The 54,557-nt window shown below is 65.9% G+C and carries 62 protein-coding genes (2 of these 62 cut by a window edge); 19 read left to right on the top strand and 43 right to left on the bottom strand.

The window, feature by feature from the left end; all coding sequences use genetic code 11:
- Both FPZ54_RS07030 and FPZ54_RS07025 read left to right on the top strand, forming a co-directional pair.
- A protein-coding gene (locus tag FPZ54_RS07030; RefSeq protein ID WP_145846016.1) for a hypothetical protein crosses the window boundary here: on the top strand, positions 1-1,698 show its 3' portion. It extends 966 nt beyond the left edge of the window; 1,698 of the gene's 2,664 nt are visible here — the last part of the coding sequence; its start codon lies beyond the left edge, outside the window; it ends in the stop codon at positions 1,696-1,698.
- Positions 1,699-1,702: 4 nt separating this feature from the next.
- Complete coding sequence (locus tag FPZ54_RS07025; protein WP_145846014.1) at positions 1,703-2,119, top strand: flagellar basal body protein; 417 nt, start codon at positions 1,703-1,705, stop codon at positions 2,117-2,119.
- A gap of 208 nt (positions 2,120-2,327) precedes the next feature.
- On the opposite strand, the gene FPZ54_RS07020 is transcribed toward FPZ54_RS07025, so the two are convergent.
- Genes FPZ54_RS07020 through FPZ54_RS07010 form a run of 3 tightly spaced genes read right to left on the bottom strand, consistent with a single transcriptional unit; the run spans position 2,328 to position 4,142 of the window.
- A complete protein-coding gene (locus FPZ54_RS07020; RefSeq protein WP_145846012.1) occupies positions 2,328-2,747 on the bottom strand; it encodes a hypothetical protein in 420 nt (139 codons plus the stop codon).
- Positions 2,737-3,036, bottom strand: a complete 300-nt coding sequence (locus tag FPZ54_RS07015) for a rod-binding protein (RefSeq protein WP_145846010.1) — start codon at positions 3,034-3,036, stop codon at positions 2,737-2,739. The genes FPZ54_RS07020 and FPZ54_RS07015 overlap by 11 nt, the downstream gene beginning before the upstream one ends.
- The gene (locus FPZ54_RS07010) at positions 3,036-4,142 is read right to left on the bottom strand and encodes a flagellar basal body P-ring protein FlgI (protein WP_145846009.1); all 1,107 of its coding nucleotides are present in this window, start codon (positions 4,140-4,142) and stop codon (positions 3,036-3,038) included. The genes FPZ54_RS07015 and FPZ54_RS07010 overlap by 1 nt, the downstream gene beginning before the upstream one ends.
- 84 nt (positions 4,143-4,226) lie before the next feature.
- Between FPZ54_RS07010 and FPZ54_RS07005 the strand changes: the two genes are divergently transcribed.
- Positions 4,227-4,652, top strand: coding sequence for a flagellar assembly protein FliX (locus FPZ54_RS07005; RefSeq protein ID WP_145846008.1), 426 nt, complete (start codon positions 4,227-4,229; stop codon positions 4,650-4,652).
- Positions 4,653-4,694: 42 nt separating this feature from the next.
- Here the strand turns inward: FPZ54_RS07005 and flhB are convergent, their stop codons facing one another.
- The 5 genes from flhB to flgC are packed head-to-tail and all read right to left on the bottom strand — an operon-like array spanning position 4,695 to position 7,573.
- Positions 4,695-5,777 carry a flagellar biosynthesis protein FlhB gene (gene flhB, locus FPZ54_RS07000; RefSeq protein WP_145846006.1) on the bottom strand — a complete coding sequence of 361 codons (1,083 nt, stop codon included), beginning with the start codon at positions 5,775-5,777 and terminating at the stop codon, positions 4,695-4,697.
- A 4-nt stretch (positions 5,778-5,781) separates the two neighbouring features.
- On the bottom strand, positions 5,782-6,540 hold the full coding sequence (fliR, locus tag FPZ54_RS06995) for a flagellar biosynthetic protein FliR (RefSeq protein ID WP_145846005.1): 759 nt from the start codon (positions 6,538-6,540) through the stop codon (positions 5,782-5,784).
- Positions 6,541-6,548: 8 nt separating this feature from the next.
- Positions 6,549-6,815 carry a flagellar biosynthesis protein FliQ gene (gene fliQ, locus FPZ54_RS06990; RefSeq protein WP_145846004.1) on the bottom strand — a complete coding sequence of 89 codons (267 nt, stop codon included), beginning with the start codon at positions 6,813-6,815 and terminating at the stop codon, positions 6,549-6,551.
- Positions 6,816-6,824: 9 nt separating this feature from the next.
- Positions 6,825-7,154, bottom strand: coding sequence for a flagellar hook-basal body complex protein FliE (gene fliE / locus FPZ54_RS06985; RefSeq protein WP_145846002.1), 330 nt, complete (start codon positions 7,152-7,154; stop codon positions 6,825-6,827).
- Between the two features lie 11 nt (positions 7,155-7,165).
- Entirely contained in the window at positions 7,166-7,573 is a 408-nt protein-coding gene (flgC, locus tag FPZ54_RS06980; protein ID WP_145846000.1) for a flagellar basal body rod protein FlgC, read from the bottom strand.
- Positions 7,574-7,683: 110 nt separating this feature from the next.
- Here flgC and FPZ54_RS06975 point away from each other — a divergent pair, with 110 nt between their 5' ends.
- The 3 genes from FPZ54_RS06975 to fliP are packed head-to-tail and all read left to right on the top strand — an operon-like array spanning position 7,684 to position 9,114.
- Positions 7,684-7,941 carry a FliM/FliN family flagellar motor switch protein gene (locus FPZ54_RS06975; protein ID WP_145845998.1) on the top strand — a complete coding sequence of 86 codons (258 nt, stop codon included), beginning with the start codon at positions 7,684-7,686 and terminating at the stop codon, positions 7,939-7,941.
- Complete coding sequence (locus FPZ54_RS06970; RefSeq protein ID WP_145845996.1) at positions 7,938-8,387, top strand: FliO/MopB family protein; 450 nt, start codon at positions 7,938-7,940, stop codon at positions 8,385-8,387. The genes FPZ54_RS06975 and FPZ54_RS06970 overlap by 4 nt, the downstream gene beginning before the upstream one ends.
- A complete protein-coding gene (gene fliP / locus FPZ54_RS06965; protein ID WP_145845995.1) occupies positions 8,380-9,114 on the top strand; it encodes a flagellar type III secretion system pore protein FliP in 735 nt (244 codons plus the stop codon). The genes FPZ54_RS06970 and fliP overlap by 8 nt, the downstream gene beginning before the upstream one ends.
- A gap of 140 nt (positions 9,115-9,254) precedes the next feature.
- Here the strand turns inward: fliP and FPZ54_RS06960 are convergent, their stop codons facing one another.
- From FPZ54_RS06960 to motA, 13 genes are read right to left on the bottom strand one after another with little or no spacing between them, the layout of a single operon-like run.
- Positions 9,255-9,902 carry a PilZ domain-containing protein gene (locus tag FPZ54_RS06960; protein WP_145845994.1) on the bottom strand — a complete coding sequence of 216 codons (648 nt, stop codon included), beginning with the start codon at positions 9,900-9,902 and terminating at the stop codon, positions 9,255-9,257.
- On the bottom strand, positions 9,899-10,348 hold the full coding sequence (locus FPZ54_RS06955) for a hypothetical protein (RefSeq protein WP_145845992.1): 450 nt from the start codon (positions 10,346-10,348) through the stop codon (positions 9,899-9,901). Before FPZ54_RS06955 ends, FPZ54_RS06960 begins: the two co-directional genes overlap by 4 nt.
- Before the next feature lie 10 nt (positions 10,349-10,358).
- On the bottom strand, positions 10,359-11,210 hold the full coding sequence (locus FPZ54_RS06950) for a flagellar motor protein MotB (protein ID WP_145845990.1): 852 nt from the start codon (positions 11,208-11,210) through the stop codon (positions 10,359-10,361).
- Between the two features lie 3 nt (positions 11,211-11,213).
- On the bottom strand, positions 11,214-11,534 hold the full coding sequence (locus FPZ54_RS06945; RefSeq protein WP_239019744.1) for a hypothetical protein: 321 nt from the start codon (positions 11,532-11,534) through the stop codon (positions 11,214-11,216).
- 11 nt (positions 11,535-11,545) lie between these two features.
- Positions 11,546-12,079, bottom strand: coding sequence for a chemotaxis protein CheD (locus FPZ54_RS06940; protein WP_145845989.1), 534 nt, complete (start codon positions 12,077-12,079; stop codon positions 11,546-11,548).
- Entirely contained in the window at positions 12,076-12,465 is a 390-nt protein-coding gene (locus FPZ54_RS06935; RefSeq protein WP_186456940.1) for a response regulator, read from the bottom strand. The genes FPZ54_RS06940 and FPZ54_RS06935 overlap by 4 nt, the downstream gene beginning before the upstream one ends.
- Positions 12,466-13,512: a protein-glutamate methylesterase/protein-glutamine glutaminase gene (locus tag FPZ54_RS06930; protein ID WP_145845987.1), complete on the bottom strand. Its 1,047-nt coding sequence runs from the start codon at positions 13,510-13,512 to the stop codon at positions 12,466-12,468. It lies immediately after the preceding gene.
- Positions 13,509-14,390 (bottom strand): CheR family methyltransferase, encoded by an 882-nt coding sequence (locus tag FPZ54_RS06925; RefSeq protein ID WP_145845986.1) that lies wholly within the window; start codon positions 14,388-14,390, stop codon positions 13,509-13,511. The genes FPZ54_RS06930 and FPZ54_RS06925 overlap by 4 nt, the downstream gene beginning before the upstream one ends.
- Positions 14,387-14,878 (bottom strand): chemotaxis protein CheW, encoded by a 492-nt coding sequence (locus FPZ54_RS06920; protein ID WP_145845985.1) that lies wholly within the window; start codon positions 14,876-14,878, stop codon positions 14,387-14,389. Before FPZ54_RS06920 ends, FPZ54_RS06925 begins: the two co-directional genes overlap by 4 nt.
- Positions 14,875-17,046 carry a chemotaxis protein CheA gene (locus tag FPZ54_RS06915; RefSeq protein WP_145845983.1) on the bottom strand — a complete coding sequence of 724 codons (2,172 nt, stop codon included), beginning with the start codon at positions 17,044-17,046 and terminating at the stop codon, positions 14,875-14,877. The genes FPZ54_RS06920 and FPZ54_RS06915 overlap by 4 nt, the downstream gene beginning before the upstream one ends.
- Positions 17,043-17,408 carry a response regulator gene (locus FPZ54_RS06910; protein WP_145845982.1) on the bottom strand — a complete coding sequence of 122 codons (366 nt, stop codon included), beginning with the start codon at positions 17,406-17,408 and terminating at the stop codon, positions 17,043-17,045. Before FPZ54_RS06910 ends, FPZ54_RS06915 begins: the two co-directional genes overlap by 4 nt.
- Positions 17,405-17,737 carry an STAS domain-containing protein gene (locus FPZ54_RS06905; protein WP_145845980.1) on the bottom strand — a complete coding sequence of 111 codons (333 nt, stop codon included), beginning with the start codon at positions 17,735-17,737 and terminating at the stop codon, positions 17,405-17,407. Before FPZ54_RS06905 ends, FPZ54_RS06910 begins: the two co-directional genes overlap by 4 nt.
- On the bottom strand, positions 17,712-18,596 hold the full coding sequence (motA, locus tag FPZ54_RS06900; protein WP_145845978.1) for a flagellar motor stator protein MotA: 885 nt from the start codon (positions 18,594-18,596) through the stop codon (positions 17,712-17,714). Before motA ends, FPZ54_RS06905 begins: the two co-directional genes overlap by 26 nt.
- Before the next feature lie 173 nt (positions 18,597-18,769).
- Here motA and flaF point away from each other — a divergent pair, with 173 nt between their 5' ends.
- The gene (gene flaF, locus FPZ54_RS06895; RefSeq protein ID WP_145845977.1) at positions 18,770-19,129 is read left to right on the top strand and encodes a flagellar biosynthesis regulator FlaF; all 360 of its coding nucleotides are present in this window, start codon (positions 18,770-18,772) and stop codon (positions 19,127-19,129) included.
- A gap of 7 nt (positions 19,130-19,136) precedes the next feature.
- On the opposite strand, the gene FPZ54_RS06890 is transcribed toward flaF, so the two are convergent.
- The 10 genes from FPZ54_RS06890 to FPZ54_RS06845 all read right to left on the bottom strand — a co-directional run bounded on the left by FPZ54_RS06890 (position 19,137) and on the right by FPZ54_RS06845 (position 29,854).
- Entirely contained in the window at positions 19,137-19,754 is a 618-nt protein-coding gene (locus FPZ54_RS06890) for a response regulator transcription factor (RefSeq protein WP_186456939.1), read from the bottom strand.
- The gene (locus FPZ54_RS06885; RefSeq protein ID WP_145845976.1) at positions 19,751-22,069 is read right to left on the bottom strand and encodes a PAS domain-containing sensor histidine kinase; all 2,319 of its coding nucleotides are present in this window, start codon (positions 22,067-22,069) and stop codon (positions 19,751-19,753) included. Before FPZ54_RS06885 ends, FPZ54_RS06890 begins: the two co-directional genes overlap by 4 nt.
- Before the next feature lie 416 nt (positions 22,070-22,485).
- Entirely contained in the window at positions 22,486-23,574 is a 1,089-nt protein-coding gene (locus tag FPZ54_RS06880) for a helix-turn-helix domain-containing protein (protein WP_186456938.1), read from the bottom strand.
- A gap of 99 nt (positions 23,575-23,673) precedes the next feature.
- Positions 23,674-24,168 (bottom strand): hypothetical protein, encoded by a 495-nt coding sequence (locus FPZ54_RS06875; RefSeq protein ID WP_145845973.1) that lies wholly within the window; start codon positions 24,166-24,168, stop codon positions 23,674-23,676.
- A gap of 10 nt (positions 24,169-24,178) precedes the next feature.
- A complete protein-coding gene (locus FPZ54_RS06870; protein WP_186456937.1) occupies positions 24,179-25,204 on the bottom strand; it encodes a sigma-70 family RNA polymerase sigma factor in 1,026 nt (341 codons plus the stop codon).
- A 135-nt stretch (positions 25,205-25,339) separates the two neighbouring features.
- On the bottom strand, positions 25,340-26,686 hold the full coding sequence (locus FPZ54_RS06865; protein WP_145845971.1) for a globin-coupled sensor protein: 1,347 nt from the start codon (positions 26,684-26,686) through the stop codon (positions 25,340-25,342).
- Between the two features lie 72 nt (positions 26,687-26,758).
- Positions 26,759-27,697: a peptidoglycan-binding protein gene (locus tag FPZ54_RS06860; protein ID WP_145845970.1), complete on the bottom strand. Its 939-nt coding sequence runs from the start codon at positions 27,695-27,697 to the stop codon at positions 26,759-26,761.
- Positions 27,694-28,128 carry a hypothetical protein gene (locus FPZ54_RS06855; protein WP_145845969.1) on the bottom strand — a complete coding sequence of 145 codons (435 nt, stop codon included), beginning with the start codon at positions 28,126-28,128 and terminating at the stop codon, positions 27,694-27,696. The genes FPZ54_RS06860 and FPZ54_RS06855 overlap by 4 nt, the downstream gene beginning before the upstream one ends.
- On the bottom strand, positions 28,112-29,449 hold the full coding sequence (fliI, locus tag FPZ54_RS06850; RefSeq protein WP_145845967.1) for a flagellar protein export ATPase FliI: 1,338 nt from the start codon (positions 29,447-29,449) through the stop codon (positions 28,112-28,114). The genes FPZ54_RS06855 and fliI overlap by 17 nt, the downstream gene beginning before the upstream one ends.
- 9 nt (positions 29,450-29,458) lie before the next feature.
- A complete protein-coding gene (locus tag FPZ54_RS06845) occupies positions 29,459-29,854 on the bottom strand; it encodes a flagellar biosynthesis repressor FlbT (RefSeq protein ID WP_145845966.1) in 396 nt (131 codons plus the stop codon).
- Positions 29,855-30,032: 178 nt separating this feature from the next.
- On the opposite strand from FPZ54_RS06845, the gene FPZ54_RS06840 reads away from it, so the two are divergent.
- The 4 genes from FPZ54_RS06840 (at position 30,033) to FPZ54_RS06825 (ending at position 36,421) form a co-directional block, all read left to right on the top strand.
- Positions 30,033-31,343, top strand: a complete 1,311-nt coding sequence (locus FPZ54_RS06840; protein ID WP_145845964.1) for a flagellar hook protein FlgE — start codon at positions 30,033-30,035, stop codon at positions 31,341-31,343.
- A 25-nt stretch (positions 31,344-31,368) separates the two neighbouring features.
- Complete coding sequence (locus FPZ54_RS06835) at positions 31,369-33,474, top strand: flagellar hook-associated protein FlgK (protein WP_145845962.1); 2,106 nt, start codon at positions 31,369-31,371, stop codon at positions 33,472-33,474.
- A gap of 11 nt (positions 33,475-33,485) precedes the next feature.
- Positions 33,486-34,388, top strand: coding sequence for a flagellin (locus FPZ54_RS06830; protein WP_145845961.1), 903 nt, complete (start codon positions 33,486-33,488; stop codon positions 34,386-34,388).
- Positions 34,389-34,465: 77 nt separating this feature from the next.
- Entirely contained in the window at positions 34,466-36,421 is a 1,956-nt protein-coding gene (locus FPZ54_RS06825) for a methyl-accepting chemotaxis protein (protein WP_145845959.1), read from the top strand.
- Positions 36,422-36,573: 152 nt separating this feature from the next.
- Here the strand turns inward: FPZ54_RS06825 and FPZ54_RS06820 are convergent, their stop codons facing one another.
- Complete coding sequence (locus FPZ54_RS06820) at positions 36,574-38,154, bottom strand: hypothetical protein (protein WP_145845958.1); 1,581 nt, start codon at positions 38,152-38,154, stop codon at positions 36,574-36,576.
- Between the two features lie 483 nt (positions 38,155-38,637).
- On the opposite strand from FPZ54_RS06820, the gene FPZ54_RS06815 reads away from it, so the two are divergent.
- Positions 38,638-39,042, top strand: coding sequence for a hypothetical protein (locus tag FPZ54_RS06815; protein WP_145845956.1), 405 nt, complete (start codon positions 38,638-38,640; stop codon positions 39,040-39,042).
- 10 nt (positions 39,043-39,052) lie between these two features.
- Here FPZ54_RS06815 and FPZ54_RS06810 read toward each other — a convergent pair whose 3' ends face one another.
- From FPZ54_RS06810 to FPZ54_RS06790, 5 genes are all read right to left on the bottom strand, one after another.
- Positions 39,053-39,703, bottom strand: coding sequence for a hypothetical protein (locus tag FPZ54_RS06810; protein ID WP_145845954.1), 651 nt, complete (start codon positions 39,701-39,703; stop codon positions 39,053-39,055).
- A 94-nt stretch (positions 39,704-39,797) separates the two neighbouring features.
- Positions 39,798-40,358, bottom strand: coding sequence for a MotE family protein (locus FPZ54_RS06805; RefSeq protein ID WP_145845952.1), 561 nt, complete (start codon positions 40,356-40,358; stop codon positions 39,798-39,800).
- Positions 40,358-40,696, bottom strand: a complete 339-nt coding sequence (locus FPZ54_RS06800) for a DUF6468 domain-containing protein (protein WP_145845951.1) — start codon at positions 40,694-40,696, stop codon at positions 40,358-40,360. Before FPZ54_RS06800 ends, FPZ54_RS06805 begins: the two co-directional genes overlap by 1 nt.
- Positions 40,693-41,709 carry a flagellar motor switch protein FliM gene (gene fliM, locus FPZ54_RS06795; protein WP_145845949.1) on the bottom strand — a complete coding sequence of 339 codons (1,017 nt, stop codon included), beginning with the start codon at positions 41,707-41,709 and terminating at the stop codon, positions 40,693-40,695. The genes FPZ54_RS06800 and fliM overlap by 4 nt, the downstream gene beginning before the upstream one ends.
- Positions 41,706-42,236: a flagellar basal body-associated FliL family protein gene (locus FPZ54_RS06790; protein WP_145845947.1), complete on the bottom strand. Its 531-nt coding sequence runs from the start codon at positions 42,234-42,236 to the stop codon at positions 41,706-41,708. The genes fliM and FPZ54_RS06790 overlap by 4 nt, the downstream gene beginning before the upstream one ends.
- A 125-nt stretch (positions 42,237-42,361) precedes the next feature.
- On the opposite strand from FPZ54_RS06790, the gene FPZ54_RS06785 reads away from it, so the two are divergent.
- Genes FPZ54_RS06785 through flgH form a run of 4 tightly spaced genes read left to right on the top strand, consistent with a single transcriptional unit; the run spans position 42,362 to position 45,165 of the window.
- Positions 42,362-43,102 (top strand): flagellar hook basal-body protein, encoded by a 741-nt coding sequence (locus FPZ54_RS06785; RefSeq protein WP_145845946.1) that lies wholly within the window; start codon positions 42,362-42,364, stop codon positions 43,100-43,102.
- A gap of 24 nt (positions 43,103-43,126) precedes the next feature.
- Positions 43,127-43,909 carry a flagellar basal-body rod protein FlgG gene (gene flgG / locus FPZ54_RS06780; protein ID WP_145845944.1) on the top strand — a complete coding sequence of 261 codons (783 nt, stop codon included), beginning with the start codon at positions 43,127-43,129 and terminating at the stop codon, positions 43,907-43,909.
- Complete coding sequence (flgA, locus tag FPZ54_RS06775) at positions 43,909-44,373, top strand: flagellar basal body P-ring formation chaperone FlgA (RefSeq protein WP_145845943.1); 465 nt, start codon at positions 43,909-43,911, stop codon at positions 44,371-44,373. The genes flgG and flgA overlap by 1 nt, the downstream gene beginning before the upstream one ends.
- 12 nt (positions 44,374-44,385) lie before the next feature.
- Positions 44,386-45,165 (top strand): flagellar basal body L-ring protein FlgH, encoded by a 780-nt coding sequence (gene flgH, locus FPZ54_RS06770; RefSeq protein WP_145845941.1) that lies wholly within the window; start codon positions 44,386-44,388, stop codon positions 45,163-45,165.
- Between the two features lie 119 nt (positions 45,166-45,284).
- Here the strand turns inward: flgH and FPZ54_RS06765 are convergent, their stop codons facing one another.
- The 3 genes from FPZ54_RS06765 to FPZ54_RS06755 all read right to left on the bottom strand — a co-directional run bounded on the left by FPZ54_RS06765 (position 45,285) and on the right by FPZ54_RS06755 (position 50,334).
- Entirely contained in the window at positions 45,285-47,042 is a 1,758-nt protein-coding gene (locus FPZ54_RS06765; RefSeq protein WP_186456936.1) for a phage tail sheath family protein, read from the bottom strand.
- Positions 47,043-47,254: 212 nt separating this feature from the next.
- Positions 47,255-48,571, bottom strand: a complete 1,317-nt coding sequence (locus tag FPZ54_RS06760; RefSeq protein ID WP_145845938.1) for an alginate export family protein — start codon at positions 48,569-48,571, stop codon at positions 47,255-47,257.
- Positions 48,568-50,334, bottom strand: coding sequence for a methyl-accepting chemotaxis protein (locus FPZ54_RS06755; protein WP_186456935.1), 1,767 nt, complete (start codon positions 50,332-50,334; stop codon positions 48,568-48,570). Before FPZ54_RS06755 ends, FPZ54_RS06760 begins: the two co-directional genes overlap by 4 nt.
- A 291-nt stretch (positions 50,335-50,625) precedes the next feature.
- Here FPZ54_RS06755 and FPZ54_RS06750 point away from each other — a divergent pair, with 291 nt between their 5' ends.
- The 3 genes from FPZ54_RS06750 to FPZ54_RS06740 all read left to right on the top strand — a co-directional run bounded on the left by FPZ54_RS06750 (position 50,626) and on the right by FPZ54_RS06740 (position 52,453).
- Complete coding sequence (locus FPZ54_RS06750) at positions 50,626-51,444, top strand: flagellin (protein ID WP_145845935.1); 819 nt, start codon at positions 50,626-50,628, stop codon at positions 51,442-51,444.
- Positions 51,445-51,584: 140 nt separating this feature from the next.
- Positions 51,585-51,998 carry a hypothetical protein gene (locus tag FPZ54_RS06745; RefSeq protein WP_145845933.1) on the top strand — a complete coding sequence of 138 codons (414 nt, stop codon included), beginning with the start codon at positions 51,585-51,587 and terminating at the stop codon, positions 51,996-51,998.
- 152 nt (positions 51,999-52,150) lie between these two features.
- Positions 52,151-52,453 carry a hypothetical protein gene (locus FPZ54_RS06740; protein WP_239019743.1) on the top strand — a complete coding sequence of 101 codons (303 nt, stop codon included), beginning with the start codon at positions 52,151-52,153 and terminating at the stop codon, positions 52,451-52,453.
- 96 nt (positions 52,454-52,549) lie between these two features.
- Here the strand turns inward: FPZ54_RS06740 and FPZ54_RS06735 are convergent, their stop codons facing one another.
- The 3 genes from FPZ54_RS06735 to FPZ54_RS06725 all read right to left on the bottom strand — a co-directional run.
- The gene (locus FPZ54_RS06735; protein ID WP_145849617.1) at positions 52,550-53,845 is read right to left on the bottom strand and encodes a sugar MFS transporter; all 1,296 of its coding nucleotides are present in this window, start codon (positions 53,843-53,845) and stop codon (positions 52,550-52,552) included.
- Positions 53,846-54,065: 220 nt separating this feature from the next.
- Entirely contained in the window at positions 54,066-54,260 is a 195-nt protein-coding gene (locus FPZ54_RS06730) for a hypothetical protein (RefSeq protein ID WP_145845930.1), read from the bottom strand.
- Between the two features lie 40 nt (positions 54,261-54,300).
- Positions 54,301-54,557, bottom strand: partial view of an SDR family NAD(P)-dependent oxidoreductase gene (locus FPZ54_RS06725; RefSeq protein WP_145845928.1) — the final stretch only. Its footprint extends 529 nt past the window's final position; only the last 257 of its 786 coding nucleotides appear in the window; the start codon falls outside the window, past its right edge — the gene reads right to left on this strand; its stop codon occupies positions 54,301-54,303.

The following is a 54,557-nucleotide window of genomic DNA, read 5'->3' as shown; positions in this document are numbered from 1 at the left end:
ACGATCGAGGCGAAGGATCGGCTGGCGACGAAGGCGGTGGCAACGACCACGGATGCGATCGTCACCGACACCGATGGCTTTGCCTATGTCGTCGGCACCGCATCGGGCGATCTGGACGAACTGCGCGTGGCGGGAAGCCAGGATCTCTATCTCACCAAGATGGACAGCCTGGGCAATACCGTTTGGCAGCGAAGCCTGGGCGCATCGGACAGCGCATCGGGCGCCGCGATCACCGTCGCGGACAATGGCGATATCGTCGTTGCCGGCACTGTCTCTGGCCATTTCGGCGGCACCGATGCCGACGCGGACATGCTGGTCGCGCGCTTCGCCAATAATGGCGATGAGCAATTCGCGACCCGGATCCGTTCGGCGGGCGAGGACCGCGCGACCAGCGTGACGATTGCCGATGACGGCGCAATCCTGGTCGGAGGCCGGGCTGCATTGGGCGGCGGTGACGCGTTCGTCGCACGGCTGAGCGGTACCGGATCGCTCCAGCTTCGCCAGCGGATCGATGCTGGCGGGGACGAGGGGATCACCGCGATGGCAATGACCGCCGATGGTCGTCTTGCCGCCGTCACGCGCGAGGGGAGCAGTTCGCGGCTGCGCTTCCTCGACCCCGCCAACCCGGCGGTCGAACTCGGCTCGGTCGATCTGGGCACTGTGGACGCGCGCGCGATCGCGATCGGCCCGGATGGGTCGATCGCAATTGGCGGCACCACGCTTGCCGCACTGGCCGGCACGCAGACCAACGGCATTGCCGGCGGCCGCGACGGGTTCGTCGCGCGCATGGCGGCCGACGGATCGGGCCTGTCGGTCACCTATCTCGGCACGGCGGGCAACGAACAGGTCGACAGCCTCGTCTTCACCAATGGCAAACTCTATGTCGGCGGTCGCACCAGCGGCGATCTGGGCGGCACCCGCAGCGGTCCTGTGGACGGCTTCGTCGCCCGGCTCGATCCCGCAAGCGGTGCGGTCGAGCAAGTGAACCAGTTCGGCCAGCCGACACTGCGCACCGAACCCGTGCGCCTTGCCGCTTCGAGCGGCGGGACCAGCATGGTCGACGCGCTCGGTTTCGGGCGCGGCACACTGACTCCCGACGGATCGCTGAAGCTGACCACCGCGACCAGTCTGCGCGCGGGCGACAGTTTCCAGATGCGCGTCGCGGGCGGCGTCGTCCGTACCGTGACGATCGACAAGGATGAGACGCTGACGAGCCTCGCCGACAAGGTGCGCCGGATCAGCGGATCGAAGGCGCTCGTGACGACGCCCAAGAGCGGGGAGGGGGCAATGCTGCGCATTGCGCCCAAGGCGAGTATCGATATCGAATTTATCGCCGGGCCCGCCGGGCGCGACGCGCTCGAAAAGCTCGGCCTCCCCGCCGCGCGCGTGTCCGGCATGGATGCGATCGACAAGGATGCACCGATCGTGAAGCCCGGTGGCACCTATGGCCTGGGCCTCGACCTGTCGCTGTCGATTGCCGACACCAAATCGGCGAAGGCGGCGCTCGCGAAGCTCAAATCTGCGCTGTCGATTTCGCAGACCGGATACCGCTCGCTCTATTGGGACGATACCAAGCTGGCATTGGTTGAAGGCAGCAAGAAGGGCGGAAGCACCGCCCGCGAACAGGCGCAACTGGCCAATTATCAGGCGGCGCTCGACCGGCTCGCGGGCGGCATACCAACCTCAATGGGGTTCTGACATCATGACCGACCTGATCGGCGGCATCACCCGCAACATGAAGCATCTTTCGGAGCGGCAGCGCGTCGTGGCCGAAAATATCGCCAACAGCGAAACGCCGGGCTTCAAGGCGCGCGAGGTGCGCGCGCCGAGCTTCGCCGACCTGCTCCAGACCGGCAGCGGCGGTGGACAGGTCGCGCGCCCTCAGGTGAAGCTGACGGGTGGTATGGCGGCCCTCGGTGCGCGCGCCCCGATTTCGGCGGGCAGCGTGATGCTCGACGCGAACACGACCGAGACCAAGCCCGACGGCAACAATGTCACGCTGGAGGAACAACTGCTCAAAATGGGCCAGATCCAGGCCGATTTCGCGGCGATGACCAACCTCTACCGCAAGAGCCAGGGCCTCATCCAATCGGCGCTGGGCCGCAAGGGCGGCGGCTGACGCGGTGGGGTGAAGGGGCGTCGTTCGCATCCCCTCGCTTTAGCGGAGAGGAGCGAGGTCGTTTTCGACCTGAGTTTCATCGCTCTGTTCCCCGGCGAAGGCCGGGGTCCAGTATCGCCGAACATGAGGCGGCATCCCGTCTCCGAACCGTCTCGCAACTGGGCCCCGGCCTGCGCCGGGGAACGTTCAATTCAGCCCGTTCGCGCTCCTAAAAGCTCGTATTCACCGAAATCGGCACGGCAAGGTTGTTCGCGGTCATCGCGCCGCTGGCGCCATAAGCCTCGCTGCGCCCGCCGCGGCGACGGCGGGCGTCGGCGGAGATTTCGGCCATCAGATCGTCGGACAGGTCGATCTGGCGGCGCAGGGTCGCGGCATTGTCGCGCGCGGCGTCGCGCAATCGCAGGGCCAGGTCGCCCAGCTCGGCGCGCGTCTCGCCGTTCAGCGCATCGCGCCAGTCCGGGCTGACCCGGTCGAGCCGCGCGACCTCCGCATCCACCGCGCCGACGAGGCGCGTCTTGGCCTGGACCAGCCCCGCGACCTCGCCGCGACGGCCTTGTTGCAGCAACGCCGTCTCCTCCTCACAAATCGAGGCGAGCGAGCGGAACAGATCGGTGAGTTCAGTTTCCATTCGACGCCCCTTCCTGGAGCTTGATGATCTGGTCGAGCACATGCGGGGCAAGGCCCAGCCCGCCCTTGGCGGCGATGGCGGTGCCGAGATGTTCGGACAGCACGCCGCGAAACATCTGTTCGCCATGCCCGCCGGAAAATTCCCCGCTTTCGACGCTTTCCAGCATCAGCTGGGTCATCTGGCCGATGAACACGGCCTCGAACGCGCGCGCCGTTTCCGCATTCTTCGGCGAGGGGACGGTTGGCGTCGCGCCGGTCGTGGCGGCGGTGGGGGCGGAGAGGGGGTTCATCACTGCACCTCGATATCGGCCTGGAGTGCGCCAGCACTCTTCACCGCCTGAAGAATGGTAATCAGGTCGCGCGGGCTGACGCCGAGCGCGTTAAGGCCGGCCACCAGCGAGGAAAGCGACGTCTCGCCTCCGACCGTGCCGAGCGAGCGGCCCGAACCGTCATCGACCGCGACCTGAGTGCGGGGGACGACCTGGGTCTGCCCCTGCGACAGCGGTGCGGGCTGCGATACTTGCGGCGCCTCGGCGATGCTGATGGTGAGGCCCCCCTGGGCGATCGCAACTGGGCTGATTCGGACATTCGATCCCATCACCACCGTTCCCGACGCCTCGTTGACGATCACCTTGGCGGGTTGATCCACGGTGACGGGCAGGTTTTCGATCCGCGCGACCAGATCGACCACCGATCCGGGGAAGCCGGGGCCGGGCTGAAGTTCGACCGTCGCGGGATCGAGCACCACGGCTGTCCCCGCAAAGGCGGCGTTGATCACGCCTGCAATCTGGTTGGCGGTGGTGAAATCGGGGTTCTTGAGCGCGAGCTTGAGGCTGGTTGCGCTGCGCAGCGCATAGGGGACCTCGCGCTCGATGATCGCCCCGTCGGCGATGCGCGCGGAGGTCGAGACGCCGCGGCTGATGCTTGCCGCCGCGCCCTGCGCCTTGAAGCCGGAGACCGAGACCTGGCCCTGGGCAACGGCATAGATTTCGCCGTCGAGCGCGCGTAGCGATGATGCGATCAGCGTCCCGCCCTGAAGGCTGGTGGCATCGCCGATCGCGGAGACGGTGACATCGATCCGCGAACCGGAGCGGGCGAAGGCGGGCATCGTCGCGGTGATCGACACGGCGGCGACATTGGCTGTCTTGAGCTGCGATCCGCGGACATTGACGCCCATCCGCTCGAGCATCGCCTGAATCGATTCCTCGGTAAAGGGCGTGTTGCGGGTGCGGTCGCCAGTGCCGGCCAGGCCCACGACCAGGCCATAGCCGACGAGCTGGTTCTCGCGCACATTCTCGACATCGACGATGTCCTTGATCCGGTGCGCGTTGCGCGCAGCGGCGGTGCCGGGCATCGCGAGGGCGACGAGTAGCAGCAGGAAACTCAAAATGCGCATAAACCCGTCCATCGGCTCCGAAACTCCGTTAATCTTCTTATAGAAAGAGAAAGGCCGTTCCGGTCTTGGCGGAGGAATGTTCCCGTGCGTGTCGATGGGGTGTCGTTGCAGGTCCGGATGGTGCTCAATGCACTGTCGAAGGCCGACACCGCTGCGCTCGCGACGCTGCCGAAGATGACGATGCCGGAGGCGCCGAAACAGGCGCAGCAGCTTCCCCCGACGCTTCAGACCGCGGCCAATGTCAATGTGCTGCTTGCGGCGGCCGCGGCGCTCGAATCCCCTCAGGACAAGCGTCGTCGCGAAGTGCGCCCTCCGGCCAAGGGGCTCGAAATGCTCGACCGGCTTCACACCGCCGGGATCAAGGGGTTGCCCAAGAAGGACGTGCTCGACGCGCTCACCCAATGGGCCGCCGCGTTCGAGCTTCCCGAGGACCCGCAGCTCGCCGAAATCGCGCGCGAGATCGAGTTGCGCGTCCGCGTTGAACTGGCCAAGCACGACCGCATCGTCTGACGCGCATTTTTCAAACGGCATGGTTAACGCCGCGCGGCGGGATCAGTCCGGCTGCCCAATACCCCGCGCCAGCCTCATCACATAGCTGATCACTTCGGCTACCGCCTGATAATGTTCGACCGGGATCGGCCGGTCGACCTCGGCGCTGGCGTGCAGCGCGCGGGCGAGGGGGCGGTTTTCGACGAGCGGCACGCCGGCCGCCGTCGCGACCTCGCGGATCTTGAGCGCGATGGCGTCGGTGCCCTTGGCGACGACGACCGGCGCGGACATGTCGCCATGGTCGTATTTCAGTGCGACTGCATAGTGGGTCGGGTTGGTGATGACGACGGTCGCGGTGGGGACGGCGGCCATCATCCGTTTGCGTGAGCGCTGCATCCCGATCTGGCGGATGCGCGCCTTGATCTTGGGGTCGCCTTCCTGCTGCTTGTGCTCGTCCTTGATGTCCTGGAGCGACATCATCTTCTTCTTGGTCCAGCTGTGCCGCTGATAGAAGAAATCGAACACTGCAATTGCGGCGATCAGTCCAACCACGATCATCAACACATCGGCGACCATGCCATGGGCAAGATCGGCGATCGTGCCGGGACCGATCCCGACCATCGTCTCGAACCCGGGCAGAAAGGGCCACAGGATCAACCCGCCAATCCCGGCCACGGCAGCGAGTTTCGCCAGCGTCTTGCCGAACTCGACGAAGGCGCGCGCGCCGAACAATCGGCCAAAGCCCGAGACAGGATTGATCTTCGACCATTTCGGCTGGATGCGAGTCCAGTTCATCATCGGCCGCCCCTGAAGCAACCCCCCGAGCAGCGCGAATCCGAACAGGGTGCCGAGCAGCGGGAGCAGACCCGTCGCCACTTCGCCCAGCATGAAGCCGCCAAACGCCTGCGCGCCCTGTGGCTCGAACAGGAAGCTGTCGGCGCGGCCCCAGATGCGCGCCAGCGATCCGGCGAGCTTGGAGGCGGCATAGGCGCCCAGGCTGCCGGTCGCGACGATCAGGCCCAGGAACATCGCGGCCTGGCGCATCTCCGGCGCCATCGGGACGTCGCCCTTCTTGCGCGCATCCTCGATCCTCTTATCGGTCGGGGCATAAGTCTTCTGGTCCTTGTCCTGATCTTCCGATGCCATTGCGTCAGCTCCAGCCCGCGTTCATCCAGCCGGCCAGGCTATTGGCAAAGGCGATCAGCACGGCGCCGAGCGTCGCTGCGGTTATCGTGACGCCGAGCAGCAGGTTGAGGGGCTGGGCGATGAAGAACACCTGCAACGCGGGCGCGACGCGTGCGACCAGACCCAGCACGACGTTGAAGACGATCCCATAAACGAGCAGCGGTGCGGCCAGCGATACGCCGAGCGCGAGCGAATTGCCGGCGACGCGCACCGCCAGGTCGGCGAAATCGGCGGTGTTGGGAAAGACGCCGACCGGGAAGAGCCGATAGGATTTGATGATCGCGCCGATCCACAGATGATGGACGGCCATCGCAAAGCAGACGACCGCGGCGGCGACGCCGACGAAGCGCGACAGGATCGGCGCATGGCCCGACTGGCCCGGGTCGAAGATGACGGCGGAGGTGAGGCCGATCTGAAGGCTGATGAGCGATCCTGCGATCGAGATCGCCTGATACATCATCCGCATAATAAGGCCGAGCGCCAGTCCGACGACGATCTCCGGCACCAGGATTGCGGCCAGCGCCAGATCCTTCGCCTGGGCGAACGGCGCGACCGTTGGCGACAGGAATCCCCATAGCCCCAGCGTCATCCCCATCGCCGCGAACAGCCGGATCTGCGCCGGGATCGCGTCTTCGGAAAAGACCGGCAACAGCATCACCACCGCGCCCGCCCGCGCGAACAGGATCAGGAACGCGGTGGCGTGAAGGGGCAGGTCCGCGATCATCGCCGGGTTCAGCCGCCCTGAACGATCTTGTCGCTGAGCACCCGCATGAAATCGCCGAGCGCCGAGCCGATCAGCGGAAAGCTGAGCAGCAGCGTGATGCCCATCACGATCAGCTTTGGCACGAAGGTGAGCGTCTGTTCCTGGATCTGGGTCAGCGCCTGAAGCAGGCCGATGACGACACCTGTCGCCAGCGCCGCGAACAGCAGCGGACCGGAGACGGTGAGGGTCAGGATCAGCGCGGCGCGGCCGATCTCGATGGCGGAAGCGGCATCCATGTGCGGCGCCTAGATCTGCATCCGCATGATTTCAGAATAGGCATTGACCACCCGGTCGCGCACCGCGACCACGGTGTCCAGCGCGACTTCGGCGGCCCCCATCGCGGTGACCACGTCGATCAGGTCGCCCTTGCCCGCGATCTGGCGCGCCGATGCGGTCTCGGCAGCCTTGAGGCTTCCCGATGCCTCGCCGACCATATCCTGGACGAGCTGGCCGAACCCGCCCGATACGGGGGCGTCGGCGCTGCCGGGACCACCGATCCCGGGACCGCGCGAAAGCGGCGAGACACCGGCGGCGCGGCCATAGGCAGAGAGCGCGTCGAGCGATCCGATGGACATTGCGGCGTTCCTTATTTCAGCAGGTCGATGGTGCGCATCGTCATGCCCTTGGCGGCTTCGATCGCGCTGAGATTGGCTTCGTAGGAGCGTTGTGCCGCCTTCATATCGGCGCTTTCGACCAGGCTGTTGACGTTGGGCATCAGCACATAGCCCTTGGCGTCTGCGGCCGGGTTGCCGGGCTGATAGACGCGCTGAAAGGCGGATTTGTCGGACGCGACGCCCTTAACCTCGACCTTGGTCGCGCCGCTTGCGCGATCGACCTGGGCGGAAAAGGTCGCGACGCGGCGGCGATAGGGATCGCCCCCCGGCGTCTGCGATACCGAGCCCTGATTGGCCAAATTCTCCGCGATCACCCGCATACGCAGCGATTGCGCGCGCAGGCCCGATGCGGAGACCGAAACGGAGCTTTTGAGATCCATGGTCGCATTTCCGGCGCGGCGGGCAGGAATTGCCGCCGACACAAATCTTATAGGCAAGATTTTCCGGGCCGGTCGGACCGGCGGCAAATTCTGCCCCCTATAAATGCTGCATGACGAACACGCAGGGGACAGCTGTGCTCAACGATATCATGGTCGAATTGTCGATCGTGCTGGGATCGACCCGGCTCCCGATCCGCCAGGTGCTGAAGATGAGCCGCGGCGCGATCGTCGCGTTCGACAGCAGCGATGCCGACCCGACATTGGTCTATGTCAATGAAACGTTGGTCGCGAAGGGGCGGGTGATCGTCAATGGCGAGCATATGTCGCTGGAGATCAGCGAAGTCCTGCCCGGACGGATCGTGGCATGACAATCCTGGCGTTGCTGCGCATGTTCGGTGCGCTTGCGATCGTGCTCGGCCTGCTGGCCGGATCGCTCTGGGCGGTGCGCCGCTTCAACCTGCGTCTGCCCGGTCGGATCGGCGGGGGTGGGGTGGACGAGCGTCGTCTTGCGGTGGTCGAACGGCTGAGCGTTGATCCCAAGCGTTCGCTGCTGCTGGTGCGGCGCGACAATGTCGAGCATCTGGTGCTGATGGCGCCGGAGGGGAATGTGGTTCTCACCGCACCGCGCCCTGAGGCGCCCGAACTGCGGCCAGAGCTGCGGATCGCCCGTACCGCCGCGCCGCAGCCGGTGGCGGCGCTGCCGTCGTTCGACGCGGAAGCGCATGGCACTGGCGACATCGGATCGACCGCGTTTCTCGGCAACCTCCACCGCATCCAGAATTTCGCGAGCGCCCGGCTGGCCCGTCATGCATAAGCTGTTGCGCATCGCGTTCGCGGCGACCCTGATCCTGATCCCGACCGCCGCCGCCGCTGCCCCGTCTGTGGGGCTCGGACTGGGCGGGGAGGGGTCGATGAGCGGCAAGGCGATCGGCCTGGTCGCGCTTCTGACCGTCCTCAGCCTTGCGCCGGGCATCCTGATGACTGTGACGTCGTTCACCCGCATCGTCGTGGCGCTGTCGCTGCTGCGCACGGGCCTTGGCGCACAGGGTGTGCCGCCCAACCCGGTCATCATCAGCCTGGCGCTGTTCCTGTCGATGTTCGTGATGACGCCGACCTTCACCCAGGCATGGGACGTGGGCATCAAGCCTTATACCGAGGGCAAGATCAGCGAGGATGTCGCGTTCGAGAAGACCGCCGAACCGTTCCGCAAGTTCATGCTGAGCCAGGTGCGCGACGACGATATCGCGTTATTCAACGGCCTCGCTGCGGAACCTGCCAAGACCCGGGCGGACGTGCCGCTCGGCACGCTCGTCCCGGCCTTCATGATCTCCGAACTGCGCCGCGCGTTCGAGATCGGCTTCCTGCTGCTGCTGCCCTTTCTCGTCATCGATCTCGCCGTATCGGCGGTGCTGATGGCAATGGGTATGATGATGCTGCCGCCGACGACGATCGCGCTCCCGTGCAAGATCATCTTCTTCGTGCTGGTCGATGGCTGGGCATTGGTCGCGGGCAGCCTGATCCGAAGTTTCGGGTCGGGTTAGGGTTTTAAAGCCTGCTTCAGCAAAGCTGAACCGGTTTCGGCACCGGCCCGCTCCCCCACCCGGCCACCCAGCGACAGTATCCTTTGGGTGGCCGGGTGGGGGAGCGGGCCGGTGCCGATTCAACGAAGCTGAAAACGACTCTACGACCGCCGCCCAAAGCGCCGCGCCGGATCGACCAGCCAGGCGGACAAAGTCTCGAACCGGATCGGCGTCACGAACTGAAGCCCGGCCGCGCCGTCACGTTGCCAACGCAGCCCGGCATTGACCGTGCCCAGTTCGGGGACATGGACCGACAGGGTGCCGTCGATCAGCGTCATCGACAGGCCGTCGATCCGCATCCCGCGCTGGTTGATGTCGCGTAGTGTCGCGGCGAGGCGGCGGCCGTTGCAGGTGACCAGCACCGCGCATTCGGTTTCGAGCCGCGGCAGCCGGTTGTGCCAGCCGCGCTGTTTGGGGGTGGGCTTCAGGATCAGTTCGCTCGGCACCGGCGAATGGAAATGCAGTCCGGTCGCACCGCCCTGGGCCCAGGCGACCTCCGCCTCCAGCAATTCGGCGCCGCGCAGCTCCAGCTGGACCCGGTCGCCCCGACTCATGGGCATCGCACACTCGATCCGCGCGCCATTGGCGGAAATGTTGCGCACCCGGCACACAACATCGCCGCGCGCGGTAACCAGGCGACCGACCAGCAAGGTCGTGACAAGGCGCGTGTCGGCATCCGCGCGCCGGTCCTGGACGCTGTTTTCCGGCTCGAACGGCGGCAATGTATCGGGTTCCTGGGTAAACATCATGCTGGCTCCGCCTTGGTGACTGCGACCTTGCGCACCTTGTCCGGCCCGATCGCCTCGCGTGCCGCTTCGATGACGATGCGGCGGAAACTGTCGAGATCGGGCAGCATCCCATCCGCGCCCGCGGCGAGCGGGATGCGGAAGGTGCGCAGATTGATGGCGTGCTGAAGAAAAGGGAGCCGCGCGGTGACCATGTCGACATCGTCCTCGCCGACTTCCAGCTGGACTTCGAACGCCGCATAGCCGGACAGCTTGCCGTCCTTCAGCACCAGCGGCGCGGTCATGCGCGGAAGCGCGACGAACTTGCCGGGCATTTCCGGCTCGGCGGGTTTCGCCGCTGCGGACGCCTGGGCCGGGGTGCCGACGATCAGAGTCGTCGCATAGCCGCTTCCGGCGCCGATTGCCGCGCCGATAATCAGCAGGAGGAGGGGGAACAGGATCTTCTTCACGGTTCGACCCTCACATCTTGAAGCTCGCATCGGCCGGGGTCGGTGGTGCCTCGCCCTTGACGATGATGGTGATGCGCCGGTTTTCGGCACGATCGGGTTCGCCCGGGTAAAGCGGCTGGCTGGCGCCGCGCGCGACGACGCCCGCAATCCGGTCGCTGGTGATGCCGCCCGCGAGCAGCACCGCGCGGGAGGCGAGGGCGCGCTCGCCCGACAGGCGCCAATTGGCCTCGCTCTCCCCGCCCTTGCCGTCGGTATGCCCCTCGATCGTCAACCGCGCGCCGGATCGGGTCAGTTTTTCCGCGACCGCGCCCAGCTGACGGCGCGCGAAATCGTTTAGTTTCGCGGTACCGGGGTGGAACATTGGCTGGCGGACGCTGTCCATCAGCGTGATGCGCAGCCCGTCCTCGTCCGATTCCACTTTTGCATGGGTTTCGGAGTCGGTTGGGGCCGATTCGAGCGACAGCCGCATTTCCTGGGCCAGCACGCGCAACGAGGCGTCGGGGATCGTTGCTGAGCCGCCCCGCGCGACGCCGGTGCTTTGCGCCTCCATCGCCGGCACGCCGCTCGCCTTGGCCGCCTCGGCGCTCTTGGCGCGGCCATGACCGCCCGAACCCGCCTGGGCCCCGCCCGCTGCGGCGCCCGCGCTACCCACCATCGGCGGGCCGGGGGAGAAATATTCCGCCAGACCCTTCAGCGTTTCCTTCTCAGGGTTGCTGATGAGCCAGAGCAGCATGAAAAACGCCATCATCGCGGTGACGAAATCGGCATAGGCGACCTTCCACGCGCCGCCATGATGGCCACCGACGACCTTCTTTACCTTGCGGATGACGATGGGCCGGGCATTGGGAGCGTGGCTGGCCATCGGTCAGAGTCCCGGCGCCAGCGCCGCCTGGAGCCGTGCCTGCACCTGGCCCAGTCGAACCGGCGCGATCGCCGTGCGGGTGCAAGCGCCGGCTGCGAGCCGGTCGAGCACTGCGGCGCTCTCCTCGGTACATTGGACCAGCAGGTCGAAGGCCTGAAGCTGATCGAGATAGCGTTCGACGAAATGTTCGTCCGCCACCAGCACCGATGCCAGTTCCTCGATCAGCGCACGCACATGGCGCAATTCGCCCGCGACGGCGCCGTGCAGCGCGTTGACCAGCTGTTCGTTGCGGGGCTCCTGCATCGGGGGAATGGGATTTTCCATGGTCAGGCCCTTTAGAAAAGATCGATCTCGCCGCCGTGCACGGGGGCGCGGGCGGGGAGGGTGACGGGCGGCGGCTCGGCGACATAGTGACAGCGGATCTTGCCGTCATAAGGACGGAACTCGATCTTGCGCGGCCGCGTGCCGCCGGTGTCGTTATGGCCGATTGCGATGGCTTCGGTTTGCAGGAAGCGCACGGCAAACGCGGCGTTGGCGGTGCCGATGCCACCCAGTCCGGCGATGATGTTGGCGCCGCCATAGAGATGCGCGCGCAGTCGTGGCCGCTCCGCCCCCGCCTTCATCATGCCGTTGATCAGCAATTCCATGGCGTGGACGCCATAGCGTTGCAGGTCCGCCTCGCTGACGCGATGATCGGGACTTGGCTCGCCGAGCAGGAAATGGTTCATACCCCCCACGCGCGCCACCGCATCGTGCAGGCACACGGCGATGCACGAGCCCAACAGGGTCGAGATGACCGTGTCGGGCTGCGACAGGACCTTGAACTCGCCCTGGATGATGGTGACGCGGTTGCGCGTGGCGAGCGTCATGACAGCGCGCCGAAGACCCGCTCGATCTTCTCCTTCAGCGCGGCGGGCGCAAAGGGCTTCACGAGATAGTTGTTCACGCCCAGCGCGGCGGCCTTCTGCACCACCTCCCGGTCTGACGAACCGGTCAGCATGATGAAGACGGTCTTCGCCAGCACCTCGTCCTTGCGGACGGTCGCCAGGAATTCGAGTCCGTCCATCTCAGGCATGTTATAGTCCGAGATGATGAGGTGAACGCGGTCGTTGCGGATCGCGGACAGCGCCTCGGGCGCGCTCGCCTTGTCGCGAATGTCCTTGAAGCCGAAATCCTGAAGCGCACGACGGATCATCGCACGCATACTCGTCTGGTCGTCGACCACCATGACCCGGATTGCAGACGCGGCGGGCATTCAACGCTCCTGATGCTTGGCGCCGCGCGCGGCGGCGAGGATGACGCCTGCCATCGCGGACAGGCTGGATTCGGTTTCGACGCCACCGGCGAGCAGCGCGGCGCGCGGCATTCCCCATACGATGCAGTCTTCGCGCGACTGGCCGAAGGTGCGGGCGCCTGCGCGGCGCATTGCCAGCATCCCTTCCGCCCCGTCATTGCCCATGCCGGTCAGGATCGCGCCAACTGCGGCCTTGCCGAGCGGAGCGATCGAGTTGAACAGCATGTCGACCGAGGGGCGATGGCCGTTGACCGGGTCGGTCGCGACCAGCTTGATTCGACCGCGCGTGCCCCCGTCCAGGGTCATGTGATGCGATCCGCCGGGGGCGATATAGACGGTTCCCGGCTTCAACGGTGCGCCGTCGGTCGCCTCGACCACCCTGACCGCGCAGCTGCGGTCGAGCCGCGCGGCGAAGCTCGCGGTAAAGGCGGCGGGCATATGCTGGACGACCAAGACCGGCGGGGCGTTTTCAGGGAAGGCGTCGAGCAGATGGAACAGCGCCTCCACCCCGCCCGTCGACGCGCCGATCGCGATCACGACGTCGCGAAACGGTGTCTGGGCGGACGCGGTGGGCTGCACCGCACGCACGGGGGGGGCCATGCGCCGGGTCTGTGAGCGGGCCGCGCCCTTGACGATCTCACGCAGTTGGCTGGCGCCCGCGACCAGTTCGGCGGGGCCGCCCGCGGGCTTGGCGATGCAATCGACCGCGCCCAGGCGCAGCGCCTCGATCGTCACTTCCGCGCCCGCTGCGGTCAGCGACGAGCACATTACGACCGGCATCGGCCGAAGCCGCATGATCCTTTCGAGGAAAGAAAGGCCGTCCATTCCCGGCATCTCGACATCGAGCGTCAGGACATCGGGATTGAGCTCCTTGATCATCTCGCGCGCGGCGTGCGGTTCGGGCGCGGCGCCGACAACTTCGATCTCGGGGTCGCCGGACAGGATGCGCGTCAGCGCGGCGCGCATCGATGCGCTGTCGTCGACGATCAGGGCGCGGATCGGACTCATGCGGCACCGTCCGTGCGCTGATAGATGGTGTTGCCGCGGCTGCGCATCCGCTCGGCGGCGGTGCCGATCAGACGCTCGCTATGGCCGATATACAGGAAGCCGCCGGGCTTGAGCATCTCGACGAGCCGGGCTTCCAGCTCGGATTTCGCGGTATCGTCGAAATAGATCATGACATTGCGACAAAAAATGACGTCGTAACGCTGCTTCATCGGCCATTCGCCGAACAGGTTCAGCACCTTGGCGGTCACCAATGCGCGCGCGGTATCGGCCATGCGATAGCCCGCGCCCTCGCGGACCATCCAGGCGCGACGATAGGGTTCCGGAACGCCATCGGCGGTCGCCTCTGCATAGAAACCCTCGGCGGCGGCGCGCACCACCGGTTCCGAGATGTCGGTGGCGAGCAGACGCAGGTCGCGTCCACGCAGCCATTCGGCCTCGCTACGTTCGGTGCCCAGAAGCGTCATCGCCAGCGTGTACACTTCCTCGCCGCTCGAACATCCCGCCGACCACATCCGCACGGGCGAACGGGCCGGGTCGCGCTTGAGCTGAGGAAGCAGCACGTCGCGCAGATGATCGAAATGATGGCTCTCGCGGAAGAAATGCGTGTGGTTGGTGGTCAGCGCCGTAACCAGCAGCCGCAGTTCCTCCGCATCGCGTTCGGCAAAGGCGATATAGTCCTTGAACGAGGCCAGGCGGTGCTCGCGCAGGCGGCGGGACAGGCGCGAATGCACCAGCACCTTTTTCGTCGGCGGGAGGTGTATCCGCGCCTCGGTCATCATGATCCGCGCGATCGCCGCGAACTCGTTGTCGCCAAGCGCCGGTCCACCGTCGCTCAGCAGCGGGTTCAGCGGCGCAGGCGCCAGCGAGGCTGTCGTCATGCGGCCATGTCCAGGTGGCGGGTGATGGCGAGCGCGTCGAGATCGAGCAACAGCACCATTTGCGGCTTCGGCTCGCTGCCGTCGCGCGCGCGGGCAGTGATCTGGACCAGACCGGAGATCACATTGACTTCCTGAAGCTCGACATCCGGCGCGGGCTGGATCGCGCTCTCCTGGATGGCGACGATGTCGTCGACCTCGTCCACCAGGAAACCGGCCTGCTTGCCCGCAATGTTGACGACCAGCACGCAGGAGCGTGCATGGATCGTGCTCGGCGTCCAGCCCAGCCGCTCGGCAAGGCCAACGACCGGCACGACGGTGCCGCGCAAATTGGTCACGCCCAGGATATATCCGGGGACGCTGGGCAACGGGGTCGGCTCCGACCATTCGCGGATTTCGATCAGCGAGCGCATGTCGATGCCGAAATGGCGGGCGCCCAGGGTGAAGGTGACGATCTTGATTTCGTCGGCGGGGGTTTCTTGTTCAGTCATGCTGCTAGTCCTCTCATGAGGTTGCGGTTGTGGCTGGCGGCGGAGGCGACCAGCGCCTCGACATCGAGGATGAGCGCGATCGAGCCGTCGCCGAGGATGGTGGCGCCGCCCAGGCCGCGGATCGGGTGGAGGTTCTGCTCCAGGCTCTTGATGACCACCTCGCGCCGGTCGTCGATCGTATCGACGAGGAGGCCGACGCGGCCGGCGCTCTCGCTCTCGACGATGATGACGAGGCTTTCGTGGACGGGGCGGTCTTCGTTCGCGTGCAGGCCGAACACTTCGGTCAGTCGGCGCACGGGCAAATACTCGCCGCGAATCTCGATCACCTCATTGTCGGGGGTCGTCGCGCTGACTTGGCCCGGCTCGGGGCGGATCGCCTCGACAACCGTGGCGAGCGGCAGCACGAAGCGCTGCCCCGCGAGGCGCACGACCATGCCGTCGAGGATCGCCAGCGTCAGCGGCAACACCAAGGTGAAGCTGGTGCCCTTGCCCGGGGTCGAACTGATCTCGACACGACCGCCCAGGGCCTCGACGTTGGAGCGGACCACGTCCATGCCGACGCCTCGGCCGGAAATGTTCGAAATCGTCGCAGCGGTCGAGAAGCCGGGCGCGCAGATCAACTGATCGATCTCTTCGTCGCTCAGCGCCGCGTCTGCGGGGATAATACCCTTTTCGATGGCCTTGGCGCGCACGCGGGCACGGTCGATGCCGCGTCCGTCATCGGCGACCGTGACGATGATCCGGGCGCCTTTCTGCTCGGCAGACAAGCGGATCGTCCCTTCGGCGGACTTGCCGGCGCGCAGCCGTTCCTCGGGGCTTTCCAGCCCATGATCGACGGCGTTGCGGATGAGATGGGTCAGCGGGTCGCCGATTTTCTCGATCACGCCCTTGTCGACTTCGGTGGTCTCGCCGAACGTCTGGAGCGTCACCTGCTTGCCCGTCTCGGCCATCAGGTCGCGCAACATGCGTGGCACCCGGCTGAACGCCTGTTTGATCGGCTGCGCGCGCAGCGACATGACATTGTCCTGAATCTCGCGCGTCAGCCGGGCGAGTTCGGGAAGTTCGACGCGCTCCTGATCCTTGGCGCTCAGGCGATCGGACAGGATCGAGTTGCGGATCACGAGTTCGCCGACCAGGTTGAGCAGATTGTCCAGCTTGTGCAGATCGACGCGGATCGTCTGCGATGCGCTGTCGGTTACCCGGGTCTCGGCCGCCTGGGCGGCGGCGGCGATTCCGGGCGCTGCGGCTTCGATCTGGCCGATCAGCGCGCGGGCATCGCCGCCGCGTGGTTCTTCGGACGCGGTCGTGGCGGGAGTGCGCTCGGTCTCAAAGCGGGCGATCGCGATATGCGAATCCGGCGCGACGAAATCGAATGCCTCCTGAATGCTGTCTTCCCGCGTCCAGCCGGGCAGCTGGATCGTCCAGCGCAGATAGGCGTCTTCGGGCTCGACATCGCGCAGTGCGGGCAGCGACGAGCAATCGACCGCGACCACGCGACCGCCCAGATCCTCAAGTTCGCGGATCACCAGCATGGGTTCCGATCCGCCGGCCATCGCTTCGCGCGAGGGACCGAACTCGACCCGCCAGTCGGGTTCGCCGACGGGCTCGGCTTCCGCATCCTGTTCGGCGGGCGCCATGATCGCGCCGAGATCGAAATCGTCCACCGCGACGCTCACCGGCTCAAAGCCGAACGGGTCCGCATCGGCCGGTTGCGCGGCTTCGACCGGCGCGACCGGGGCCGGGGAGGGGGAAAGGGAGGGGGGCGACGCGGGCACAGTGCCCGCTTCGCCGTTCAGCACCGCCTGGATCGCCGCGAGCGAAGCGGCGTCGTCCGGGGTCGTCGCAGAGCCCTGCGATGCGGCGACGTGATCCGACAGAATGTCGAGCGCCGACAACATCACGCCCACGGTGGGCGGAGTCGGCGCGATCCGCTCCGCGCGAACTTCGTCGAGCAGATTCTCGAACTTGTGCGCGAATGCGGTCAGTGCGACATGGCCGAACGCGCCCGCGCCGCCCTTGATCGAATGGACTGCACGGAACACGGCGGCAATGGTCGCCGGCGAGACATCACCCGCCTGCATCGCCGACAATCCCTGTTCGGCAGCGGCCAGGCCCTCGGCGCATTCTTCGAAGAAGATCGCCTGGATATCGTCCATATCGTCGCTCATGGGCAGACGCGGCGGATCGCCGCCCCCAGCTTCGCCGCCTCGAACGGCTTGGTGATCCAGCCGGTGGCGCCTGCAGAGCGGGCACGCGACTTCTTCTCGTCCGAAAACTCGGTCGAGAGCACCAGGATCGGCGTGCCGCGGAATTCCGGCAGTGCGCGGACCGCCTCGATCAGCTCGAACCCGTCCATTTCCGGCATGTTGATATCGGTGATGAGCAGGTCGGGCTTGACCTCCTGCATCCGCTCCAGCCCGTGACGACCGTCATTCGCGGCCTCAATCCGGAATCCCTGCGCACTCAGCGATGCCTTGAGCAGCATACGCATACTGGCGGAATCGTCGACGGTAAGAATGAGCTTGCTCACGATTGCAGTTCCTCTGTCTGGCTCAGGCCCAATCGGTCGCTCAGACCAAGTGCCTCGATCCGCGCCAGGAAGGCGGGGCTGGGGTTTTGGATTACGAAATGGTGGCCCGACGCTTCGGTTTCCGCGCGCGCGGCCAGCAACAGCTGGAGCACGGCCTGGCCGACGCTTTCGACGGTGCTGGCGTCCACGGTCAGATCGCCTCCGAAATCGGCGGCGAGCACGAGGCGCACCTTCAGGTCCTCGGCAGTCACGGTGACGCCATGGGCCGGAAGATCGATCACGCCCCCCGCGAAATTTTCGGGGTCAGGCTGGTTGAGCTGCGAGGTCACTCTTCGCCTCCTCAAGTGCGGTTTCGAGTTGCTGGAAGGATGGCGCCTTGTCGGACGGCGTCGCACGGCGCGCGATCTCGACCGCCACCTGCGTGGGCATACCCTGGGCATGGGCAACGATCGCGGTCTTGGCGATGACGAACGGCTTGCCGTCCCCTTCGATCACCTGTTGCAGCTTGGCGGCCAGCGGGCCTACAAAACAGTAAGAGAGGAGCACGCCCAGAAAGGTTCCGACCAGCGCGCCGCCGATCATCGCGCCCAGGATTTCGACCGGCTGGTCGATCGATCCCATCGTCTTGATGACGCCCAGCACCGCCGCGACGATGCCGATCGCGGGCAGGCCGTCGGCCATTTGCTGCAGCGCGTGCTGCGGGTGCATCTCGTGATGGTGATGCGCCTCGATATCGTTTTCCATCGCCTCGGCCAGCTGATGCGGATCCTCGAAATTCACCGTCATCATGCGCAGATAGTCGCAGATGAACTCGATCAGGTGGTGATCGGCGATCAGACGCGGATAGCGTTTGAAGATGCTGCTTTCGGCGGGCGTGTCGAGATGCGGTTCGATCGCCGTGGCGCCACCCTTCTTGAACGTCATGAGGAGCCCGAACATCAGCGTCAGCAGGTCGCGATAGTCCGAGTCCTTCCACTTGCTGCCCTTGAAGGACCGCATGATGCCCTTGCCGGCCTGCTTCACGACCGGCATCGGATTTGAAACCAGGAAGGCGCCGATCGCCGCGCCGCCGATTGCCATCATCTCGTGCGGCAGCGCGTGCAGGATCACGTCCATCTTGCCCCCGGCGAGCAGGAAGCTGCCGAAGACGCAGATCAGAATGATGATGAAACCGACGCCGTTAAGCATGATGAGAGTCGTTCCCCTGTGCCGTGACCGGCAGTTCCGTGGATTATAGGGCGGGGGCGGGGGTGCCGGACGCATCGGGCATCTTTTCGACGATCCGCAACGGCTTGAGGCAGGACGCGACCGGACGGCGCGGCTTCCATCTAGAATGCGGTAAACGCGAACGAGGAACCCGCATGTCGCTTAGCGCCTATCAACGTGCCCGCACGCTCGTCGAAACGCCCCGCGCAACCGAGCAACGCCTGATCCGGGACGTCACCGCCGCGCTGATCGAGGCCCGGGACATGGGCTATTCGGGGGGTAGGTTGATGAACGCGCTGCACTGGAACCGGGAGATGTGGGACGCGTTCGCCAACGCCTGTGGCGCCCCCGGCAACAGCCTTCCGGACGAGCTGCGCGCGTCGATCATTTCAATCGGATTATGGGTCAATCGTCACGCCAGCGACGTGATGAAAGGGCGCGAGTCGATCGATCCGCTGATTGAGGTCAACCGCTCGTTGCTTGAAGGGCTGGCTGAAGGCCGAATGGCCGCCTGAAGGACAGTCAGACCGGGGCGGCAACCTCCGCGGCATAAGCGAGGCGGAGCGCTTCGGACAGGCTGCCGACGTCGAGCTTCTCCATCATGTTCGCGCGATAGATTTCCACCGTGCGGGGCGACAGATCGAGCTGGTGGGCGATCACCTTGTTGGGGCGCCCTTCGATCAGACCCATCAGCACCTCATGCTCGCGCGGCGACAGGCGGGCGATCCGCGCCCGCGCCTGTTCCCGCCGCTCGGCGATGCCGCTGGTCTCGCTGAACCGGGCAAAGGCTTCGTCGAGTAGATTGAGAAGGTGGTGAGGATCATAGGGTTTCTCGAGGAAATCCGTGGCCCCCGCCTTCATCGCCTGCACCGCCAGCGAGATATCGCCCTGGCCCGTCAGCATGATCGTCAGGAACGTAGCCTTTCGCGACTGCAACTCGCGCATCACCTCGATCCCGTTGCGACCCGGCATCTGATAGTCGAGCAACAGGACGCCACTGTCGCTGGCCTCGATATTCTCCAGGAAGGACTCGCCCGACGCGAAGACCCGGATCACGAGATTGGGGCGTTCCGACAACAGCCCGTGCAGCGATTGCCGGACAGCCTGATCGTCATCGACAATATAGACGCTCTGCATCATTCCTCTCCCAGTCCCGGCTCTATTGCAGGGACGGTGAACCGGAATGTCGCGCCGCCCCCTTCATTGTTCTGCGCGGTCATTGTCCCTCCGTGCGCTTCGATGATGCGCCGGCAAATCAACAGTCCGATCCCCATACTGCCCTCTCCTTTGGAAGAATTGAATGGGAGAAACATCTGCTCAAGAAGCGGTTCGGCGAGTCCCGGCCCGTTGTCGCTCACCGAAAATTCGATCCAGTCGTCGTCGATCCTTCGCGTACCGATGGCGATCCGGCGGCCTTCTGCGGGAACCCCAGCAAGCGCTTCCAGCGCATTGCGCATCAGATTCAGCAGCACCTGTTGAATTTGGATCTTGTCGGCAAACATGCGGACAGCGTCGTGCGCGAGTTCATAATCCACGGTGAGATCGAGCCGTTGATGCCCGACCAGGACGAGCGCGCTTGCCTCCCGAATGGTCGTCTCGACCGACTCCATCCGCGAATCGACCTCGCGCCGCGAAACAAATGCGCGCAGGCGGCGGATGATCTCCCCCGCGCGCAACGATTGTTCACGGGTCGATTGGAGCTGACGCGAAATCCGTTCACGATCGCCGCCATCGTTCAGGATAACCTCGGCGGTGGCGACGTGATTTGTAATTGCGGCCAATGGTTGGTTGAGTTCGTGCGCCAGCGCTGCGGCCAGCTCACCCATCGCGTTGATCCGGCCAATCTGGGTTAGCTCGTTGCTCAACTGCTGAAGCCGCTCTTCGCCCTGAAGCCGCTCCGTCAAATCCGTGATGAAACCCGTAAAAGCGCGGGTGTCGCCATAGACGGCCTCGCCCACATGCAACTCGATGGGTATTTCGCGGCCGTCCGCATGACGGGCCGTCAGAATGCGCGGGATGCCGATGATGCGCCGCTCTCCAGTACGCAGATAGCGTTCCAGATAGCCATCGTGCCGCAAACGATGTTCGTCGGCCATTAGCATGGATACATTCTTGCCGATGATATCGCTGGCCGCATAGCCGAAAAGTCTTTCCGCAGCTGGGCTGAAGCTCATAACGTGGCCGCGCACATCGATCACCAGCATCGCGCTGGGCACGGTTTGGAGAATGGAGAGAAGCTGGGCCTCCCGGGCCGCGAGTTGTGCTGTCTGCTCGACACGATCGGTCACGTCGATATTGACGCCCAGCGTACGCACCAGCGCACCCGTCGCATCATAAAAGCACCGCGCGGAGCCCTCAATGGCCCGGATTTCACCATCTTCGAGAGACAGGCGGTAAAAGAATGAGAACTGATCCGCTCGGCGGAGTACAGTTGCTTCCATCCGCTTGAGAATCAGTGCGAGATCCTCCGGAAAAATGAGCGCCGCCCAACTTTCATAGTCAGCGAGAGTGCCGACAGGCAGCCCCAGAAGCGGTTCCGTATCGGCGAACCAGGAGAGCTTTCCGCTCTCCACATCCCATTCGAAAATACCGATCCGGTGCGCTTGCGCCGCCAGCAGCAGTCGTTCGTCACTCTCCGCGCGGGCGACCTGCGCGCGCATAAGTGGTTCAAGATCGGTCATTGCAAGCACGGTGACGGGCGTGTCGCCATCGTCGTCGATCCGCTGGCGACGTTCCAGGACGTGAATCTCACGGCCGTCCTTCGCGGTTTCGACGATCTGGAAACTGCCTTCGTGCGCCGTGGGACTCCACCCTGCAGAGTCATCGGCGGCAGCGCGGCTTGAGAGCAGCAGATGCTTGACCTGACCGATCGCCTCCTCCGCACCATAGCCGTACAGCGCCGCGCATCCGCGTGACCAGTGGACGATCCGTCCGTCGGCATCGATAAAGGCGATCGGCTCGGCATCGAGCGACTGAGCATAGAGCTGAAGCGTCGAGCGCTGGCGCGACAGGCGCGCGATCGACCATAGCAGCACCGACCCGACGATCAGCGTGTTGGCCAGCATCCCCCAGATTTCAGCGGTCGCCGGGAAACCACGCTGGTCGAACACGAGCAGTTCGATCGCGAGTACCAGTGCAGGCGCGACCATCAGGGCGGGGACCGCGCGGAGGGCGATCGGCCAGTTCTCGTCCCTCTTGGGGCGATAGCCCTGAAGCGCATGTTGTGTCGCCTGGAGCAACAGTCCGACGCCCAGCACCAGTTCCGCGACATTGGTGATGACCGGTATGTGCCAGGGCTGGACCGAGGCGCCCCGAACTTCCGCAGCAAGCAACTGGCCCGCCAGCAGCAGCAGCGCGAAGCTGATGACCAGCGCTGCGACCATCGCGGCGACCGGTGCGCCTTCGCGACCCGAACGGATGCGCATCAGCGCGCTGACCGCAAGAAGGAAGATCAACAGGCAGGAGACCGGACTGCCGCCGGTCCGGGCCAGCAACGTTACGCTGAGCAACACCAGTGCCGCGATGAGGATGGTGATGACGAACGCGGTGCCGATCCGTCGCCCCGGACCTTCAGGATCGGCGCGGGGGAGTAGGATGAGCGTGGTCGCCAGGACCAGAACCAACAGGAGATTGGGCGGCCACGCCGCAGCAAAGCCCGGGATCGGCGACCGTAGCGGCGAAATCGCGAACGACCAGCCGAGCAACCCGGCGATCGAAAGACCCGCCGCAACGGCGAAGCAGAGGGTGGCGACCCTACCGCGTGTCGATCCCTCCGGCGTCCAGTTTCGCGCCCCTGTCACTCCACACCATATACAGGCTACGCCACGCGGCGCGGCCCAATCTTACCCATTACGGATATGGTTACAACTGGTTACATGAAACGGGCTGCAATCACCGCATGGATGTGATCTTCCGGAACGTCGGAAAGCGCGAAGCTGCGCGGTGGATGCTGGCTGTGGCCGACCAGCAACCCGTCATTTCCGATTGCGATCGAGAGGGCGCGGTAGCCGTCCGGTTCGCGAAGCACGGCCAGCCCGCCCGCGACCGGGTAGCGGTCCAGATCGACGAACAGGATCGACTGGCCGGGCAATGCCGCCCCCAGCGTCGCACGACACAGACGCAAGGCGACGACGCGGCGGCCGCATCCCGGCGGTGGTGCGATCCGTTCGCCGGTATCCTGATCCAGGATGAGTCCATCGGGTCCCGCGATGCCGAGTACCGCGATGGTTCCGATGTTGGGCGCCGCAACGGGGAGCGTAGCCACCCCGGCGCCGTGCGCGGGGCCTGGATCGGCGAGTTCCGAGCGCAGCGCGGCGATCTTCTCTCGCGTCCGGCGCAATCGCTCCTCAGGATCGCTGATCGCGTTGAACCACGGATCGAGATCGCCGTTACGGTGCAATTGATCGATGCGGGCGCGCAGCGCTGCCTCATTCGCGGTGCCCAGCAACGCGCAGATCGCGGCGCGCGTAGGCGCGTTCCAGTCCTCGAAGCTGCGCTGCGCATTTTCCAGCCGTGACAGATTGACCGGCGCGATGCCATGCTGATCGGTGATCGCCTGGATCGTCAGCGCGCGATCGGATGCGCGAAGATTGCGCACCGCAGCAGCCAGCAGCACGGCGAAGCGATCGCGCGCGCGGTCGGGCAGGGGAACGCCGACAAAAGGCGCGGCCCAATCTTCGATGGAAAACGCGGGCGCATCGACATCGATCAGCAATGCGTCCGGCACGACATCCAGCGCAGCGGCGATATCGGCCAGTTCGCGGGCGCGGGCGAAGACTTCGCCGCGCTCGATCTTGGAGAGGCGGATATAGGTGAGGTCGGGAAGGCGGTGCGACAATGCGATCAGCCGGTGCAGCCCCGCCTTGCGCCGCAGCTCGCGGATGCGGTTCGGAAAAACGAAGTTGCGCCATGGATCGACGGGCACCGCCCCGTCGGGAGCGGTGCCCGTATGCAGCTTCACGGGTGCGTCCATTTCCACCTGCCTCCTTTCCCTCGGGTATAGGATAACAGGCTTCCAATAGCTATCCGGTGGCGTCTCGCTGAAACGCGCTAAATGACGCTATCCATTGTGTCGCGACGTCGCCGAGCGTGGCGGGTGCGAGATCAGCGCCCAATTGCCTGCCGGATCGAAGCGGCGCAGCGCGACGAGGCTTCCCGGTCGGGCGATGCGGCGGTCGAGCCAGCCGGGGGCGAGGGGCCATGGGTCTTCGGGAGCGACGCCGACGCCCGTGCCGTCGCTGACCAGGCCGATGCTGTGCGGCGCCATCCCGGCGGGCCAGCGCTGTTGGACGCGCTCCAGCAATTTGCGGGCGAGGCGTTCGGCGGTGCGGGCGCTGCGGCCATCGATCTCATGGCGTTTCAGCCAGCGGTCCCAGCTCGCACCGAAATCGCCATTGGTGCCGATCCCCCAAACCGCGACCAGATGGCCGGACTGGCCCAGCCAGCGATGCGCGCTGTTGCAGAAATCCCGTGCCAGCTCGTCCAGGCCGGGGTCGATGAACGGCAACAGGCCGTCGCTGTTCGCCGGAGCGATCATGATGCTCTCGCGGATCATCGGACCCGGCTCAGTGCGAACGCACGCCGCGGGGCATCGCCATCAGCTGCTCGCCCTGATCCTCGGCCTCGACTGTCGCCAGCGGTGCCGCAGCAACCGCGATCACGCGGCTCAGCTGGTTGTGCGGGGCGCTGTGGTCGGGCAGAACGGTGACGATCGGGGTCGGCTTGTCGGTCACGCGACGGCGCGCCTTGGGACGCGGGCGCTCGAACATGCCGCCGAAGCGCGGATCGTTGGCGGCGATCTCGGCGATCGTCTTCGCGGCACGCTTGGCGACCTGGCGCTGCCGTTCGCGCTCCTGCGGATCGAGTTCGGATTCGTCCGGCATGTCGTCCGACAGGCGGCGGGCGACGATCTGACGCTGGGCCTCCAGCCTTTCCTCCAGTTCGGCGATTTCGGCGGGATCGATGATTGCCGCCCCGGCCCGGAACCGCGGGAGGCGCGGGTCGAGGACCTGGACCGAACGGTTGGAGCGGGCGCGCCGCTTCATCTGTTCCATCGCGACGCCACGCAGATGATCGACATAGGCATCGAGCAACGCCTCGCGCGTCTTCACCGCGAGATGGTCGCCGGCACAGGCTTCGGTACGGTCGAGCGCGAACTCGTCCTCGATCATGCTTTCCAGCGTGTTGCTCTCGCCGTCCGCGCCGCTCGTGACGGCGTGGAGCGAGACGGTGCTCGCCTCGACTTTCTTCGCCGATGGGCGCTGATCGGTCATCAGCCGGAAGCGCAGGCTCTGAAGCTCGCCGCGCAGCTGCCAGTTGACGAAGGTCGTGAATTGGGCGCGTTCTGAATCATAGGCCTGGATCGCGCGGTGAACACCGATCGCGCAGCACTGCTCGGCGTCGTCCCAATGGCCGGCAAGGCCATATTGGCGGATGAAGTGGCGGATGCGCGGCGCCAGGATCTTCAGCACATGGGCGAAGGCGCGGTCGCCATGGACGCGCTGGCGGTTGGTCTGCGCCTCGCCATCCTTCGGCAGGTTCGCAATGACGGTTGCAACGGCGGCCTCGAGTGCAGCGGTGGTATTCGACATGATCGTTCCCCTCGATCGTATCGCCAGAGCCGCGATGGCCTTGGCTACGGGGACATGATCGCCTGTCGGCGTAAATAGGATGAAACTAATCCTATACGTATATCCACAATAGGTAATATCACAGTAACCATCCGCTCAGGCCGCACGGACCTGGGTGACAAAGCGATGCACCTGGGTGGAGAGGCTGCTCGCCTGACCCGACAGGGTGCTTGCGGAGGAAAAGACCTGGCTCGCGGCCGAGCCGGTCGCTTCAGAGGCGTGGCTGACCCCGACGATATTGGCCGAAACCTCATGCGCGGCCTGGGCGGTCTGCTGGATGTTGCGGCTGATCTCGGCGGTCGCGCTGTTCTGCTGATTTACCGCTCCGGCGATCGAATCGCTGATCTCCGCCACCTGTCCGATCGTCGCCGCGATGGTGGTGAGGCCCGACACCGCCTGGCGCGTCACATCCTGGATCTCGCGGATCTGGCCTTCGACATCCTCGGTCATGCGCTCGGTCTGGGAGGCCAGCGCCTTGACCTCTGCCGCGACCACCTCGAACGCCTTGCCGGCTTCGCCCGCCCGCGCTGCCTCGATCGATGCGTTGAGCGCCAGCATGTTGGTCTTGCCCGCAATCTGACCGATCAGGCCGACAACGGTGCCGATCCGCTCCGCTGCCTCATCAAGGGCGCGGACCACCTGGTCGGTGCGTTCGGCATCGGCGACGGCACGCTGAGTGGTTCGGGTCGAATCGGCGACCTGGGTGGCGATCATCTGGATTGACGCGGACAGCTCCTCGGCGGCAGACGCCACGGTCTGCACGCCTGCGCTCGCCTGTTCGGCGGCAGCGGCGACCGCCATCGCCCGCGTATTCGCCTCGCCGCTATGGTCGGTCAGCGACTGGGCGCTCGCCTCCAGCTCGTTCGAGGCGACACCGAGCTGATCGACCAGAACGCCGACCTGGCGCTGAAAATCTTCGGCCAGCGTCGCGAGCTTCGCGTCATAGGTCGCCTTGTTCTCGTCGATATAGCAGGAGATGGCGAGGTCCATGTCGATCATCGCCGCCATGTTGATCGCGGTGCACAGCTGCGCCGTGCGTGCGGCCGATGCCGGGCTCAACGATCGTCCCGCCGAACGTGCGGCAAGATCGAACAGATGGCGCAGGATGAAGCTGTAGCCCCCGATATACCAGCGCGGATCGAGGCCGATCTTGCTGTGCATCAGGCCGATACGCTGCACCGATTCGACATAGGCATCGTCGAACCGGCCGGAAAAGAGCATCTGCCAATGCGCCGCCTGGGCGCGTGCGGCGCGCGGCATCGCTTCGCCGTCCTTGAACATGTTCGCCAGTTCGGGCCAGCGGCGCAGGTTGACGTAGAATATGTCGAGGATTCCGGGCAGCTCCTTGTCGAGAACCGGCGCAAAACGCGCCAGCACTTCGCGGTGCGCATCGGAGAAACCGGCAAAAGCGAGACGGTCAACCAGTTCGGCACTCACGGCCATCGGGGGGTCCTTTCATCCAACGTAACCAATATAGGATGATTTGCGGACTGGCGGCCGTAGTCGTGGTTCTACCTAAGCGAAATTTTCAGGGCGCACGCGGCGATCGACATAGGTGTCGAGCCAGGCGCGATGCGCCGCGCTCGCGTCGCCGGTTGCGGCGATCGCCTGTTGCGCCCGCCCGCCGCCGATCTGAGCGCGCAGCAACAATCCCGCGCGGTCATCGGTCAGCCCGGTCTTGAGATATTTGACCGCGTCACCCGGCCCGAGATGGTGGGCGAGATAGGCGGTTCGCGCCACGGCAGAGGGATCGTCCCCGGCGCGCACCCCCGACCGTTCGAGCAGCTTGAGATTGGCACGCGCATAATCGGCGGTCGTCTCGATCGACGCGGTGGCGTCATAGCGTAGCTGCAGCATCGCCGCGCGCGCCGCCGGACGCACCTGGCCCGACCGGTCGAGCCAGCCGCGTGCCTGCGCGGTTTCGTTGAGCCATGTGCCGCGCGTCTCGGCCATCCCTTCCCAAGTGCGGCTCAGAAACTGGCCAAGGCCCGCTGCGGACGAACGGCTGTTGCGCGAATAGACGTTCCACTGACCCGAGGAATCCTTCGCCGCTTCGGCATTGACGATCGCTGCCAGCGCGGTGGCCGGGATACCGGTTCGATCGGCCGCGCGTTCCAGCGCCGGAGCGTGACGTGCATTGGCGCCGAGACGATCAGGGTCGAGTTGCAGTGCCGTCGAGCCGCCGGTCACCCTGGTTACCGGTTCGGTCGGGATATGCTGGACGGTCTGGATCGCGCGCGGCGTGGTGGCGAGATCGGCGAGTGCCAACAGGCTGTCGATGTCCATCCGGTCATCGCCGCGCTGGGGTATATTGATTTCCGCATCGGGCGCCATGGTGCCGATTGCGGCCTGCCACAGCCGTTTCTGCGCCGAGCCCAGCGCGTTGCGATGGATCGCGGCGGCGGTTGCGGCGGTGTCGGTGACCGATAGCGATCGGCCCTGAACGGTGATCATGCGCGCGCCCTCCGCAAATCGCGCGCGCGGCGGACGAACCGCGCGGCGGTCAGATCGTCGAGCATCGCCTGCTCGGCATTTTGCAGCGCGCGTTCGGCCTCGGCGCGGAACGCGTCCGCGGCATTGCCGACGGCGCGCATCGACGCATATTGCTGCGCGGCCTTGCGGCGCAGCATCGTCAATTCGACCTCCGCGTCATGGCGCAGCGTTTCCAGCCGGCGACGCTCATCCCGCGCCCGCGCGAGATAGGCATCGGCCTGAAGCTGCCACTCGACGGCGCTCAGCTCGGTTTCGCGTGCGATCTGGCTGGTCAGTGCCTCGTGCAGCGTTTGCATTCCGTCGAGCCGCGCGGTCGCATCGGCGACCAGCGCCTTGAGCGCGTCCATGTCGCGGTCGAGCGCGCGCAGCGCGGCGTCATAGGGCGTGCGCATGGTCAGTCTCCATCAGCGCGGCGAGGCGGGCAAAGCCGTCTTCGGCATGGCCGCGATCGCTTTTGGTCTGGGTCAGCATCGCCTCGATTTGCGGGGCGATCCGCACCGCGTCGTCTACTTCAGGACTGGATCCCGCCTTGTAGGCGCCCAGCCGGACGATTTCTTCCATATCGGCATAGGTGCCGAGGATACGGCGCGCGGCGAGCCGGACCTGATTCTGCTCGGGTTCGAGGCAATGGGGCAGGGTGCGTGACACCGATTTGAGCAGGTCGATCGCCGGATAGCGACCGCGCTCGGCGATCTTGCGGGTGATGACGACATGGCCGTCGAGGATGCCGCGCACCGCATCGGCAACCGGCTCGTTATGATCGTCGCCGTCGACCAGTACGGTGAACAGGCCGGTGATCGATCCCTGGCCCGGCAGGCCGGGACCTGCGCGTTCGAGCAGCCGGGGCAGCTCGGCAAAGACGGTGGGGGTATAGCCGCGTGTCGCGGGCGGCTCGCCATTGGCGAGGCCGATCTCGCGTTGCGCCATGGCGAAACGGGTGACCGAGTCCATCAGGCACAGCACGCGCAGCCCGCGGTCGCGGAAATGTTCGGCCAGCGCCAGCGTGGTCCAGGCGGCCTGGCGGCGCATCAGCGCGGGCTCGTCCGATGTGGCGACGACGACGATGCTGCGCGCCATGCCCTCGGGTCCCAGATCGTCCTCGACGAATTCCTGCACCTCGCGGCCGCGTTCGCCGATCAGGCCGATGATCGCGACATCGCATTCGGTCCAGCGCGCGAGCATCGACAGCAGTACCGACTTGCCCACCCCCGATCCGGCGAATAGGCCGAGCCGCTGGCCGGTACAGAGCGGAACGAACAGGTCGAGTGCGCGCACTCCCGTTTCGATGCGGGCGCCGACGCGCGCGCGGGTTGCGGCGAGGGGAGGGGGGGCCTTGATCGGCTGGCGGGTCGCGCCGAGCGGCAGCTCGCCCTTGCCATCCACGGGACGCCCCAGCCCATCGACCATCCGGCCAAGCCATGCATCGCACGGACGCAGCGACAGCGCGCCGGGGTGCAGCCACGCGATCGTTCCGGAGCTCAGCCCCTGCGGTTCGCGGAATGGCATACATTGGGCGAGACCCGCCTCGATCCCCGTCACTTCCGCCGGGACGATTCCATCGGGCGTGTCGATATCGATCCGCGCGCCGATCTGCGCAGCGCCGGCCAGCCCCTCGACCTCGATCAGCGCGCCACGCACCGCGACGACGCGGCCGTGCCGCTTGTCGAGCGGGAGCGCGGCAATGCTGCGCGTGGCGGTGGACAGGCTGTGCATGGCCTATCCTCAGGCCGCCTCGTTTGCAGGGACGAGCGCGGCGCCCTCGAACTCGATCAGCGTGCGGCAGGCGGCGAGGCCGCGATAGTAATCGCCCTCGGCGACAAGTCGCGCAAAGCGGACACAGGCGGCGCGGCCAGCATCGCACGTCATTGCCGGGATCAACAGCGTGAGTTCGTCGATCACCTGATTCTTGTGCGCTTCGGGTTCGTCGCCCAGATACGCCATCATCGTCGCGAAATAGAGGCGGCGCGCGGTGCTCGTCGCTTCCTCGGGCGCCATGATCTCGCGGCCGCGCAGCAGCGCGACCTTGTTCTCGATCACCAGCTCGGTGCGTCCCTTGGAACGCAGCATCGCGCCGTTGACCACCAGCGCCTCGCCGTCGCGCAGGGAAATTCGCAGCATCGTTCGGTCCTCAACTCTTGCGTTGCTGCAATCATAGAGGCCCGGGGGAGCGGGCGGTCCGGCCACCCGGAAAAAATTGCCGCCCCGGAAATTTAGGACCGCAACGCAGACCGGCGCGCTGCGCAGCGCTCTATCATGGCCATGTCCTGCCCGTTTGGGCGCGAACCGGAGACAGTCCTTGAGCCTTTATTCCGCACTTTATGCCGGCGTTTCCGGCCTGGGCGCCGAAGCGACCGCGATGGCGGTGGTTGCCGACAATATCAGCAATATCAACACGATCGGCTATAAGGGGAGCGACATTCAGTTCCGCACCCTGGTCAGCGACGGGCGTGCCAAGTCCACCTATACCGCAGGCGGCGTGATGGCTGCCCCCCAGGCGCTGATCTCGAAGCAGGGCCTGCTTCAGGCATCCAGCAGCACCACCGATCTCGGCATCGAAGGCGCTGGCTTCTTCGTCGTGCGTGAGGCGATCGGTTCGGCCAATGAAGGCGTCGCCTTCACCCGTGCGGGTTCTTTCCGCCCCGACGAGTTCGGCTATCTGCGCAATGCATCGGGCATGTATCTGCAGGGCTGGCGCCTCGATAACTATGGCGAGTTCGTGAACACCGGCAATGTCGGCGCGCTGGAGCCGGTGCGCGTTAGCGATCTGACCGGATCGGCCGCGCCGACCACGCTGATCGACATCCGCGCGAACCTTCAATCAACCGCGGAAGCCTATGCCGGCGTCTACGCCGCGGGCGACATGGCCAACGGCACGGTCACGCCGAGCTTCAGCCGTTCGTTCGACATCTTCGATGCGCAGGGTACGTCGCACCGCGTGACCATGGCCTATGTCCGCACCGGGCCGAACGCCTGGCAGGGCGAACTCTATGCCGACCCCGCCGCCGATGTCACCGCCCCTGGCGGCGTGCTGGCCAGCGGCGAGATCCGGTTCAACCCGGACGGCAGTCTGATCATGGACGATAGCGTCTATACCTCGGAGCTGTTCAATCCGGTCGATATCAGCTGGACCAACGGCGCGGGCTCGGTCCCGATGCGGCTTGGTTTGGGCAGCAACGGCACGATCAGCGGCCTCAGCCAGTTCGGTTCGGAATCGGCGCTGATTGCCGCCACTACCGATGGCGGCGTGCTGGGCAATATCGCGTCGATCCAGGTGTCGGAGACGGGTCAGCTCAGCGCGGTGTTCGACAATGGCGTCACCCGCCCGGTGTTCCAGCTGCCGGTCGCGACCTTCCCCAATCCGGATGGCCTGACGCGGCTCAGCGGCAACGCCTATCTGATGTCGGACAAGTCGGGCAACGCATCGATCGACATCGCCGGTGCGCTGGGTGCGGGCACGATCCGCGCCAGCACGCTGGAGGCGTCCACCGTCGATCTGGCGCAGGAGTTCAGCAACATGATCCGCTTCCAGCGGGCCTATAGCGCCGCGTCCAAGATCATCACCACGGTGGACGACATGCTGCAGGAAGTCAGCAACCTGAAGCGCTGATTGCACTTCTGGCGGGGGACGGTTTGTGTCGCTGAGCGAAATCCTGGGGGCGGCCGTATCGGGCCTGAACGCGGCGCAGGCCGGGCTCAAGACCGTGTCGACCAACATCGCCAATGTCGGCACCCCCGGCTATGCGCGCGAGCGCGTCAATCAGTCGACCGCCGTCACCGCCGACCGGATCAGCGGCGTCACCGTCGGAGAACCGATCCGGATCGCCGACAAATTCCTGGAAGCGGCGGTGTACCGCCGCGCCACGGACCTTGGGGTGTCCGAGGTCCAGGCAAATTATCTCGACCGGATGCAGGCGCTGCTCGGCGCACCCGATTCCGAATCCGGTCTGCCCTCGCGGCTTGATGCGATCAACAGCGCGGCCATCGCAATGACCGGCGCGCTGGGCGCCGAACAGAATGCCGCCGACTTTATCGCGCGCGCCGCGGACGCGATCGGCACGATCCAGCGGCTCGATACCGATATCGCGATGTTGTCGGCGGATGCGGACGCCGAAATCGGCATGTCGGTCGAGCGGATCAACGCGCTGCTGACCCAGATCCACAAGCTCAACGACACGGTGTCGCGGCTCGACGGGCTTGGGCGCAGTTCGGCAGGTACGGTCGATCAGCGCAATATGGCGGTCGAGGAATTGAGCGGGATGCTCGGGGTGGTCGCGCGCGAACAACCCAATGGCCGGATCATGATCGAAACGTCGAGCGGCGCACCGCTGCTCGACGGGCGGCTGCGGCTATTGTCCTATCCGAGCTCCAAATCGGGGACCGGCGCGGCGCTGGCCGATTATCCCGGCATCGATATTCGCTTCGCCAATGAAAGGGGCGAAATGGGCGCCGCAACCGGCGACCGCATCGAATCCTCGGCGGTCGGCGGAAAGCTGGGCGGTCTCATCGACCTGCGCGACCGCACCATGCCGGGCTTCCGCGAGCAGTTGGGGACGCTGTTCACCGGTCTCGCGCGCGCGCTCAACGGCGCGTCCAATGCGTCCAGCTCGGTCCCGGCTCCGGCGCGCCTCTATGGCAGTACGACCGCGCTGGCGACCAGCGACCGGCTCGGCTTTACCGGTGCATCCTATTTCGCCGTCACTGCGGCGGACGGCACTGTCGTCGCGCAAACCCGGGTCGATTTCGACGCGCTGGGCGCGGGGGCAACGGTCAATGATGCGCTGACCGCGATCAACGCCGGACTTGGCGGTGCGGGTACCGCGACGTTTGCCAACGGACGCCTCGTGATCGAGGCGAGCGGCGCCGGCCGCGGCGTTGTCGTCGCCGATGATGCCACCGCCCCCTCGAACCGGGGCGGCGTCGGGTTCAGCCAGTATTTCGGCCTCAACGACATGGTCCGGGCCGAAGGGGCCCTGACTGTCCCCGCCGGGTTCGCACCGGGCGATGCGCATGGGTTCGACACTGGCAGCACCGCCGATCTGATGCTGCGCGATGCTTCGGGTCGCGTGATCGCACGCGCGACGATGGCGCCGGTGGGGGGCGGAACGATGGGCGACCTCGTCACCCAACTCAACACCAGCCCGCTCGGCACCTATGGCAGCTTCTCGATCGATGGCGCAGGGCGATTTCGGTTCGATCAGGCGCCGGGTGTCACCGGAACGGTGCTGTCGATCCCGGCGGATTCCACCAACCGCCACGCCACCGGAATTTCCTTCTCCGCCCTGGCGGGGCTGACCGGCAGTACCAACGCGCTCGCGGCGGGACAGGTGGCGCCGGAACTGCGCAACACGCCCTCGCGCCTGCCGCTCGCGATCTTCGACCCGTCGGCAGGCGTCGGCAATCGCGGGTTGCTGGCGACCGATACGCGCGCCGCGCAATTCTATACCGACAGCTTCAGCAAGGTCGCCGATCTGGGCAAGGACGGCAACGTCTCGCTTGAACGCTATGCCTCGCTGATCCTGGGCGAGGCTGGCACCACCGCAGCCAATGCCCAGAGCCGTCTGGAAGACGCGACCGCGCGCAAGCAGGACGCGACCAATCGTCGCGACAGCTTTTCCGGCGTCAATATCGACGAGGAGCTGGCGCAGATGATCGTCCTGCAAAACAGCTATTCCGCTGCGGCGCGCGTCGTGAGTGTGGCGGGCGAAATGTACGACACCCTGATCGGCATGATGAACTGAGGAATCCGCAGATGCGTGTCGCAACCATCCCCCTGCAACAGACCACGGCGAACGCGATCCAGCGCGCGCAGCAAAAGCTGGCCGTCACCCAGGCGCAGCTGTCCACGGGCAAGAAGGCGCCCGACCTCGCGGCGCTGGGCAGCGAGGCGGTCCGCACGCTGTCTGCGCATACCCTGCTCGCCAAGCAGGAGGCTCATGCCAGCACCGCGACGCGGCTCGGCACGACCTTGTCGCTGTATGAGACCGCGATCACCGCGATCGAGAATACGACGATGGATCTTGGCAATCGCGTGCTCCAGGCGATCGGCACCGGCGAGGCCGCGGGCCTTGACGAGGCGATCTCCGCGACGTTCGATCAGTTCCGCTCAATGCTCAACGCCAGCGAGGGCGGCTTGCCGTTGTTCGGCGGCGGTATCGCGGGCGAGCCGTTCACAGCGGTGAAGATCGAGGAACTGATCGGCACGAGCGCGAGCGATCATTTCGTCGACGGCAATGCCAGGGCGCGCGCCCGGGTCGGCGACGGACTCGATCTCAACTATGGGATCACCGCGACCGAGATCGGCGCGGAGGTCACCGATATCTATCGCCAGCTGATCGAGGCTGGACCGTTCGACGAGCAGCTCAGCGATGCGCAGAAGGACACGCTGCGCGGGATCAAGGACCAGCTTGACGATGCGTTGGGCAATGTCCGGCGCTCCAATGCCGAAAATGGCCGCCGCCTCGCCCAGACCGAGACGCTGGTCGATCGCGCGAACGAACGCGCGCTGGTGCTGAAAGATGTCATCAGCCGCAATGAGGACGCCGATCTCGCCCAGGTTGCGATGGACCTGGCACAGCACAAGACCGCGCTGGAGGCGAGCTACTCGGTCTTCAGCCAGCTCAACCAGCTGAGCCTGCTTTCCTACCTGCGTTAACTTTTCCGACGCCGATCCCTGATTTGTCACCGAAAACCAACGCGCACGGCGCGTGAAGACAGAAAGCGAAAGCCCCCATGCAAGCCTTCACCAATCTCAAGATAGCCTACAAGATCGCGGCGCTGATGCTGATGCTGGGCGCGGTAACGCTTGCCGTCGCGTTCAATGGCACCAGCGCGATCCGCAAGGTCGATGCCGGCTATTCGCACCTGTCCGACACCTTGCTCCCGAACAATGTCGAGCTGGCCCGCTCCTATCAGGGCGCGCTCCAAATGACCTATTCGGGATATCAGCTCACCGCCTATCCGGGCCGCAGCGCGGAAGGGCGCGCGGCGGTGGAAGCCGAGCGCGAAGCCTATACGACCGCGCGCAAGCGTCTGGTCGATATGATGAAGGCGGAACCCAAGACCGCGCCGGTCATCGAGGTGTTGATCAAGCAGTTCGACGAATTGCATCGCCTGACAACTGAAGCGATGAAGTTCGGCCTGGCCGACCGCAATGATGAGGCGCGCGCCGGGATGGCGCAGGCAGACCTCAAGGCTGCGGAAATTCGCAAGGAACTGCGCCGCTTCACGGAGGAGCGCTCCGGTGTCGCGAAGGCCGAGGCCGATGCGCTGACGGAGTCGACCAACGGCGCTGTCACCTCGATGCTGGTCATCGGCCTGCTCGGTGTCGTCCTTGCAGTGGGGTTCGGAATCTTCGTCGCGCGCCGGACGATCATCGCGCCGCTATTGGGCCTTGAGGGCACGATGCGGACGCTTGCGAGCGGCAACAACGCGATCGATGTCGTGGGAACCGATCGTCGTGATGAAGTGGGCGAGATGGCCAAGGCCGTACTCGTCTTCCGCGACGCCGCGCGCGAACTGGCGCGTACCGAAGCTGCCAAGGCCGCAGCCGAAGCCGAGCAGAAGCAGGTGATCGACACGCTTTCGCACCATCTTGAAACGCTGGCTCAGGGTGATTTGTCGCGCGGAATCGATGCCGAGTTCAGCGGCAGCTATGCCGGTCTCAAGGCCAATTTCAACGGCGCGGTGGAATCGCTTCGCACCCTCATCCAGTCGGTGATGGACAGCGCGCGCACGATCGGCGCGGGATCGAGCGAGATCGAACAGGCGTCCGAAGATCTGGCCCGCCGCACCGAAAGCGCGGCAGCCTCGCTTGAGGAAACCTCCGCCGCCGTGTCGCAGATCAACGATCGCCTGCGCGCCGGGGCAGAGGCCTCGACCCGCACCGTCGGTCGCGCCGATCAGGCGATCGTCACCGTCGGCACCGGCCGCGGCACCGCCGAGGAGGCCGTCTCCGCGATGGGCCGCGTCGCCGATAGCGCCAAGGGCATCGACAGCGTGATCGAAGGGCTCGACAAGATCGCCTTCCAGACCCGCGTCCTCGCGATGAACGCGGCGGTCGAGGCGGGCCGTGCGGGCGAAGCGGGTCGCGGCTTCGCGGTCGTCGCCGACCTGGTCGGGCAGCTCGCCATGCGTTCCGAGGAAGAGGCGAAGCGCGCGCGCGAACAGCTCACCACCACGCAGAATGATGTCGAGCTCGCGGTATCGGCGGTCCAGCGGGTCGATGGTGCATTGGTCGCGATTTCGGCGGACGTGTCGACCGTCCACGAACTGCTCGGCACAATGGCCCAGGACAATCAGGCCCAGGCTGCGGCGATCCAGCAGATCGCGTCGGCGATCAGCACGATGGATCATTCGACGCAGCAAAATGCGGCGATGGTCGAGGAAGCCTCGGCCGCAGCGCGCAGCCTGAATGCCGAAGTCGGCGTGCTTGGCCAGCGTGCGGGCGCATTCCGCACCGGTGCGGCGACCCAGGTGGTTCGGGCTGCGCCGGTACGCAAGCCCGCAACGCCTGCGCCCGCGCCTGCGCGCGCCGTCGGATCGGCCAAGGCTGCGCCGGCCAGGCTGACCAAGCCGGGCAAGGCGAGCAAGCCCAGCGAGATCGTCTATCAGTCCCCGGTCAAGCCGCTGCCACCTGCGGCGATCCCCTCGCTGGTTCGGGACAATGACGACTGGGATGAATTCTGATCCCCAAGCCGGTCGCTCCGGCGCCTGTCGCGGTGGCATTCCATGCGGAGTGCCACCGCTTTTTTGTGCGCAGCAAAGATGCGCGCGGCGGCAGCGCCGCTGGGTGGTTCAGGAAAGGGGTGCCCGCTAGGCTGGGCTAGGCGTTTGGCGGTTCAGGAGTTGCTGAGTAACAGCAGGTCGCCATCGACCGCCGCATCTGCCAGGCCCGCCATCGCGGCGTCGAGCGCGGCAGGGTCGCTCGCACCGTCGGGAGAAGCGAGTGCATCGAGCGCTGCGCCCGAGGGGGTGCCGCGCAGCGCGCCGCTTTGGCCGCGATGCAGCGCGGTCAGTCCGGCCTCATCGCCCAGCATCGCCAGCGCAACCGCCTGACGCAGCACGGCAGTGCGGTTGACCGGCAACCGGGTGCGATTGGCCTGCGCAAAGCGCTTCCACGCGCGTGCCTGCCACAGCATTTCGGCGCGCAGATCGCCGGATTCCGGGATCTGATCGAGCATCGCCAGTGCGTCCTCGCGCCGACCCATGCGATAGGTCGCGATCGCCTGCATCCGCCGCCGATCGCTGGCGATGGCGTCGGGATAGGCCGGACCATCGCTCAGCCGCAGCGCCGAAAGCGCCTGATCGGGCTTACCCGCGCGCAACAACAGGCGTGCGATACGCACCGATAGCGGTCCTTTGGCGATATCGACCGCCCGCGCGACCATCTGATAGTTCAATAGTTCGGCGGCGCGTGCATATAGCCCAGCCTCGGCGAGCCGGTCGGACAGGCGCGTGACCATCAGATCGCCTGCCGCGCCGGTGGGGGCAAGGTCGCGATATTCCCAGAAGAGTCCCGCCGCCTCTGCAATCGGGCGCTTGCGGTCATCGATCAGCGTCGCCAGCTCCGTCTGGATCGCGGCGAGCGCGCGGGGCGTATCCGCGCCAAGATCGAAATAGCGGAACAGCGTCGCCGATGCGGTGAGCACCGCGACCCGATCGCCCACGCGCTGCGCCAGATCGCGCTTCAGCGCGATCGCCGCGCGTTCGGTCGCGTCTCCCCGCCAGCTCAGCATCAGCGCATCGAGCCGCTTGCTCGCCTGTCGATAGCCGATCTTGCGCGCATCGACGCCGAGGCGGATCAGTTCGAGTTCCGCCGCCGCGCGCTCGCTTGGTGCCCCGGAGAGCAACACGCGCTCGAACTTGAGGCGTCCCGCGTCGCGCTGTCCCAAGCGGGCCAGCGCGACGCCGCGTCGCAGGTTCGCGGCGGGATCCTGCTCCGGCATTGCCGACAGAAAGCGTAGCGCGCGCGCAGGATCGCCGGTTTCGATCAGCCCATCGGCGGCGGCAGTCAGAAAGGGGCCGCGCTCGCCCGGTGCGCGCACGCGGATCGCGGGAAGCGCGCATTTGAGCAGCGCGGGCGTTATCGTCGCTCCGGCGCGTACCTGCCAGGCGCACGCCTCCGCATCGGCGGCGAGCTCGGGAATGTTGAGCCAGTCGCGGGCTGCTTCGTCACGTCCTATCAGCACGCTTGCCGCCCCGGTTGCCAGCCGCCAGGCCGGAACCAGTTCGAGCGCCGCATCGTCGCGCCGCATCGTTTCGAGCACACCCAACGCCTCCGCCCCATGCGCCTTGTCGAGCAAGGCGGTGGCGAGCTTCCACCGCGCGCCCTGACGGGTTTCGGCGGTGCTTTTTGCGATGAGCGACCAAGCGAGCGGGATGTCGATCGCCGGGCGTTCACCTGCTGCGGCGCGCGGCATTTCGGCGAGCTGCGCAGCAAAGGGGGGAAGCCGAGAGCCTGCGGGCGGGCCAGCCGGGGCAGGGGCAGACCGGGCGGGGGCGGTCGAAGCCGTTGGTTGCGGTTCGCCTCCGCTCGCCGCGAGCGCGCTCGTCGCCACTCCTGCGAAGAGCAGACTTGCGTGGCGCAGCGCGCGGCTCATGGTCGAATCAGAAACGCCTGAAGCGCCCCACCGATCGCCGCACTTGCAAGAAACAATATTACCATCCCGGTCCCCAGCCTGGGGCGCACGGGCGTTGTGCGCCTATGCGTAGCGCCTTTGGCGGCGGGCATCGGTGCAGGGCGGACGACGCGGCTGGATGCCGTATCGCTCGCTCCGAATATCCGTGCGCGTTTGGGCTTCTGATCGTAGCTCATTCGGGTCCCGACGGGGTGAATTCATTCTATTATAGAGAGGTTGGACCATGCGCGGTCCGGCACCTCGCCCCTTTCCCCGGAGTTTCCGATGCGCCTTTCGACCGCCCGATTGCCCGCCGCCGCGGCGCTGCTTGCCCTGGCTGCGCCTGCCGGGGCCGCTGGTGGCGGAAGCAGCGAAGTCGTTTCGCTGGGCACGTTCAACGTGCCGATCATCGACGGGGGACGGGTCGATGGCAGCCTTCAACTCGAGCTGGCCGTCACGCCGGCCGATCGTGCCGACGTGCAGAAACTGGGCGCGGCGCAGCCTGCGCTGCGTGCAGCGGTGCTGGGCGCAGTGCTGGATTTCGCCCAGCTGCGGGCATCGCCGCGTGTCGCGGTGGATGCCGATGCGTTGTCCCAGGCGCTCGATGCTGCCGCCCGGGCTGCCGATCCGGCGGCGGCGCATGTGCTGATCCTCGAAGTCCGCACGCGATCGGCCTCGCCTACGCCCTGACCGGCTGGCGTCAAAGGTGGCGAAGACCCGTGTGCGGGAGCACCGCGCGTAACACGCGGTCGATTGCGGTCACCAGTTCGTCGTCGCCATTGCGGGTCGCCTCCCGGATCAGCCGTTCCAGCTCGTCCAGCGTCGAGCGGCCCATGCGGCGCAGATGGTGCGGCGCGCTCGCCTCGATCATGATCCGGTCTGCGGCATCATCCAGGATCGGTAAGGCGCAATCGATGAAATCGGTCCGCGCCACCCGATCGGCAATGAATACCGCACCCAGCCCTACCCCCTCCACGCCCCGCAACGGGGCGGCCGCAAAGGCGCGTATGGCGATCGGTCCGGCGACCGCTGGATGCGCCGCGAAATGGGGAATGGCGAGCAGGTCGGGTTCGATGGCGCGGCGGGGCAGCCCGCGCTCGTCCACACATAAGGCTTCGGCAATCGGCAGGCGATCGACATCAAGCCCGATCGCAACGGGAAGCCAGCAAAATTGGCCATCGATGACCGATACGCCAGCGATCGGCGCGCTCGCCTGATGGGCAAGCTCGTGAAGCAGCTCGTGCAGCCGCGGCGATTGGCGCAGCGCGAGCAACCCCGAAGCGAACAGGGCGGCTCGCCGGAATGCATCCGCACTGGAAACCGGGATGTCGCCCGATTCGGGGACTGTCACTGTCTTCTCCGATCAAGAACCCCCGCGCGATGCAGAATGTCGATTTCTTATGCCATTCGCCAGTATCGTAGAAATACGTATCTGCGTCTCATTCTCACTTGGAGACGGTCTTGCGACCCCCCGTCTGCTTGGCCGCAGCCCCTTGTGACGTCTCGCCCCGGGCCAGCGCCATGCCGAGCGTCGCGGCGGCTTCGGGCGACATTGCCTGCATCATCAGCGCCGCATTGCGATCACGCATCCGCTGCGCGACCTGAAACTGCACCTCGGGGGTCAGCTTCTCGAACACCGGCGCGGCCTTGGCGGGTTTCATCGACTGGAAGATCCGGGCGAGGTCGCTGTACCGTTCTTCCGCCGCCGGCGCGGCCTGTGACGCGTCGGTGGTGGGGGAGGGGGTTGCGGTCGCCGCTTGCTTTTGCGCCTGCTGTTGCCGCTGCAGCCTCAGCCGTGCCGCCTTCAGCGCCTGTTCGCGCAGGTCCAGCGTGCGGCGGCGCTCGGCCTCCTTGCGCTGGGCGTCGCTCAACTCGCCTTCGATCTGGGTGCCGAGCCGGGTTTTCGGGACGACCGACTGCCCGACCGTGACCGCTGCATCGACGCCATTGGCGATCGCGCCGATCCCGGCCGCGCCGACCAGCAGCAACAGAAAGGGAACCCGCATCAATAACGCTCCACCGGCTCGACGCGCCGGGCCGCCGCGGCGGCATCGACCAGCCGTTCGGCGGTCGAATCGGCGATGTCGATCATCATCCGCAGCTCGTCGGAAATTGCCTTGGCGCGCGCAGTGTCGCCCGCACGGCTGGAATATTGGGTCAGCGTGCCCTTGAGCTCGGACAGGACGAGGCGCGCCTGGACCGTCGCCTGATCGAGCGCGGAGACCATCTGGCCCAGGTCGTTTCGCTTGAGCGCGTTCAGGCTGCGCATCATCCGCATACTCTGCACGACCACCGCCGCGCACAAGAACATGGTCAGCACATTCGCTGCGATCTGATAGGTCATGCGCGTTTTTCCTTGGCGATATCGGACACCAGCCGAACCGCGATCTTGTTCGATCGCTGGCCGATCTGCGCGCGACCGATGGTCACGCCGCCGCATTGCATGTCGAGGGGTTGATCGGGGTCGGCGAACAGCGGAATGGTCTGGCCGACCTTGAAGTCACGCACGACGCCCAGCTCCATGTCGCGCTCGCCCAACAGCACATCGAGCGTCACATCGACCTTGCGGACTTCGGACGCCATGTGCGATTCCCAGATCGTGTCGCGACCCAGCTTTTCGCCCATGAAGCGCTGGTTGAGCAAATGGCGCACCGGTTCGATCGTCGCATAGGGCAGCAGGATGCTGAAGCTGCCGCCCCGCTCGTCCATATCGACGCGAAAGGTGGCGACGGCGCACACATTGGTGGTTCCCGCGATCGCGACGAAGCGCGGGCTGCTCTCGACGCGCTCCAGCTCGATCGTCGTCGGGGTGATCGGCGCCATCGAGGTCGACAGGTCGCTGAGCACATGGCCCAGCATCCGCGACACCAGATCGGTCTCGATCGTCGTGAAACCGCGACCGTCGATCATCAACGGCTCGCCGCCGCGTCGTCCGCCCAGCAGCGCATCGACCACCGCATAGATCAGGCCGGAGTCGACCGTCACCAGCCCGTAATTCTCCCACTCCTCGACGCGGAACACGCCGATCATTGCGGGGAGCATGATGTGGTTGAGATAGTCGCCGAAACGGATCGAGGTCACTTCCTCCAGGCTCACATCGATCGCGTCGGAGGTAAGGTTGCGCATCGAGGTGGCAAAGATGCGGACCATGCGGTCGAACACCACCTCCAGCATCGGCAGCCGCTCGCGGCTGATGACGTTGGATTCGATGACCGCGCGCAGCCCCTGTTTCGGCTGGCCGAAGCCGCCGACCTGGCCGAACAGCGCGTCGATGCCCGCCTGGTCGAGCAGCCCCTCGGCGCCCTGATCGATCCGCGGCGGTTCGGGCAGGTCGAAATCGTCGAAATCGTCGCTCATTGCTGCACCAGATCCTGGATCAGCACGTCTTTCACCTGATCGGCGCCAAGCGTCTGGGTGGCGCGGATCAGCAGCTCTTCCTTGACGCGATAGACTGCGCCGGAACCGTTGAGATCCTCTGGACGCAGTTCGCGCAAAAAGGGCTGATAGGCATCGATCACCAGCGGGAGCTTCTCCTTGAGGCTCTCGCTCGACACCCCGGCTTGTGGCACCAGCATGAAGTGAATTTTCAGGAAGCGGGCGGCACCGTCGGTGCTGCGCAGGTTCACGACCAGCGGCGGCACATCCAGATAGGCGGATGTACCTTCCTTGCCCTCTTCCGCCTCGGACTCTGCTTTGGCGTCTTCATGGCCCCCGGCAGATTCTGCCGCCTCGCCGTCAGAGCCCATCAGGAACCAGGCCGCACCGCCACCGCCGCCGCCCAGCACCAGTAAAGCCGCGCCCGCGATGATGAGCAGTTTCTTCTTCCCGCCCTTCTTCTTGGGTGGTGCGCCCTCGTCCGCCTCGACGATGATGTCGTCGCTCATATCCCGTTCCCACTCTTTGCCCATCCGCGACCGGATCGGCGGAATGTTCCTATTATAGGAGAGCGGGGCGGCAACATTTGCCTAGCCGCAAAAACGACGCAGATTTTTTTTGAAGGGCGCTGCCGATGGATGTCTCATCCTATGTGCTGCTGAGTCACGAACAGGCATTGCGACGCCGGCTCGACGTCACCGCGAACAATATGGCCAATCTGTCGACGGCCGGGTTCAAGCGCGAGCAGCCGGTGTTCCGCGAATATGTGGAACAGGCGGGCAGCGGTGATGCACCGCTCAGGACCGCGTCGATGGTGCTCGATTATGGCGCCGTCCATGACCAGAGCGCAGGCGCGTTCCTCGTCACTGGCAATGCGACCGATGTGATGATTGACGGACCCGGCTATCTGGCGGTCGAGACGCCCGAGGGTGGCACCGCCTATACGCGCGCGGGCTATCTGCGTGTCGGCGACGACGGCAACCTGCAAACCTCCGGCGGGCTGACGCTGCTGGGCGAGGGTGGGCGCCCGATCGCGATCCCGCCCGAACAGGCCGCCACTGTCGCCATCGGCGAAGACGGAACCGTAAGTGCCGGTGGCGAACGTGTCGGTCGGGTCGCGGTGACCGTGTTCGACGACGAACGCGCGGTCGATCCGCGCGGCGACGGGACTTTTACCGGCGCCGGCGGTCGCGAGCTCGGCGCCGCGGAAACCAGATTGCGCGCGGGCGGGGTCGAGGGATCGAACGTCCAGGCGATCGTCGAGACGACGTCGATGGTCGAGATCCTGCGCGCCTATCAGACCAGCATGAAGATGTCGGAAGCGCTGGGCGATCTGCGCCGCTCGGCGATCGACAAGCTCGGCCGCTTCGGCTGACCCCTTTCTACGGAGACCGATCCAATGCGTACCCTCTCCATCGCCGGCACCGGAATGCTCGCGCAGCAGACCAATGTCGACGTCATCTCGAACAATATCGCGAACATGAACACGACGGCATACAAGCGCCAGCGTGCCGAATTTCAGGACCTGCTGTACCAGCAGGTTTCGCGTCCCGGCGGCGCGACCGGCCCCGACAGCCGGGTGCCGACGGGCATCCAGATCGGCGCAGGCGTCAAGACCGGCGGCGTCTATCGCATCGCGACGCAGGGCGCGCTGACCCAGACCGACAATCGCTATGACGTCGCGATCCAGGGGCGCGGCTATTTCGCGATCACTTTGCCTTCGGGCGAGACCGCCTATACCCGTGACGGATCGTTCCAGCTGTCCGACCAGGGCGAGCTGGTCAATGCCGACGGCTTTCCGGTCCAGCCGGGTATTACGGTTCCGGCCGAAGCGATCGACGTGACGATCTCCAAATCCGGCGAGGTCCAGGTGATCCTGGCCGGCCAGCCCGAGCCGCAGAATGTCGGTCAGCTCCAGCTTGCCACCTTCATCAACGAGGCGGGGCTTGAGGCGCAGGGCGGCAATCTGTTCCTCGAAACCGCCGCATCGGGGCAGGCGACGATCGCCAATCCGGGCGAGCCGGGCTTCGGCACGCTGCAACAGGGCTTTGTCGAGGCGTCGAACGTCAACCCGGTGGCGGAAATCACCGCGCTCATCACCGCGCAACGCGCTTATGAAATGAACAGCCGCGTCGTGAAGACCGCCGACGAGATGCTGGCCACCACCAGCCAGCTGCGCTGATGTTGCGGTTCGCCTTCCTTCTCGCCGTGCTGGTGCCGTTCCCGGCGCCCGCGCAGACCGCAACCCCCGCCGCCGCGTCGCCGGCACAGGTCGAGGTCGCGATCCTCGCGCGACCGATCCAGCGCGGCGAGATTTTGTCGGCCGACGACTTCGTCTACGAGCCGCGCTCGCCGAACATGGCGCGCGGCGCGATCGAGGCGGATGCGGCAAAGGGGATGGAGGCGGTCCGCCCGCTGGCGCCCGGCCGCATCGTTCGGGTCAGCGACATCATCACCCCGCGCCTCGTTCGCCGGGGCGAGCCGGTGCTGATCGCCTACAAGACCGGCGGCCTCACCATCACCACCCAGGGCCGCGCGCTCGCCAGCGCGGGCGCGGGCGAACAGGTCCGCGTCGTCACCAACTCCACCCAGCGCACGCTCGACGGCTTCGTCGCGGGCAACGGGCTGGTCCGCATTGCATATTGAGGGAATAGAGCCATGAAGAAGATCATCCTCGTCATCACCGCCGCCAGCCTGGTCGCGGGGTGCGGCAGCGTCGGACGCCTCGGCCGCATCGGCAAGGCACCGAAGATGACCGCCCCCGAAGAGATGGCGATGCCTGGCGGCGAACGCTCGCTCGGCAATCCCGGATATCGCGGCGGTACCGTCGCCGCAGCGGTAGCCAATGCCCCGGCGCCCGCCGGTGCTATCCCGGTGCAGGCGCCTGCCGCCTCGGCCTCGCTGTTCCGCGCTGGCGCAGGCGCATTCCTCAGCGATCAGCGCGCGACGCGGCTGGGCGATATTCTGACGATCAAGATCAACATCGCCGACAAGGCAGAGGTAGGCAACAACACCTCGCGCGTCCGCACCGGTTCGGAAAGCGCCAGCATCGCCTCGCTGCTCGGCCTTGAAAAGCTGCTTCCAAAGGCGATCAACCCGGCCAACCTCGCCAGCACCGACAGCAAGTCGCAATCGGGCGGCGGCGGCAATATCAGCCGGTCCGAAACGATCAACATGACCATGTCGGCGATCGTCACCAACGTCTTCCCCAACGGCAATCTCGGCATTCGCGGGCGCCAGGAAGTGCGCGTGAACAACGAGCTGCGCGAGCTGGTGGTGAGCGGCGTGGTGCGCCCGCAGGACATCGGTCGCGACAATTCGGTCCGCCACAGCCAGATCGCCGAGGCGCGGATCAGCTATGGTGGCCGTGGCCAGCTGTCGGACGCGCAGCAGGCGCGCTGGGGCCAGCAGATTTACGACGCCCTGTTTCCCTTCTGAGCCGGGGGCAAAGGAAGGAGTCCCTTTTCCGAGCCGGGGGGCAGAGGAAAGGGAAGGGCGAGGGAGAATCCCGGTTCGTATCGATGGGGGGAGGGGAGAAACCCTTCCCCCTTTTCCTTTCAGCCGGCCATCGTCTGGGTAAAGGTCAGCTCGATGAACTCGGCCGGGTGAATCATCTGGACCGTGACGGCAACGACCATATAGCCGTCCAGGATATTCTGCGACGTCATTGTCGATCCCAGCCCGCACTGTACCGTGAACGCGTCGCTGGGCTTGGCGCCCATCAACCCGCCCTGCTGCCACAGTTCGGTCAGGAAGCGCGAGATCGCGGCGGTCACCGTCGCCCATGTGGTGGCATCATTGGCGGCGAACGCATAGGATTGCAGCGCTGCTTTGATCGACTGTTCGACATAGATCAGCGTGCGGCGAACCTGGATATAGCGATAGTCGAAGCTGTTCCCGTCCAGCGTCCGCGCGCCCCACACGACCGTACCCCGGTTGGTCTGGAGGCGCAGAGCGTTAATCGCCTGCCCATTGACCGGCACGTTGAACCCGGCCTGCTCGCTGTCGCTCATATTGTAGAGCGGCGACGCGATCGAAGCGAGCGCGAGGTTTGCGGGAGCGTTCCACACGCCCCGGCTATTATCGCTTAAGGCCCAGACACCGGCGATCGCGCCGCTTGGCGCCGCGATGTTCATCGCGTTGGCAATGAGCTGCTCGATCTCCTTGAACATCGGCAGGCTGTTGAGAAGAAACGTGTCGAGCGCCCGCTGCCAATGGGGGAGCGCCGGTCCCGGCGGCGGGGCCGGATAGGCGCTCGCGTCGACGGAATATTGGGCGCTGTCGGTTGTTCCGTACGCCGGCCCAGGCGGGAATGCGGCGGCGATCGCGCTCCGGGCGGTTGCCAGTTGCGAACCGGTGTAGAGCTGTATCGCCTGGGTTGTCAGAATATTGTTGATCACCGAATTGTCGCCATCCGACGCTGTCAGGTTGGTGAACATGAGATGGGCGGTCGTCACAATCGTCGCGTTGAGCGCCGGAGCATAGGCCGCGCCATAGCTGAGGTTCGCCGTCTGCGAATCTATCGCGGCGGTCAGATTCTCCTGGCACGTCTGCAACGCGGCATAGCTGTCGGCGGTCATGCAGCCGGGCAGGTCGAGGATCGCGACGCGGTCCTGGAGCGACCCGGCCTGTTCGAGCATCGCTGTCGCGACCGTCGCATAGTCGGCCTGGTCGAGCTGGCACGCCTCCGGGATGACGATCATCGTCGGCCCCACCGCCGCACCCGCCGCGTCGAGTCCGCCCAACAGGCCGGGCTTACCTGACTGTGCAGGGTCGCCGGCGGCGATCGTTCCGGGCAGCCAGTCGGCCGGAACCGGCCCGGGGAAGCGCGCCGGATACTGGTCCGCCCAATAGCTCCCGACCGATACGACGTAGCACATGCCGCCGCCGTTGGCGAAGAACAGCTGCATCTGCCAGTAGAGGTTGAACGAGGCCCCGTCTGCCGCTGGCGTGAGCGTGAATGCCGTGGGGACCACTTCCGGAGCGCCCGGATCGGTTGAGACCATTGTATAGTCGGCAGTGAAACCTGGCGTGGGAGCGGGCGAGGTCGCCGTCGGCTGTGGCACCGGCTGTACCGTATAGGTTTGCGGGGCGGCACCGCCGAAATAGATCTCGAATTCGGCCATCGACGTGATCGAAACCGGGGTGTTGTACAGCGCCCGTCCGGTATTCGGGTCTCCCGCGAACTCTGTATAGCCGATGAAGACCGGCACCGACGTCGGCACGCCGACGATCGAGTTGCCGAATGCATCGATCTCCGTGATATAGACGCCGGGTGTCGAGCGATTGAGATAGGAACTCGTTGCGTTGGCCATGGCTGCTCCCCCTTGCAGACCGCGTCGCCGAACGAGAGCGCGGTGCATCGGTCTGGCCATACTCAAATCGGTCAGGTGCGACAACGGTTCGGTAGAGCGTTGATGGGCCAAACGGCATCGGCCCGCCTGCGCGCTCCGGCGTCCCCGAGGGAGCGGGGGGTGGAGGGGCAGGCGGGCCGTTCGCGTCCCCGGGAAGCGGACGCGAAACAGGGTCAGAAGCTCGCGGAGAGCTCCGTGAAGCCGTAATGCGGGTTGCCGGAGGCGGGTGCGTTCGGCGCCTCCTTCAGGAACCGGCCCTTGAACAGCGTCGCCGCGCCGACCGCGAGCGTCAGCTTGCCATCCATCAGCTTGCGACGCACACGGGCGTCGATCTGCGTTCCGGCATAGTCGCCCGATGCGCCGCTCGCATCGCGCACCCCGGTGCCGCCGAAACTGTCGGTGGACGAGGCGAGCCAGGCCGGACGCACGGCAACATACGCGTCGCTGCGCTTGCCGGGCTTGCCCTCGAAGCGCAGTTCCGCGCTCTTGAGATTGGCGCGGGCGATCGGGCCGAAGATGCCGGTCGGCCCGAAGTCGAACACCCGGTCGCCGAACAATGTGTCGTAGCGACCATAGGTGCGACCGCTGCCGTCACCGCTCGCATAGTCGAAGGTCACCTGGACGCGCGGCGACCAGCTCGCATCGAAGGTGCGGCCCAGCGCGACGCGGAGCAGCGCGGCATCGACCGGAACGTCGTTCAGATCGGCGGCGCCGGTCGACAGGCGGGTGGTGCCGCTCTGCCAGACCGCCTCGATCTCGCCGTCGAATGCGTTTTTGGACGCGGGCTTCACCGCGCGCAGACCGACCGTCCAAAGGCGGCGGTTACGCGTCGCGAAACCGGGCGCATCCTCCTCGGCCAGGCGATAGGCATAGGCTTCGCCATTCACCCCGGCCGCGATCTTCGCGCGGGTCGCGTGGATGCCGAAGAACTGGACGCCGGTGCGAAAATTATCGATCTCGACGACATTGTCGCGCACCGAAGCTGCGTCCTTGGGCAAACGGTTGGACGGCATCGTCCAGAACAGCGTCGCGCCATTGCCCTTGGACGGGTTCCAGTCGAAACGCGCACCGACGAAGCTGGTGGTGACGTTACCGAACCCGGCCCGCGCAACCAGACGACGCGAGCCCCAGTCCATGGTGAAGCGCCCGGCGGTCAGCTTCGCGCCACCACCCAGCTTCACCGCAGCATAGGCCTGGATCGGCTCGATCGCATTGACATCGCCGGTGCCGAGCGGGGGCAGGCCGGAGTCGACGAAATAGGTCCGCGAATCCTGAACCTCGCCAACCAGTTCCAGCGGGCCGGTGCGGTACTCGGCCTTGAGCGTGGTACGCAGCCACAGGCCGCCGCCGTCATCCGCCGTCGGACGAAATTGTTCGTCGAGCAGTTCGGCGCGCGCCCGGGCGGTGCCCGAGAGGGTGAACCCGTCGTCCTGCGCGAGCGCAGGAGTCGTGAAGGCGACGCCCGTCGCCAGCAATGCGATCCGCATCATGCCGCCATCTCCCAATCCTGCGTGGTGCCGTTGCCTGCCCCGTGATCGCGGCGCAAGCCGGGTTCGAACGCGCTGGCATGTTCGGCAAGGCGATCGGCCTCGACGCTCAGCGTGCGTGCTGCGGCGGAGGTCTGTTCGACCATCGCGGCATTTTGCTGCGTTGCGCTGTCGAGCGACTGGATCGCGCCCGAAACTTCGCCGATCGCCGTCGCCTGCGACCGGCTGCCCTCGGCAACCGAGTTCAGCAGGCCGTTTACCTCGTCCACATCGCCTGCAATGCCGACCAGTGCGGCATCGACGCGGCGCACCGCCTCGACGGCGCCCTCGATATCGACCTGGGTCGCGGTGAGCTGTTCGCGGGCCTGTTTCGATTCCTCCTCGGCGCGCATGGCGAGCGCGGAGACGAGATCGGCGACAACCGCGAAACCGCGACCAGCCTCACCTGCACGGCCTGCCTCGACCGCCGCGTTCATCGCGAGGACACGGGTCTGGAAGGCGATCTTGTCGAGCCCTTCGATCACGTCGTCGATGCCGCGTGCGCTGTCGGAGACGCGGGTCATCGCCTGCATCGCCTCATCGGCGACCGAGCGGCCGGATTCGACCGCTTCGTGCGCACGGCTGGCGCGGTTGACGGTCTGGCCCGCAGCGTCGGTGTTGGCGCGGACGCTGCCGTCGATCTGCGTCACCGCAGCGGCGGTTTCCTCGATCGAAGCGGCATTGCTTTCGGTGCGGCGCGCGAGATCATTGGTCGCGCTGGCGATCTCGCTGGTGCCCGTGCGGATTGCGCTGACACTCTGGCTGACTGCGGTGACAAGGTTACGCAGCCCGCCGACCGCAGCGTTATAATCGTCGCGCAGCCCCTGATAGGCCGGAGCCACGTCGGCGTCGATGCTGTGCGACACATCGCCTGCCGACAGGCGCTTGAGCGCGCCGCTCAGCAAATCGACGACCTTCTTCTGCTCGGCATCGGCAGCGCGCTTGGCGGCTTCCGAACGTTCCTTTTCGATCGCGGCGTCGCGGAAGACGTGGAGCGCACGGCCCATGTCGCCGATCTCGTCGCGGCGATCGCCGGTCTGTGCCTCGACGGCATGATCGCCCGCCGCGAGGCGGCCCATCTTGCCGACCATGTCGGACACGGGCTTGGCGATCGAGCGGTTGAGCAGATAGGCGAGGCCCCCCGAGAGCGCCACCATGATCGCGATGCCGAGGCCCAGGGTCCACTGCACTGCCGAGCGCAGCCGTGCTTCTTCGGCGTCGGCCGCCACGACGCGGTCGCCCTGCGCCTTGTCGATGACCTCGATCGCGTCACGGATCCGGCCAAGCTGCTTCTTGCCGGCCAGTTCCTGCGCCTCGAGGCGGGTCGCGGGGTTACGTGCCAGCGCGATCGTCGGCTCGAGCTTCTCCTTCTGCCATGCTTCGGTCGCGGCGGCATATTCGTCGATCAGCGCGCCGAAATCATGTCCCTCGGAGAACTTGCGGATGTCCGCGACAGCAGGGGCGACCAGATCGCGATTCTCGACATAGGTCTTGTAGAAGGCGTCCTGGCCCAGGATGGTGAAGCCGCGCACGGCGTTCATCTGTTCGAGCGTCAGGTAGAGCAGGGTCTGCGCCACCCGCGCCGCTTCGTGCGCATGGGCTTTTTCGGTCTGGGCCTTTTGCAGGCCCGACATGCTGGAGACGATCAGCGCGCTGACGCCCGCGAATGTCAGGACAAGCAGCAGGAAGGACGCGGCGAGTTTTCGCCAGATGGGCCAATTCTGCATCGGGAAGAACCCCTTATTGTTGATCGGGAGGCGTCGCCGTTGCGGGCGACCAAACGCCGTCATTATAGGCCCGCAACCGTCCCTGCGGTCGGGCGCTGGCATAAATGGAGCGGGTCGGCGGCTCCGATGGGGTGCTTAATCTCTGGCTAACCATCAATTGTCGATGCGCGCGACCGAACCCCGCGCTGCCATTCCAAAATACACCTGCGGTCCGTGTCTTTGCGAGCCGTCGCCGGGTCGGCGCCCCGACCTTGGCCGCAGAAGCGGCCATTCTTCCAGAAGGAATTTATCATGGCCTTTTCGGTTAACACCAACGTTGGCGCGATGGCGGCTCTCCAGAGCCTGAATCAGACCAACAAGTCCCTGTCTACCACCCAGAGCCGCATCAACACCGGCATGAACGTCGCGTCGACCAAGGATGACTCGGCTGCCTTCGCCATCGCACAGACGCTTCGCGGCGATCTGGGCGGTCTGAAGTCGGTCGGTTCGTCGCTCAGCCGTGCAAAGAGCACGGTTGACGTCGCGGTTGCCGGCGCCGAGCAGATCTCCGACCTCGTCAACCAGATGAAGGCGAAGGCTGTCGAAGCGTCGGATGCGGGTCTGGATGCAACCAGCCGCACCGCACTGGCAGCGGATTTCGATGGCCTCAAGGAACAGATCAACACGATCATCGATTCCAGCGAGTTCAACGGAACCAACCTGCTCAAGGCGGCCGGTGGCACCGTCGCCGCGCTGCAGTCGACCGATACGGCCGCTGCCACGCTCGACGTCGCGAACCAGGACTTCACGGCGATCGTGACTGCTGTCGGCGCCACCTTCACCGACGCCGCCACGGCGGAGACGATGGTGGGCACGCTCGACACCCAGGCCGCTGCCATCAACACCAAGATGAGCACGCTGGGTGCGGCTTCGCGCAAGATCGAAGGTCAGCAGACCTTCGTGGGCAAGCTGTCGGACGTGATCGAGAGCGGCATCGGCAACCTTGTCGACGCCGATCTGGCGAAGGAATCGGCCAAGCTCCAGGCGCTGCAGGTCAAGCAGCAGCTGGGCGTGCAGGCTCTGTCGATCGCCAACCAGGCGCCGCAGACGATCACCTCGCTGTTCCGTTAAGTTTAACGGCCCTGACAAAGGCGGGCCGGGACGCATTCGCGTTCCGGCCCGTTTTTCGTTTCTGGCATAGACCGAAGTTTCCGCGTCACAAATTTGGGTAACGCACCCGCCGCTTGGTTGACGCTTCTATAAGACAGACCATGGTAACGACCGCGCCCCGCATCCGCGAAATCATCGACGCTACCGGCATCCGGCTGCGCGTCACTATCGAACGCGATGCGCGCGGAGCGGCGGTCCGGCTGCATCGGTTCGATATCGATGCGGAGGTGCGGCTCGACATTCACGGGGTCGATCTGTTGTGCGGCTATATCGTCGCAGCGCGGCTGGCGGGGCGGCAACAGCTTCCCGACGAAACGTCGTTCGGTCCGCTCGCGGCGACTTTCAGCCTGGGCCACGATCCGGTCGTCCGGATCGAGGTGCGCCGCCATCCGCTCGACGAAGCCGCGCTGACGATCCCCGCAACGATGTGGGACCGGCTGTTCGCTGAATTGTGCATCGTCTGTGCCCATGCGCGGGCGCTGGGTGGTATGCCATCGGCGGAGCGGGCGGCGTGAAGAGCCGTTTCCGGCCAGCCGAACCGCCTAGGTACAACTACGATAGGTAGTCCCGCGATATTCCGTCCGCGCCGCGAATGGGCGATTAATCGCCTGACAATAGCGCTAAACTGTGAGGAACAAGGTTGATGGACCCACGTGAGTCACATGGCTTGAAGAACGACCCCGACCGGCGCGTATGGGGCATGGGTCCGCAGCCCGAGTTCCGCGTGACGGTGACGCTGGCGCTCAGCGATGCCGAGCGGCTGTGGAACGCGGCCCGCGACCGGCTGCTGGCCGCGCCGGGCGGTTGCGACGAGATGGTCGAGGAAACGATCGGCCCCGTCGAAGCGCCGCAACTGGCCGATTGCATCGCGCTGCTGTGCGCACCGTCGCTGGTGCCGGGCTGTTCGGTCGACGATTTCTGGGTCGATGCGATGCCGGGCCTGCCGAGCCAGGACGCGCTCGCCGCCTGACATTCAAGACCCGGGGGCGCTACCTGCCACTTCTGGTCACCCCCGAGCGAAGGGGCCGGCGATCCCTCTGCCGGCCCCTTCAATCATTTCGGGCCCTTATCCCGCGACCGGCCCGTCATAGGGGCGGCGGGCATAATAGCCGAAGCCCGCGATGATCGCGTAGCAAAGCGCTGGGAGCGTGAAGGCGAACGCCAGGCTTCCGGTCATGTCGGCCAGCGCGCCGGTCGCCAGCGGAATCACCGCGCCGCCAAAAATCGCGATGTTGATGATCCCCGATCCGTCCGCCGCACGGCTGCCCAGCCGCTCCGACGCCAGCGCGAAGATCGTCGGGAACATGATCGAGTTCATCAGACCCACTGCGAGCAACGAATAGGCGGCGAGCGTCCCGCTGGTGTTCGACGAAATGACGATCAAGGCGATCGCACCGACCGCGACGAATGCGAGCAGCTTGCCAGGGCTGATGATCCGCATCAGCGCCGACCCGATGAAGCGGCCGACCATCGCGCCGCCCCAATAGAACATGATCATCCAGCCGACGACCGATTCCGGCTCTCCCAACACGCGCTCCAGCGCGAGATAGTTGATGATGAGCGATCCGATCGAGACTTCCGCGCCGACATAGAGGAAGATGCACAGCGCGCCGAACCCGAAGCGCGGGCGCTTGACGAGATCGAGTCCGGCAAAGCCCTTGCTCGCCTCGTGCCGTTCGCCCTTCAGCCGGTTGCGGAACAGCCACACGGCGATCGCGACGATCGCCAGTGCTGCGGCGATGCCCAGATAGCCGTTGACGATGGCCTGGCTCTCCGCCGTGCGATAGGCGGCGAGTTCCGCGCCCGACAGATCGGCGGCCTCGACACCCGCAATACTGCCCAGGATCAGCGCCGCGCCGACCAGCGGAAACACCGTCGTGCCGAGCGAGTTGAACGCCTGGGCAAAGGTGAGGCGGCTATGCGCCGTCTGCGGCTTGCCGAGCAGGGAGATCAGCGGGTTGGCGACGACCTGGACGATCACGACGCCGCTCGCCAGCACGAACAGCGCGCCGAGGAACAGCCCATAGGTCGCGGTCTGCGAGGCCGGAATGAACAACAGACAGCCGACCATCATGGTGACGAGCCCCGCCACCGCGCCGCGCATATAGCCGAGCTTCTTGACCAGCTTCGCGCCGGGAATGCCGATCACCAGATAGGCAGTGAAGAAGCAGAACTGGATCAGCATCGCCTGGGTGTAGTTGAGCGTGAACAGTTCCTTGAGCTTCGGAATCAGCACATCGTTAAGCGAGGTGATGCCGCCGAAGATGAAGAAGAGTGCGAAGACGAAGACCTGAAGGTCGGGCGCGTTGATGCCCTGTGCGCCCGGATCGCCCGGATTCGGGTCGGTCGAGCTTATTTCCATAACCGGTGCGGCCAAGGCCCCTCTCCTGATAACGTTGTCAGTCGCGCGCATGTTTAACGCGGCGGCGGCGAAAGGCGAGGGGGAAAGTAGCGCGTAGGCGCCCGGGGAGCGGTGTCGCCGCTGCTGCAACCATTATTAGCCGTGTAGCTGACCGGCGCCGACGGGGAATTGCCAGGCTATTGCCGGGCTGTTGTCCGTCCGCCGGCGCCCTGGCGCTCTGTCATCGAACGTCGGTCTTGTCCTCGCCGCGATCGAGTGTGTCGCTCGGGCTGCGCGCATCGCCCTCACGCTGATGTTCCGTTGACAGGTTCGGCTGGTCCTGAGTCGTCGTCGCGGCGTTCGGCGCGACCTTCTTTTCTCCCGGCTCGGTCGAGAGGTTGGGGCGCGGCTGGGTTTCGGTGTGGGCGTCGGTCATGGGTCTCTCCTTCGGTTTTCCATCTGGCAATGAATGTCGTTCATTCCTTGCCGGAGCCGGGTTCGGCCATGCCGCGGTGCATTTCGGCCAGGATGGATTGCGGGACGATGCCCGACGCCGCGACCTGGAGCTTGTTGCCGATCCCCGAGACGATATGCCCCTTGCGATCTTTCATCGCCGACCACCCGTCCTGCGCGACCTTGGCCGGGTCGGCCTTGCTGTCATCCTGTCCGACCCGGGTGTCGAGCATGTCGGCGCGCGCGAAAAACGGGGTGTCCGTCGGGCCGGGCATCAGCG

This window comes from Sphingomonas suaedae, from assembly GCF_007833215.1.
Taxonomy (GTDB): domain Bacteria; phylum Pseudomonadota; class Alphaproteobacteria; order Sphingomonadales; family Sphingomonadaceae; genus Sphingomonas; species Sphingomonas suaedae.
The sequence above is the reverse complement of the archived record's forward strand: the minus strand, read 5'-3'. Positions and strand labels throughout refer to the sequence as shown.

Coding starts and splice junctions, on each gene's coding strand:
- FPZ54_RS07025 (WP_145846014.1), top strand. CDS start 1,703: ATGACCGACCTGATCGGCGGCATCACCCGCAACATGAAGCATCTTTCG.
- FPZ54_RS07020 (WP_145846012.1), bottom strand. CDS start 2,747: ATGGAAACTGAACTCACCGATCTGTTCCGCTCGCTCGCCTCGATTTGT.
- FPZ54_RS07015 (WP_145846010.1), bottom strand. CDS start 3,036: ATGAACCCCCTCTCCGCCCCCACCGCCGCCACGACCGGCGCGACGCCA.
- FPZ54_RS07010 (WP_145846009.1), bottom strand. CDS start 4,142: ATGCGCATTTTGAGTTTCCTGCTGCTACTCGTCGCCCTCGCGATGCCC.
- flhB (WP_145846006.1), bottom strand. CDS start 5,777: ATGGCATCGGAAGATCAGGACAAGGACCAGAAGACTTATGCCCCGACC.
- fliR (WP_145846005.1), bottom strand. CDS start 6,540: ATGATCGCGGACCTGCCCCTTCACGCCACCGCGTTCCTGATCCTGTTC.
- fliQ (WP_145846004.1), bottom strand. CDS start 6,815: ATGGATGCCGCTTCCGCCATCGAGATCGGCCGCGCCGCGCTGATCCTG.
- fliE (WP_145846002.1), bottom strand. CDS start 7,154: ATGTCCATCGGATCGCTCGACGCGCTCTCTGCCTATGGCCGCGCCGCC.
- flgC (WP_145846000.1), bottom strand. CDS start 7,573: ATGGATCTCAAAAGCTCCGTTTCGGTCTCCGCATCGGGCCTGCGCGCG.
- FPZ54_RS06975 (WP_145845998.1), top strand. CDS start 7,684: ATGACGAACACGCAGGGGACAGCTGTGCTCAACGATATCATGGTCGAA.
- FPZ54_RS06970 (WP_145845996.1), top strand. CDS start 7,938: ATGACAATCCTGGCGTTGCTGCGCATGTTCGGTGCGCTTGCGATCGTG.
- fliP (WP_145845995.1), top strand. CDS start 8,380: ATGCATAAGCTGTTGCGCATCGCGTTCGCGGCGACCCTGATCCTGATC.
- FPZ54_RS06960 (WP_145845994.1), bottom strand. CDS start 9,902: ATGATGTTTACCCAGGAACCCGATACATTGCCGCCGTTCGAGCCGGAA.
- FPZ54_RS06950 (WP_145845990.1), bottom strand. CDS start 11,210: ATGGCCAGCCACGCTCCCAATGCCCGGCCCATCGTCATCCGCAAGGTA.
- FPZ54_RS06945 (WP_239019744.1), bottom strand. CDS start 11,534: ATGGAAAATCCCATTCCCCCGATGCAGGAGCCCCGCAACGAACAGCTG.
- FPZ54_RS06940 (WP_145845989.1), bottom strand. CDS start 12,079: ATGACGCTCGCCACGCGCAACCGCGTCACCATCATCCAGGGCGAGTTC.
- FPZ54_RS06935 (WP_186456940.1), bottom strand. CDS start 12,465: ATGCCCGCCGCGTCTGCAATCCGGGTCATGGTGGTCGACGACCAGACG.
- FPZ54_RS06930 (WP_145845987.1), bottom strand. CDS start 13,512: ATGAGTCCGATCCGCGCCCTGATCGTCGACGACAGCGCATCGATGCGC.
- FPZ54_RS06925 (WP_145845986.1), bottom strand. CDS start 14,390: ATGACGACAGCCTCGCTGGCGCCTGCGCCGCTGAACCCGCTGCTGAGC.
- FPZ54_RS06920 (WP_145845985.1), bottom strand. CDS start 14,878: ATGACTGAACAAGAAACCCCCGCCGACGAAATCAAGATCGTCACCTTC.
- FPZ54_RS06915 (WP_145845983.1), bottom strand. CDS start 17,046: ATGAGCGACGATATGGACGATATCCAGGCGATCTTCTTCGAAGAATGC.
- motA (WP_145845978.1), bottom strand. CDS start 18,596: ATGCTTAACGGCGTCGGTTTCATCATCATTCTGATCTGCGTCTTCGGC.
- flaF (WP_145845977.1), top strand. CDS start 18,770: ATGTCGCTTAGCGCCTATCAACGTGCCCGCACGCTCGTCGAAACGCCC.
- FPZ54_RS06890 (WP_186456939.1), bottom strand. CDS start 19,754: ATGATGCAGAGCGTCTATATTGTCGATGACGATCAGGCTGTCCGGCAA.
- FPZ54_RS06875 (WP_145845973.1), bottom strand. CDS start 24,168: ATGATCCGCGAGAGCATCATGATCGCTCCGGCGAACAGCGACGGCCTG.
- FPZ54_RS06870 (WP_186456937.1), bottom strand. CDS start 25,204: ATGTCGAATACCACCGCTGCACTCGAGGCCGCCGTTGCAACCGTCATT.
- FPZ54_RS06865 (WP_145845971.1), bottom strand. CDS start 26,686: ATGGCCGTGAGTGCCGAACTGGTTGACCGTCTCGCTTTTGCCGGTTTC.
- FPZ54_RS06860 (WP_145845970.1), bottom strand. CDS start 27,697: ATGATCACCGTTCAGGGCCGATCGCTATCGGTCACCGACACCGCCGCA.
- FPZ54_RS06855 (WP_145845969.1), bottom strand. CDS start 28,128: ATGCGCACGCCCTATGACGCCGCGCTGCGCGCGCTCGACCGCGACATG.
- fliI (WP_145845967.1), bottom strand. CDS start 29,449: ATGCACAGCCTGTCCACCGCCACGCGCAGCATTGCCGCGCTCCCGCTC.
- FPZ54_RS06845 (WP_145845966.1), bottom strand. CDS start 29,854: ATGCTGCGAATTTCCCTGCGCGACGGCGAGGCGCTGGTGGTCAACGGC.
- FPZ54_RS06830 (WP_145845961.1), top strand. CDS start 33,486: ATGCGTGTCGCAACCATCCCCCTGCAACAGACCACGGCGAACGCGATC.
- FPZ54_RS06825 (WP_145845959.1), top strand. CDS start 34,466: ATGCAAGCCTTCACCAATCTCAAGATAGCCTACAAGATCGCGGCGCTG.
- FPZ54_RS06820 (WP_145845958.1), bottom strand. CDS start 38,154: ATGCCGCGCGCCGCAGCAGGTGAACGCCCGGCGATCGACATCCCGCTC.
- FPZ54_RS06815 (WP_145845956.1), top strand. CDS start 38,638: ATGCGCCTTTCGACCGCCCGATTGCCCGCCGCCGCGGCGCTGCTTGCC.
- FPZ54_RS06805 (WP_145845952.1), bottom strand. CDS start 40,358: ATGCGGGTTCCCTTTCTGTTGCTGCTGGTCGGCGCGGCCGGGATCGGC.
- FPZ54_RS06800 (WP_145845951.1), bottom strand. CDS start 40,696: ATGACCTATCAGATCGCAGCGAATGTGCTGACCATGTTCTTGTGCGCG.
- fliM (WP_145845949.1), bottom strand. CDS start 41,709: ATGAGCGACGATTTCGACGATTTCGACCTGCCCGAACCGCCGCGGATC.
- FPZ54_RS06790 (WP_145845947.1), bottom strand. CDS start 42,236: ATGAGCGACGACATCATCGTCGAGGCGGACGAGGGCGCACCACCCAAG.
- FPZ54_RS06785 (WP_145845946.1), top strand. CDS start 42,362: ATGGATGTCTCATCCTATGTGCTGCTGAGTCACGAACAGGCATTGCGA.
- flgG (WP_145845944.1), top strand. CDS start 43,127: ATGCGTACCCTCTCCATCGCCGGCACCGGAATGCTCGCGCAGCAGACC.
- flgA (WP_145845943.1), top strand. CDS start 43,909: ATGTTGCGGTTCGCCTTCCTTCTCGCCGTGCTGGTGCCGTTCCCGGCG.
- flgH (WP_145845941.1), top strand. CDS start 44,386: ATGAAGAAGATCATCCTCGTCATCACCGCCGCCAGCCTGGTCGCGGGG.
- FPZ54_RS06765 (WP_186456936.1), bottom strand. CDS start 47,042: ATGGCCAACGCAACGAGTTCCTATCTCAATCGCTCGACACCCGGCGTC.
- FPZ54_RS06760 (WP_145845938.1), bottom strand. CDS start 48,571: ATGATGCGGATCGCATTGCTGGCGACGGGCGTCGCCTTCACGACTCCT.
- FPZ54_RS06755 (WP_186456935.1), bottom strand. CDS start 50,334: ATGCAGAATTGGCCCATCTGGCGAAAACTCGCCGCGTCCTTCCTGCTG.
- FPZ54_RS06750 (WP_145845935.1), top strand. CDS start 50,626: ATGGCCTTTTCGGTTAACACCAACGTTGGCGCGATGGCGGCTCTCCAG.
- FPZ54_RS06745 (WP_145845933.1), top strand. CDS start 51,585: ATGGTAACGACCGCGCCCCGCATCCGCGAAATCATCGACGCTACCGGC.
- FPZ54_RS06735 (WP_145849617.1), bottom strand. CDS start 53,845: ATGGAAATAAGCTCGACCGACCCGAATCCGGGCGATCCGGGCGCACAG.
- FPZ54_RS06730 (WP_145845930.1), bottom strand. CDS start 54,260: ATGACCGACGCCCACACCGAAACCCAGCCGCGCCCCAACCTCTCGACC.